The organism is Pseudovibrio sp. WM33 (assembly GCF_001623165.1).
Lineage (GTDB): Bacteria > Pseudomonadota > Alphaproteobacteria > Rhizobiales > Stappiaceae > Pseudovibrio.
This window is the reverse complement of record NZ_LMCK01000127.1, coordinates 70,151-110,573: the sequence shown is the minus strand read 5'-3', so window position 1 is coordinate 110,573 and position 40,423 is coordinate 70,151. Positions and strand designations below refer to the sequence as shown.

Annotated in this window: 42 protein-coding genes and 2 tRNA genes; 18 read left to right on the top strand and 26 right to left on the bottom strand. The window is 52.9% G+C overall.

Annotation, left to right across the window (positions count from 1 at the left end; genetic code table 11):
* Nucleotides 1–17 precede the first annotated feature (17 nt).
* Nucleotides 18–170: a Com family DNA-binding transcriptional regulator gene (locus PsWM33_RS28895; protein WP_153039999.1), complete on the top strand. Its 153-nt coding sequence runs from the start codon at nucleotides 18–20 to the stop codon at nucleotides 168–170.
* Nucleotides 167–955: a DNA adenine methylase gene (locus tag PsWM33_RS23135; protein ID WP_063301768.1), complete on the top strand. Its 789-nt coding sequence runs from the start codon at nucleotides 167–169 to the stop codon at nucleotides 953–955. The genes PsWM33_RS28895 and PsWM33_RS23135 overlap by 4 nt, the downstream gene beginning before the upstream one ends.
* Before the next feature lie 15 nt (nucleotides 956–970).
* On the opposite strand, the gene PsWM33_RS23130 is transcribed toward PsWM33_RS23135, so the two are convergent.
* From PsWM33_RS23130 to PsWM33_RS23105, 6 genes are all read right to left on the bottom strand, one after another.
* Nucleotides 971–1,483, bottom strand: coding sequence for a hypothetical protein (locus PsWM33_RS23130; RefSeq protein WP_063301767.1), 513 nt, complete (start codon nucleotides 1,481–1,483; stop codon nucleotides 971–973).
* Nucleotides 1,484–1,793: 310 nt separating this feature from the next.
* Nucleotides 1,794–1,869 (bottom strand) — tRNA-Phe (locus PsWM33_RS23125).
* A 203-nt stretch (nucleotides 1,870–2,072) separates the two neighbouring features.
* On the bottom strand, nucleotides 2,073–3,185 hold the full coding sequence (locus tag PsWM33_RS23120) for a Gfo/Idh/MocA family protein (RefSeq protein WP_063301766.1): 1,113 nt from the start codon (nucleotides 3,183–3,185) through the stop codon (nucleotides 2,073–2,075).
* A gap of 184 nt (nucleotides 3,186–3,369) precedes the next feature.
* A complete protein-coding gene (locus tag PsWM33_RS23115) occupies nucleotides 3,370–4,149 on the bottom strand; it encodes an ATP-binding cassette domain-containing protein (protein WP_063292129.1) in 780 nt (259 codons plus the stop codon).
* A gap of 2 nt (nucleotides 4,150–4,151) precedes the next feature.
* On the bottom strand, nucleotides 4,152–5,258 hold the full coding sequence (locus tag PsWM33_RS23110; RefSeq protein WP_063295693.1) for an ABC transporter permease: 1,107 nt from the start codon (nucleotides 5,256–5,258) through the stop codon (nucleotides 4,152–4,154).
* Between the two features lie 64 nt (nucleotides 5,259–5,322).
* Nucleotides 5,323–6,249, bottom strand: a complete 927-nt coding sequence (locus PsWM33_RS23105; protein WP_063295692.1) for a sugar ABC transporter substrate-binding protein — start codon at nucleotides 6,247–6,249, stop codon at nucleotides 5,323–5,325.
* Nucleotides 6,250–6,592: 343 nt separating this feature from the next.
* On the opposite strand from PsWM33_RS23105, the gene PsWM33_RS23100 reads away from it, so the two are divergent.
* From PsWM33_RS23100 to iolG, 6 genes are all read left to right on the top strand, one after another.
* Nucleotides 6,593–7,444 carry a MurR/RpiR family transcriptional regulator gene (locus tag PsWM33_RS23100; protein WP_063295691.1) on the top strand — a complete coding sequence of 284 codons (852 nt, stop codon included), beginning with the start codon at nucleotides 6,593–6,595 and terminating at the stop codon, nucleotides 7,442–7,444.
* Between the two features lie 169 nt (nucleotides 7,445–7,613).
* Nucleotides 7,614–9,527, top strand: a complete 1,914-nt coding sequence (locus tag PsWM33_RS23095; protein WP_063301781.1) for a bifunctional 5-dehydro-2-deoxygluconokinase/5-dehydro-2-deoxyphosphogluconate aldolase — start codon at nucleotides 7,614–7,616, stop codon at nucleotides 9,525–9,527.
* Nucleotides 9,524–11,356 (top strand): 3D-(3,5/4)-trihydroxycyclohexane-1,2-dione acylhydrolase (decyclizing), encoded by a 1,833-nt coding sequence (gene iolD, locus PsWM33_RS23090; RefSeq protein WP_063301765.1) that lies wholly within the window; start codon nucleotides 9,524–9,526, stop codon nucleotides 11,354–11,356. Before PsWM33_RS23095 ends, iolD begins: the two co-directional genes overlap by 4 nt.
* Nucleotides 11,357–11,361: 5 nt before the next feature.
* Nucleotides 11,362–12,270, top strand: coding sequence for a myo-inosose-2 dehydratase (gene iolE, locus PsWM33_RS23085; RefSeq protein ID WP_063301764.1), 909 nt, complete (start codon nucleotides 11,362–11,364; stop codon nucleotides 12,268–12,270).
* Complete coding sequence (gene iolB, locus PsWM33_RS23080; RefSeq protein ID WP_063301763.1) at nucleotides 12,267–13,091, top strand: 5-deoxy-glucuronate isomerase; 825 nt, start codon at nucleotides 12,267–12,269, stop codon at nucleotides 13,089–13,091. Before iolE ends, iolB begins: the two co-directional genes overlap by 4 nt.
* Before the next feature lie 132 nt (nucleotides 13,092–13,223).
* Nucleotides 13,224–14,216 carry an inositol 2-dehydrogenase gene (iolG, locus tag PsWM33_RS23075; protein WP_063301762.1) on the top strand — a complete coding sequence of 331 codons (993 nt, stop codon included), beginning with the start codon at nucleotides 13,224–13,226 and terminating at the stop codon, nucleotides 14,214–14,216.
* A gap of 74 nt (nucleotides 14,217–14,290) precedes the next feature.
* Here the strand turns inward: iolG and paaN are convergent, their stop codons facing one another.
* Nucleotides 14,291–15,955 (bottom strand): phenylacetic acid degradation protein PaaN, encoded by a 1,665-nt coding sequence (paaN, locus tag PsWM33_RS23070; RefSeq protein ID WP_063301761.1) that lies wholly within the window; start codon nucleotides 15,953–15,955, stop codon nucleotides 14,291–14,293.
* A 367-nt stretch (nucleotides 15,956–16,322) separates the two neighbouring features.
* On the opposite strand from paaN, the gene paaG reads away from it, so the two are divergent.
* The 6 genes from paaG to PsWM33_RS23035 all read left to right on the top strand — a co-directional run bounded on the left by paaG (nucleotide 16,323) and on the right by PsWM33_RS23035 (nucleotide 21,041).
* Entirely contained in the window at nucleotides 16,323–17,138 is an 816-nt protein-coding gene (gene paaG, locus PsWM33_RS23060; RefSeq protein WP_208994715.1) for a 2-(1,2-epoxy-1,2-dihydrophenyl)acetyl-CoA isomerase PaaG, read from the top strand.
* A complete protein-coding gene (gene paaI, locus PsWM33_RS23055) occupies nucleotides 17,138–17,569 on the top strand; it encodes a hydroxyphenylacetyl-CoA thioesterase PaaI (RefSeq protein ID WP_057465005.1) in 432 nt (143 codons plus the stop codon). The genes paaG and paaI overlap by 1 nt, the downstream gene beginning before the upstream one ends.
* A 34-nt stretch (nucleotides 17,570–17,603) precedes the next feature.
* The gene (gene paaK / locus PsWM33_RS23050) at nucleotides 17,604–18,917 is read left to right on the top strand and encodes a phenylacetate--CoA ligase PaaK (protein ID WP_063301760.1); all 1,314 of its coding nucleotides are present in this window, start codon (nucleotides 17,604–17,606) and stop codon (nucleotides 18,915–18,917) included.
* Between the two features lie 14 nt (nucleotides 18,918–18,931).
* On the top strand, nucleotides 18,932–19,543 hold the full coding sequence (locus tag PsWM33_RS23045; RefSeq protein WP_063301759.1) for a TetR/AcrR family transcriptional regulator: 612 nt from the start codon (nucleotides 18,932–18,934) through the stop codon (nucleotides 19,541–19,543).
* A gap of 237 nt (nucleotides 19,544–19,780) precedes the next feature.
* The gene (locus tag PsWM33_RS23040; protein WP_063301758.1) at nucleotides 19,781–20,335 is read left to right on the top strand and encodes a sugar O-acetyltransferase; all 555 of its coding nucleotides are present in this window, start codon (nucleotides 19,781–19,783) and stop codon (nucleotides 20,333–20,335) included.
* A gap of 88 nt (nucleotides 20,336–20,423) precedes the next feature.
* The gene (locus PsWM33_RS23035; protein WP_063301757.1) at nucleotides 20,424–21,041 is read left to right on the top strand and encodes a glutathione S-transferase family protein; all 618 of its coding nucleotides are present in this window, start codon (nucleotides 20,424–20,426) and stop codon (nucleotides 21,039–21,041) included.
* 81 nt (nucleotides 21,042–21,122) lie between these two features.
* Here the strand turns inward: PsWM33_RS23035 and PsWM33_RS23030 are convergent, their stop codons facing one another.
* A complete protein-coding gene (locus tag PsWM33_RS23030) occupies nucleotides 21,123–21,836 on the bottom strand; it encodes a DNA helicase (protein WP_063301756.1) in 714 nt (237 codons plus the stop codon).
* Between the two features lie 184 nt (nucleotides 21,837–22,020).
* Nucleotides 22,021–22,548, bottom strand: a complete 528-nt coding sequence (locus PsWM33_RS23025; RefSeq protein WP_082827116.1) for a GNAT family N-acetyltransferase — start codon at nucleotides 22,546–22,548, stop codon at nucleotides 22,021–22,023.
* Nucleotides 22,549–22,760: 212 nt separating this feature from the next.
* On the opposite strand from PsWM33_RS23025, the gene PsWM33_RS23020 reads away from it, so the two are divergent.
* Complete coding sequence (locus PsWM33_RS23020) at nucleotides 22,761–25,241, top strand: protein kinase domain-containing protein (RefSeq protein ID WP_063301754.1); 2,481 nt, start codon at nucleotides 22,761–22,763, stop codon at nucleotides 25,239–25,241.
* A 28-nt stretch (nucleotides 25,242–25,269) separates the two neighbouring features.
* Here the strand turns inward: PsWM33_RS23020 and PsWM33_RS23015 are convergent, their stop codons facing one another.
* The gene (locus PsWM33_RS23015) at nucleotides 25,270–25,767 is read right to left on the bottom strand and encodes a MarR family winged helix-turn-helix transcriptional regulator (protein WP_063292143.1); all 498 of its coding nucleotides are present in this window, start codon (nucleotides 25,765–25,767) and stop codon (nucleotides 25,270–25,272) included.
* 102 nt (nucleotides 25,768–25,869) lie between these two features.
* Between PsWM33_RS23015 and PsWM33_RS23010 the strand changes: the two genes are divergently transcribed.
* A complete protein-coding gene (locus tag PsWM33_RS23010; RefSeq protein WP_082597067.1) occupies nucleotides 25,870–26,295 on the top strand; it encodes a PACE efflux transporter in 426 nt (141 codons plus the stop codon).
* A 94-nt stretch (nucleotides 26,296–26,389) separates the two neighbouring features.
* Here the strand turns inward: PsWM33_RS23010 and paaE are convergent, their stop codons facing one another.
* The 8 genes from paaE to yacG form a co-directional block, all read right to left on the bottom strand.
* The gene (paaE, locus tag PsWM33_RS23005) at nucleotides 26,390–27,472 is read right to left on the bottom strand and encodes a 1,2-phenylacetyl-CoA epoxidase subunit PaaE (protein WP_063301753.1); all 1,083 of its coding nucleotides are present in this window, start codon (nucleotides 27,470–27,472) and stop codon (nucleotides 26,390–26,392) included.
* Between the two features lie 43 nt (nucleotides 27,473–27,515).
* Complete coding sequence (paaD, locus tag PsWM33_RS23000; RefSeq protein WP_063301752.1) at nucleotides 27,516–28,025, bottom strand: 1,2-phenylacetyl-CoA epoxidase subunit PaaD; 510 nt, start codon at nucleotides 28,023–28,025, stop codon at nucleotides 27,516–27,518.
* A gap of 14 nt (nucleotides 28,026–28,039) precedes the next feature.
* On the bottom strand, nucleotides 28,040–28,798 hold the full coding sequence (paaC, locus tag PsWM33_RS22995; RefSeq protein WP_153039998.1) for a 1,2-phenylacetyl-CoA epoxidase subunit PaaC: 759 nt from the start codon (nucleotides 28,796–28,798) through the stop codon (nucleotides 28,040–28,042).
* A 7-nt stretch (nucleotides 28,799–28,805) separates the two neighbouring features.
* Complete coding sequence (paaB, locus tag PsWM33_RS22990) at nucleotides 28,806–29,093, bottom strand: 1,2-phenylacetyl-CoA epoxidase subunit PaaB (protein ID WP_054664467.1); 288 nt, start codon at nucleotides 29,091–29,093, stop codon at nucleotides 28,806–28,808.
* 13 nt (nucleotides 29,094–29,106) lie between these two features.
* Nucleotides 29,107–30,090: a 1,2-phenylacetyl-CoA epoxidase subunit PaaA gene (paaA, locus tag PsWM33_RS22985; protein ID WP_057464988.1), complete on the bottom strand. Its 984-nt coding sequence runs from the start codon at nucleotides 30,088–30,090 to the stop codon at nucleotides 29,107–29,109.
* A gap of 129 nt (nucleotides 30,091–30,219) precedes the next feature.
* Nucleotides 30,220–31,110, bottom strand: a complete 891-nt coding sequence (locus tag PsWM33_RS22980; protein ID WP_153039997.1) for a PaaX family transcriptional regulator C-terminal domain-containing protein — start codon at nucleotides 31,108–31,110, stop codon at nucleotides 30,220–30,222.
* Nucleotides 31,111–31,267: 157 nt separating this feature from the next.
* Entirely contained in the window at nucleotides 31,268–32,866 is a 1,599-nt protein-coding gene (locus PsWM33_RS22975) for a bifunctional metallophosphatase/5'-nucleotidase (RefSeq protein WP_063301749.1), read from the bottom strand.
* A gap of 344 nt (nucleotides 32,867–33,210) precedes the next feature.
* Nucleotides 33,211–33,408: a DNA gyrase inhibitor YacG gene (gene yacG / locus PsWM33_RS22970; protein WP_057464985.1), complete on the bottom strand. Its 198-nt coding sequence runs from the start codon at nucleotides 33,406–33,408 to the stop codon at nucleotides 33,211–33,213.
* Between the two features lie 383 nt (nucleotides 33,409–33,791).
* Here yacG and PsWM33_RS22965 point away from each other — a divergent pair, with 383 nt between their 5' ends.
* The gene (locus tag PsWM33_RS22965; protein WP_057464984.1) at nucleotides 33,792–34,151 is read left to right on the top strand and encodes a hypothetical protein; all 360 of its coding nucleotides are present in this window, start codon (nucleotides 33,792–33,794) and stop codon (nucleotides 34,149–34,151) included.
* Nucleotides 34,152–34,162: 11 nt separating this feature from the next.
* Here the strand turns inward: PsWM33_RS22965 and PsWM33_RS22960 are convergent, their stop codons facing one another.
* The 8 genes from PsWM33_RS22960 to PsWM33_RS22925 all read right to left on the bottom strand — a co-directional run bounded on the left by PsWM33_RS22960 (nucleotide 34,163) and on the right by PsWM33_RS22925 (nucleotide 40,126).
* Nucleotides 34,163–34,798, bottom strand: a complete 636-nt coding sequence (locus PsWM33_RS22960; RefSeq protein WP_057464983.1) for a Maf family nucleotide pyrophosphatase — start codon at nucleotides 34,796–34,798, stop codon at nucleotides 34,163–34,165.
* A 77-nt stretch (nucleotides 34,799–34,875) separates the two neighbouring features.
* The gene (gene infA, locus PsWM33_RS22955; RefSeq protein ID WP_008549604.1) at nucleotides 34,876–35,094 is read right to left on the bottom strand and encodes a translation initiation factor IF-1; all 219 of its coding nucleotides are present in this window, start codon (nucleotides 35,092–35,094) and stop codon (nucleotides 34,876–34,878) included.
* Between the two features lie 172 nt (nucleotides 35,095–35,266).
* Nucleotides 35,267–35,698, bottom strand: coding sequence for an arsenate-mycothiol transferase ArsC (locus tag PsWM33_RS22950; RefSeq protein WP_208980475.1), 432 nt, complete (start codon nucleotides 35,696–35,698; stop codon nucleotides 35,267–35,269).
* Between the two features lie 2 nt (nucleotides 35,699–35,700).
* Nucleotides 35,701–36,210 (bottom strand): UPF0262 family protein, encoded by a 510-nt coding sequence (locus tag PsWM33_RS22945; RefSeq protein ID WP_057464982.1) that lies wholly within the window; start codon nucleotides 36,208–36,210, stop codon nucleotides 35,701–35,703.
* A gap of 31 nt (nucleotides 36,211–36,241) precedes the next feature.
* Nucleotides 36,242–37,537 (bottom strand): histidinol dehydrogenase, encoded by a 1,296-nt coding sequence (gene hisD, locus PsWM33_RS22940; protein ID WP_063295669.1) that lies wholly within the window; start codon nucleotides 37,535–37,537, stop codon nucleotides 36,242–36,244.
* A gap of 126 nt (nucleotides 37,538–37,663) precedes the next feature.
* The gene (locus tag PsWM33_RS22935) at nucleotides 37,664–38,110 is read right to left on the bottom strand and encodes a DUF2948 family protein (protein WP_057464980.1); all 447 of its coding nucleotides are present in this window, start codon (nucleotides 38,108–38,110) and stop codon (nucleotides 37,664–37,666) included.
* Nucleotides 38,111–38,316: 206 nt separating this feature from the next.
* The gene (murA, locus tag PsWM33_RS22930) at nucleotides 38,317–39,606 is read right to left on the bottom strand and encodes a UDP-N-acetylglucosamine 1-carboxyvinyltransferase (protein WP_063292153.1); all 1,290 of its coding nucleotides are present in this window, start codon (nucleotides 39,604–39,606) and stop codon (nucleotides 38,317–38,319) included.
* A 304-nt stretch (nucleotides 39,607–39,910) separates the two neighbouring features.
* The gene (locus tag PsWM33_RS22925) at nucleotides 39,911–40,126 is read right to left on the bottom strand and encodes a hypothetical protein (RefSeq protein WP_063301748.1); all 216 of its coding nucleotides are present in this window, start codon (nucleotides 40,124–40,126) and stop codon (nucleotides 39,911–39,913) included.
* A 190-nt stretch (nucleotides 40,127–40,316) separates the two neighbouring features.
* Between PsWM33_RS22925 and PsWM33_RS22920 the strand changes: the two genes are divergently transcribed.
* Nucleotides 40,317–40,391 (top strand) — tRNA-Thr (locus PsWM33_RS22920).
* Nucleotides 40,392–40,423: the final 32 nt, after the last annotated feature.

Sequence of the window (40,423 nt, the reverse complement as noted above, 5' to 3'; positions counted from 1 at the left end):
CTTATGCGAGACGAGAAATGGAGTCTATCTATTGCCGGAGCTGTTCGGCACTCCTCCTCAAGAAAGAAGAAAACGCCCTACAGGGGCGCGTAGAAATCAAGTGCCGCCGTTGTGGCACCTTCAACGATCTGAGGCCGGATGAGCCCTCCAAGAAAAACAAGAGTGAATGAAGCTTAGCCCAATCAAGTCAACCAAACCTGTAGCTGCGTATATCGGGGGGAAAATGCAACTTGCCAAGCACGTCTCCAGCCGGATTAGCGCGATTGCTCACCAAACCTATGTGGAGCCGTTTGTCGGCATGGGCGGGATCTTCTTTCGTCGTGCCGAACAACCTAAATGTGAAGTTATAAATGACATTTCCGGGGACGTAGTGACACTGTTTCGGATACTGCAGCGGCACTACCCGCAGTTTCTCGAAGTGCTCAAATTCCAGCTGACAAGCCGCTCTGAGTTTGAGCGTTTGGCAAAAACTGAACCAGAGACACTTACCGACTTGGAGCGTGCTGCCCGCTTTCTCTACCTGCAACGCACGGCCTTCGGTGGCAAGGTTGACGGACGCACTTTCGGAGTGTCTTTGCGCGGTGCACGCTTTGATTTGAGCAAAGTGGCACCGCTGCTGGAGGATGTGCATGAACGCTTGTCAGGCGTGATTATTGAACGTCTGTCTTATGCTGATTGTATCAAGCGATATGACCGGACCGAGACGTTGTTCTATCTGGACCCGCCATATTGGGCCTGTGAGGATTACTACGGCAAGGATGTCTTTGGTGCGGATGATTTCCAAAAGCTGGCAGACCAGCTCAAGACCATCAAAGGTCGCTTTCTGCTTTCCATCAATGACACACCACAGATCAGGGAGATCTTTGCAGGCTTTGACGTGGAAGAAGTCAGCCTCAAGTACACTCTAAACACCAGTGGCCAGAAGAAAGTTCAAGAGCTGATTTTCAGTAACTGAGGGAGGTTTGAAGTGCTAAAAGAGGTAACCATCCAATTTATCCGAACGGCCCGTCGCAGTCACAATCCTAGCTTTTTCAAAGCGAAACCAAACATCACAGCTCGTGCACTGCTTGGATTCTTCATGCCCTTGAAGGATACTTTTAACGCCCTTTTCCTTACATGTTGGGCACAAGTAATGCATGGGCTCTTTATGGTCGGTCTGTTCTTCAAGGCGATACACGGTTTGACCGGCTGGCGTTTCCCAAAGCTCATAGCGTGCAAAGTCGTTGGCCTTGGTTTGTGCTGCTATAGCAGCCTCCTTCAACGCCAGCAGCTGCGTCTTCAGCTCCACATTCGCCAGCTTCGTATCCGTAACCTCTCCCATAAGTTCCACGACAAGAGCTTCAAGCTCCGGGTTGCTCGCCGCCTTCGAAGAACTCAAAAGGTCCTTTATCGACTTGGTGAGGTTAACGGCCTTTCCTGCCAGTTTGACACCGCTGTCAGCATGCTTAATCAATGTGCTGATATTGTCAAAATCGAGATCCATCGCTCTAACCTTGCTGCCATAACTAAAACACGACGGCACAACCAATAGGCGATTCTCTCGTTGTAAAATAGGTCGCAAATAGAGGTGTTAGAAGACAGTATTTTGTCTCTCTTCTAACGCTTCATTTCTAAGGAGAATGAAGAGAGGCTTCTGTGCACGTTAATTTGCCCATCAATGCAAAATCTCGCGCCGCGCCACAGTTCAGTAAGCAGTTAGAGCAAAAGTGTCAAACCATGCCGGAAAAAGTGTCAAACCTTAAGAAAGCTGAGCGAATGCTCACTTTATTATCTAGTAATTTCAAGAAGATAAGTGGTGCCCGGAGGCGGATTCGAACCACCGACACGCGGATTTTCAATCCGCTGCTCTACCAACTGAGCTATCCGGGCATTTCGCGTTGGGCAGTGTGCCCCGCTGAGGTGAGGGTCTTATAGGGTGCCAGATTTCTTCTGTCCAGCACCTCAATGAGTTTTCCCAAAGGCTTTTAGGGGGTTAAATCTTTTTTTTTGCAGAGTGTATTGCACGAAAGAAGTCAGGCCATAAAAAAGGGCGCCGTTCAAGCGCCCTTAATTCTCTCTCACTCTCAAAAACCTTAGACAGTGACCCAACTGGCCTGTTCGTGAGATTTGGCCATGGTCTGGACGAGGCCTTCGATGAAGATACCGCGTTCGAAGTCGATCAGGTGACTGTCTTCGCCCTGGAGGCTTTTCAGGATCTCGTTTACTTCAATAATCTTCAGATCGTTAAAGCCGAGACCGTGGCCCGGAGCCGGGATGAAGCGGTCGTATGGTGCATGGGCTGGCCCTGCCAGAACCGTGGTATAGCCCTGCCCTGCCACGTCACCTTCAGCTTTGTAGACGTGCATTTCGTTCATGCGTTCCTGATCATAAACGATAGACCCTTTTGAGCCGAAGATCTGCGCTGCAATACGGCCTTTACGGCCCCATGCAGAGCGGTTGAGCTGGAGGGTGCCGTTGCCGCCGTTTTCCAGTTCAAACAGCACGGTGGCTGCGTCATAGGTCTCAACAGCTTTGTCGTTGCCTGCTGCGTCCTTACGGGTCGCATATGGCTTGGTCATGTGGCACATGACTTTTGAGATGCGCAGGTCCAGAGCCATGAGGAGAGACATGGTGTGCACGCCAAAGTCATCCAGTGCGCCAAAGCCGGAAGCTGCGCCGCTTTTGATGCCCCATTCATCATCCGGGTTGGCCATGAAGTCTTCGTCCATTTCCAGACGGACTTGCAGCACTTCTCCGATTTCGCCTGCATTCAACAGGTCACGGATGCGGCGCATCATGGGATTTTGGATGTAGTTGTACCCTAGGAAGGTTTTCTTGCCAGACTTTCGGGAGGCTTCTAGCATCTTCTGCGCGTCCGCGTAGGACGGAGCCATTGGCTTTTCGCAGTAGACGTGCTTGCCAGCTTCCAGAGCTGCGATTGCCATTTCCGGGTGGAACTCATTCGGCGTGGTAATCGAGATAATGTGAATATCAGGATCTGCCAGCATATCGCGCCAGTTGCCCGTTGACTTGGCAAAGCCGAAGTCTTTTGCACGTGCTGCTGCCAACTCTTCATTCACCTCAGCAAGCGTCACCAATTCTGGCTTCAGCTCACCACCAAACACACCGGATACAGCATTCCATGCCAGAGCATGACATTTGCCCATGTATCCGGTTCCAATCAGACCTACGCCGATTTTTTCCATCTCAGTAATCCTGGAAGTGCCCCTAGAATAGAGTTCATTGGAATAGAACGCGTTATGAACGGGGCATTGATAAAATGAAGGAGCGGCACGATCGGGTAATGCCGCTCCTCAGTGTCTCACTGAACATCCTGAATGTTGCGTATGCCTGACACGAAAACCGATCTGCGATTTTCGGGAAAACACATCAAACAGTGCCGCCCAATGATGCCTCCAAGCTGGCAAGCTCCTGCCCGCCAGCCATTAGATCTTGTAGTTCCTCAGCGGTGATTTCACCCTTCTTCGCAGTGCCGAGGGTTTTGCCCCTGTTCAGCACTGTGAAGCGGTCACCCACTGCCATGGCGTGGCGCACGTTGTGCGAAATGAACACGACGCCAACACCCTTTTTGCGGACCTTGTCCATGGTCGAGAGCACGTTTGACGTCTGGCGTACGCCAAGAGCAGAGGTTGGCTCGTCGAGGATGAGGACCTTCGCTCCGAAATACACGGCGCGCGCGATTGCTACGGTCTGGCGTTCCCCACCAGACAGTGTGCCCACAGCCTGATCAGGTTCGCGCAGATTAATGCCCATCTTAGACATTTCTTCCATAGTGACTTCGTTGGCGTACTTATGGTCGAAATAAGAGATCGGGCCGAACTTTTTGACTGGCTCACGACCAAGCCAGAAGTTGCGGGTGATGGACATGAGCGGGATCATCGCAAGGTCCTGATGCACCGTTGCAATGCCTGCATTCATGGCATCACGTGGGCTTTCAAAGACGTGCTTTTGACCATCCACGACGATCTCGCCCTTACTTGGCTTGTGCACGCCAGACATGGTTTTGATGAAGGTGGATTTACCTGCACCATTGTCACCAAGCAGACAATGCACTTCGCCGGGCATGACGGAGAACGAAACACCAGCCAAAGCAATGACAGAGCCAAAATGCTTTTCGATGTTCTTCATCTCAACAATAGGTTTCGTCATGATCAGCGCTCCCCTGTGACGCGCTTGCGGATCATGTTGTTAAACAACACCGCGATCAGCAGCATGGAACCGAGGAAGACCAGATACCAGTCCTGATCGATATTGGTGTAGCTGAGGCCGATCAGCACCATTCCGAAGATGATGGAGCCGAAGAAGGCGCCAATTGCAGAGCCGTAACCGCCTGTCAGCAAACAGCCACCGATCACCGCTGCAATGATTGCCTCAAACTCCTTTTGGAAGCCACGGCGGGCGTCCGTTGAGCCTGCATCCATAACAGTCAGGATGGCAACAAGAGCTGCACAGCATGCGGTGAACATGAACAGGTACATTTTGACCTTGCGCACTGGTACACCGGAGTTGCTTGCCGCGTTGCTGTCGCCACCTGCTGCAAAGATCCAGCTGCCAAATGGGGAGCGAAGCAGAACCCAGGTCGCCAGAAGAGCCAGCAGGCCAAACCAAAGAATATCGACCGGAATGCCGTCTACCTTTGGCTTTCCGGATTTGAAGGTGTCGACCCAACCTGCTTCAGCCAGCCAGTAGAAGAACGGTGTGAACGCTTCTCCGCTAAAGAAATCAGCAAGCCAGCTGCCTTCAAACTCTGCACGGATGCCGCGCAGCTGAGTGGAGCCGCCGGTTGCCGCTTTGAGGCCAACCAGAGACAGGCCGCGCAGGATAAACAGGAACGCAAGCGTCACAATGAAAGACGGTAAGCCCGTACGGATGACGATTTGTCCGTTTATGGCCCCCATCGCAGCCGCCGCCATGAAGGTGACGATGATCGCTGCATAAAGTGGCAGGTCGAAGGTGACCATTGCCGCGCCGAAAATCAGGCCTGTGAACGCAACCATAGAGCCAACGGAGAGATCAAACTCACCGCCGATCATCAGAAGTGCCGCCCCAATTGCCAGAATGCCAAGTTGGGCAGCAGGCGTCATGAAGTTCAGGATCCCTGCGAGGGTGAACATCTTAGGGTCAGCAGTAAAAAGAAAAAAGATTGTTACGAGAGCAAGGCCAGCAATGGCGCCGAGTTCAGGACGCTTCATGAGCCGGGATATGAGCGAGACGTTTTTTACTCTTTCGTCCGCGCTCTCAACAGCAAGATCGGACATTTTATTTCCCTCAGTTTTGCATGAAATGAGAGGGATGCGTGCACCCCTCCCACAGCAAAGCTCCTTAACGGATGCCTTGAGCGGACAGCTCTACAACCTGGCCGGCTTTATCAGCGGTGATCAGATTTGGACCGGATGGAACGTTGCCACCAGGGATAAGTCCGTACTCTGCATTGAGAGCGAGGAAGATAACAGGCAGGTAGCCTTGAAGGAACTGCTGCTGGTCGATTGCAAATGCTGCTTTACCATCAGCGACTGACTGCAGGAAGCCTGCGGACATGTCGAAGGTTGCAACATTTACTTCACCAGTGCGTCCAACTGCTTCAACAGCTGCCACTGCAGGCTCACCTACGAGAGACGCACCAAGACCCATGATGGTGTCGATGTCTTCGTTGGATTGCAGAGTTGCCTTGATCTTCGCTTCAACTTCAGCTGGATCGTTATTTGTTGGAACAACAGTTACGTTGCCGCCAAAGCCAGCTGCAAAACCGTCACAGCGCAGGTCGAGGGACACGTTGCCCACTTCCTGGTTGACGCAGATGCCGACTTTGCCGCCCATGTCAGCAAGCTTTTTGCCTGCTGCTTTACCGGCGTCATACTCGTCCTGGCCTACGTGCAACAAAGCACCAAAGCTTGCGGACACATCACTACCGGAGTTCATGGAGATGACAGGGATGCCAGCTTCCACTGCTTTGGTAATGGATGGGCCGAGCGCGTCACCATCTGGAATGGACACAACAATTCCGTCCGGCTCCTGAACGATTGCTGCATCAATCAGCTGGCTCATGGCCACCATGTCAAAAGTTTCTGGAGCACGGTAGGAAACGTTAGCGCCGCTGTCTTTCGCTGCTTTGTCTACACCGTTCTTAACAACAGACCAGAATGGGTCGTTTGCCTGGCCATGGCTCACAACAATGATGTCAGCAGCCATTACAGCAGGTGCAGTCATGATCGCAGCAGCAGCTACGAACGCGCGTAAAATCTTTTTCATATAAACCTCCCAAGATTGGCGGATGCCAATTTTAAGTCAGGGTTTCCCCTAGAAGTCCGGTGTTTATCTCGTCCACAAACACTGGAGTTCGAATGCGTTTCCGCACGAATTGTAGTGCTCAGCCGTCCCACGGGCAAAAGCACCCATCACCCCAATTATATCAACGCAAGCCTGATTGCGGCAAATCCGTGCTGAAACAGCACTTTAAAAGGGTGATGAACAGAGCACGTGTTACCGGCCCTACAATCGTAGAATTCATCCAAATTTGAGCAATTCGGAAAATTCATTCCAAATTTATAGAACGTACATTGCGGTTTTTCAAGTTTTGGAATAGATTTTTTTCATGACACAGAATTTAGACGCAATTAGCCCAGACATTCCCTCGGATTACGAGAGCCTGAAAGCTCGAATAAGTACTCTTTCAGACAGCATGCCCAAGCGCCTTTTGCAGTGCGCAAGATATGCTTTGGCGAATCCGGACAGAATCGCTCTTGGCACCACAGCTGAGATTGCCAGCGCTGCAGGCGTGCAGCCTTCTACTCTTGTTCGCTTTGCCCAAACGTTGGGATTTGACGGTTTCTCGCAGATGCAGCAGATTTTTCAGGGGCAGCTGGTTGGCCGCAACTCTGAATATACGGAGCGCCTGACGAAGATCCGCGAGAGTGGAACAAACACTCCTGGCGGCATTCTTGGCAACTTTGTAGAACGCTCCAAACAGTCGCTTGATGATCTTCTGCGCCAGGTCGACACAGTCGCTCTTGAGCGCTCCATTGAAGCGCTGTCAGCTGCAGAAAACATACACTTATTAGGCCTGCGGCGTGCATATCCGGTCGTCAGCTACCTACACTATACATTGGGCAAGATGGGCGTGAGAACGAACCTTCTGGAATACACAGGTGGCATTCTGGAGGAGCGTGTTCAGTTCATCAATGAGAACGATGCTTTGTTTGTGGCGACCTTCAGCCCCTACTCTCCTGAGGTGGTTGAGTTTGCAAGCAAGGCCTTTGGTCGAGGCGTCTCTGTTATATCCCTGACCGACAGCGTTCTGTCTCCAATTGCCCGCGTTTCTTCAACCGTTCTGGAGGTTAATGAGGCTGAGCACGGCGCGTTCAGATCACTCTCTACAACCATGTGTCTTGCGACTTCTATCGCTGTTGCCGTTGGCGATGCGCGAAAGTGGACGTCCCTCTCCTAGAGTACCTCTAAGGAATCAATGGGAAGCCGGCAAAGGACTGAAATTGGAAAGGAGCCTGTTTAAAATTTTGGAACAAAGCCCATTCTATTTTGAACAGATATTCCACTTGTGATTATTTTTGGAATATGTAATCTTTCAGGAAATGCTAGTACCTGATTGGGAGAATCCGTTGAAATCACTTGATGTCATCACAATCGGCCGGTCATCGGTCGACCTGTATGGAACGCAGGTTGGCAGCCGACTGGAAGACATGTCTTCATTTAATAAGTATGTCGGCGGCTCACCAACCAATATGTCAGTCGGAACAGCCCGTCTTGGGCTGAAATCTGCCCTTATCTCCCGCGTAGGGGATGAGCACATGGGCCGTTTCATCCGCGAGCAGCTGGTTAAAGAAGGCGTTTGCGTTGATGGTCTTGTTACTGACAAGGACCGCCTGACCGCCCTTGTTATTCTTGGCATTCGCGACAAAGAGCAGTTTCCGCTGATTTTCTATCGCGAAAACTGTGCTGACATGGCGCTGTGCGAAGATGATATTGATCCTGAGTTTATTGCTCAATCCGGCTGTGTGACTGTAACAGGCACACACCTTTCGCACCCACGCACAGAAGCTGCTGTTTTAAAAGCGCTGCGTCTTGCGAAAGAGAACGGCTCCCGTACGGCTCTGGACATTGACTACCGCCCCAACCTTTGGGGTCTTGCGGGCCATGGTGATGGTGAAGAGCGTTTCATCGCTTCTGAGAAAGTGACTGCTGAGCTGCAAAAGCACCTGCACCTGTTTGATCTGATTGTGGGTACGGAAGAAGAGTTCCATATCGCAGGCGGTTCCACCAACACGCTTGAAGCCCTGAATGCCGTGCGCAAGGTCAGTAAGGCTGCTCTTGTTTGCAAGCGTGGCCCGATGGGCGCTGTGGTGTTTGAAGATACGATTGGCGCGAGCCTTGATGATGGCAAGTCCGGTCCGGGCTTCCCGATTGAAGTGTTCAACGTGCTTGGTGCGGGCGATGGCTTTATGTCTGGCCTGCTGCGCGGCTGGCTGAAGGATGAAACCTGGGAAACCACCCTCACCTATGCAAATGCATGTGGTGCGTTTGCCGTCTCTCGCCATGGCTGTGCGCCTGCTTACCCAAGCTGGGAAGAGCTGCAGTGGTTCCTTGATAACGGTTCCTCCGAGCATGCTCTGCGCAAAGACAAGAAGCTGGAGCAGATCCACTGGTCTACCAACCGCAAGGGCGAATGGTCCAACATGAAGGTGTTTGCCTTCGACCATCGCTCTCAGCTGGAAGACATGGCCGCCAAAGTTGGCGCATCCGAAGACAAGATCCCTGAGTTTAAAGAGCTTTGCCTCAAAGCTGCTCAGCAGGTTCGTGCTGGTGGTGACGACTACGGTATTTTGTGTGATGGCCGTCTTGGTGAGGAAGCTCTGTTCAAAGCAACGGGTTCCGGTCTTTGGATTGGCCGTCCGGTTGAACTGCCGGGATCTCGCCCACTGGAGCTGGAGATCGGCCCAGACCTTGGTTCGCAGCTGGCGGAATGGCCGGTTGAGCATGTGGTCAAGGTGCTGTGCTTCTACCATCCGGATGACAGCGCTGAGATGAAGGCCCGTCAGGAAGAGACCATTTTACGCCTTGCGCATGCATGCCGTGAAAATAATCTGGAATTTTTGCTGGAAGTCATCCCGTCCAAGGTTGGACCGGTTGATGATGATACCACCGCGACCATCATTCAGCGCTTCTATGATCTGGGTGTCTACCCTGACTGGTGGAAGCTGGAGCCATTGAAGACTGACGCAGGCTGGCAGAAAGCTTGTGATGCGATCAAGTCGAATGATCCTTGGTGCCGCGGTATTGTTGTTCTTGGCCTTGATGCACCAGCTGAAGAGCTCGCTGCGAGCTTTGAGGTTGCAAGCAAGTATGACCTTGTGAAAGGTTTTGCTGTGGGCCGCACTATTTTTGCTGAGGCTGCTCAGAAGTGGCTTGGCGGAAACATCTCTGACGAAGAAGCCATCGCTAACATGGCTGCAAAATTTGAAGGCCTCGGATCTGTCTGGGAGCAGGCCCGAATGGATAAGAAAGAAGTTGCATGAGCACGATCAGATTAACAGCCGCGCAGGCTCTGGTTCGCTATCTAGCAGCCCAGAAGACGCCTGAGGGAGACAGCTTTATTGCTGGGGTCTGGGCTATTTTCGGTCACGGCAACGTTGCGGGTCTTGGTGAAGCGCTTTATCACGCTCAGGACACGCTGCCGACCTACCGCGGTCACAACGAGCAAGGTATGGCCCATGCGGCTATTTCCTATGCCAAAGCATCCAACCGTCGCCGTGCGATGGCTGTGACGACCTCCATTGGTCCAGGCGCGACCAACATGGTGACTGCTGCTGCGCTGGCTCACGTGAACCGCCTGCCGGTTCTGCTGCTGCCAGGTGATGTGTTTGCAAACCGTGCACCGGATCCAGTGCTTCAGCAGATTGAAGACTTTCAGGATGGCACTGTCAGTGCGAATGACTGTTTCCGCCCTGTAAGCCGTTACTATGACCGTATCCAGCGCCCTGAGCAGCTTTTGACAGCTCTGCCACGCGCCATGGCGGTTATGACTGATCCGGTCGAGTGTGGTCCTGTTACACTGGCCATGTGTCAGGACGTGCAGGCTGAAGCTTATGACTGGCCTGTGAGCTTCTTTGAAGAGCGCACCTTGCACTTCCGCCGCCCTGCACCTGATGCAGCTGAGCTGGAAACTGCGGTTGCTGCAATCCGCGCTGCGAAAAAGCCGATGATCATTGCTGGTGGTGGTGTGCACTACTCTCTGGCAACGGATGACCTGAAGAGCTTTGCTGAGACACACAACGTACCCGTTGCTGAAACGCAGGCTGGCAAGTCCGCTCTGCGATGGGATCATGAGCTGAATCTGGGCAGTGTTGGTGTGACCGGCTCTTCTGCTGCGAACGCTGTTGCTGAAGATGCTGATCTGATCATTGCAGTTGGCACACGCTTGCAGGACTTCACGACAGGGTCCTGGGCACTGTTTAAGAACCCGGATCGCCGTATTTTGCAGCTGAATGCTGCTTCTTATGACACTGGCAAGCACAATGCACTTCCGCTGGTGTGTGATGCGCGTGTTGGCCTGCAGGCTCTCAGCCAAAACCTAGGCAGCTGGAAGGCCGAGACCGAGACAGCGTCTCACCTTGCGACCTGGCTCTCTGCGGTTGAGAATGCAACAGCTGCCCCTGAGGGCGGCAATGAGCTGCCAACTGATGCGCAGGTGATTGGCGCTGTTCAGCGTGCCTCCAACGCAGACACCACTGTTGTGTGTGCGGCTGGTGGCCTGCCGGGCGAGCTGCACAAGCTCTGGAAGACCGATAAGCCGGGTGGTTACCATCTGGAATACGGCTTCTCCTGCATGGGCTATGAGATTGCAGGTGGTCTTGGCGTGAAGATGGCCAAGCCGGAGAACGAAGTGGTCGTCATGGTTGGCGACGGCAGCTACATGATGATGAACTCCGAGCTGGCGACCTCCGTCATGCTGGGTCACAAGATCATTCTGGTTCTGCTGGACAACCGCGGCTACGGCTGCATCAACCGTTTGCAGATGGCAACCGGTGGTGACAACTTCAACAACCTGCTGGATGACGCCTATCACGTTGAGCCATCCAACATTGATTTTGCTGCACATGCGGGTGCAATGGGGGCAACCTCTGAGCACGTGAAAAGCATCGAAGAGCTGAGTGAAGCTCTGGAGCGGGCAAAAGCCAGCACCAAGTCCTACTGCATTGTGATCGACACTGATCCGCTGTCAACCATGCCGGAAGGTGGCCACTGGTGGGATGTTGCCGTGCCAGAAGTATCAAAAAGAAAAGAAGTTAATGAAGCTCGCAAGGGCTATGAGCATGCGCTGACCAATCAGCGTTTGGGGGACTAAGGCCAATGATCCGTTACGGAACCAACCCAATTGCGTGGAGCAATGACGACGACCGTACTCTTGGTGCGCACATTTCTCTGGAACAGTGCCTGAGCGAGGCTGGCGAAATCGGCTTTGACGGCATTGAAAAGGGCCACAAGATGCCAACCGAGCCAGCTGCTTTGAAAGTTGCGCTCGACCCGCATGGTCTTGCCTTTGTTTCCGGCTGGCATTCCTTGAACCTGTTGGCTCACAGCGTTGAAGAGGAAAAGAAGGCGATCCAGCCGCACCTCGATCTGCTCAAAGCCATGGGCTGCAAGGTTTGCATCACCTGTGAGACCTCCAACGCGATCCACGGCGCTGATGATACCCCGCTGGCAGACAAGCCTGTGCTGGCTGACGACCAGTGGGCAAAGTTTGGCGCTGATGTTGAAGCAGTTGCTGCTTACTGCGCGCAGCAGGGCATCTCGCTCGTTTACCATCACCACATGGGTACTGTGGTACAGAGCGGTGAAGAGATTGATCGCTTTATGGACGTGACCGGACCGAACACCTACCTGCTGCTGGACACTGGCCATGCATGGTTTGGTGGTGCAGATCCGGTAGAAGTTGCCAAGAAGCATATGGCGCGTGTGCGTCATTTGCATGCGAAGAACGTTCGCCCGACTGTCCGTGCACAGGTTGAAGGCGAGCGCCTGAGCTTCCTGGAAGGCGTCCGCCGCGGTGTGTTCACCGTTCCTGGCGATAAAGAAGGCGGCGTTGATTTTGAACCTGTGCTGAAGGTTGCAGCCGAGCATGGCTATGAAGGCTGGCTGGTGATTGAAGCAGAGCAGGACCCTGATCAGCGCAATCCGTTCACATACCAGAGCATGGGCCTGAAAGCACTGCGTGAGATGGCTATCAGCGCTGGTCTTGATAAGAAGGTAGTCGCATGAGCAAGCTTCTCGTAAAACCCAATGGTACAGAGGGCAAGGTGCATGACATCACGCCTGAAACTGCCGGTTGGGGCTACGTTGGTTTTGGCCTTTATCATCTGGAACCGGGCGCAAACGCCAAGGAGCTGATGAAGGGCAAAGAAGCCATTCTGGTTATCGTGGAAGGCAAAGCCTCCATCACTTCTGATGGTCAGGACTTTGGTGTGCTCGGTGAGCGTAAGAACGTGTTTGAGCGCATCAAGCCATGGTGTGTGTACGTTCCTGCCGGAGCTGAGTGGAGCGCAACTGCTGTTACCAAGCTGACACTGGCCGTGTGTACTGCCCCTGCAAAAGACGGCAGCTACCCTGCCCGCGTGATTGGCCCGGATGACATCCCTAGCGTTGAGCGCGGCGTTGGTGCCAACACCCGCTACATTCACCCGATTGCCATGGAAGACCAGGACTTTGCTGAGAGCCTGCTGGTGACTGAGGTTTACACCCCTCAGGGCAACTGGTCATCTTATCCTCCGCATCGTCATGATGAAGATAACTTCCCGGAAATGACCTATCTGGAAGAGACGTACTACCACCGTCTCAACCCGGATCAAGGTTTCGGCTTCCAGCGTGTGTTCACTGAAGATGGTGAGCTGGATGAGGCGATTGCCATGTCCAGCGGGGATGTTGTGCTTGTTCCAAAAGGGCACCACCCTTGCGGCTCTCCGTATGGCTACGAAATGTACTACCTGAATGTGATGGCTGGCCCGATGCGTAAATGGCGCTTCCAGAACCACCCTGACCACGACTGGATTGCACAGCGCGACGCAAAACCTGCGGACGCCTAAGGCACCTGATATCCGCGTGTTCCCACTGATATGTCCTTGGGAGCACGCGTTTAATAAGCGCGTAGATTCTGCGGAAACCACCAGGCATTCGTTGGAAATGCGCGATATAAACGCTGTTGTGAAAGATAAGCTATGACTGTTTCAATTGGCCTGTTGGGAGCTGGCCGTATTGGCAAGACCCACGCAAAAGCTGTAAGCCAGCTTGAAAATGCCAAGCTGGCTGCTGTGTTCGACCCGTTTGAAGATGCTGCGAAGGAAATTGCAGCTCAGACAGGTGCACGCGTTGACGGCCTTGACGCCATCATGAATGATCCGGCTATTGATGCTGTGATCATCGCGACCCCAACTGATCTGCACGCTGAGCAGATTGAGCAGGCTGCGCGTGCTGGTAAGGCAATCTTCTGCGAAAAGCCAATCCATCTGGACGGTGACCGTGTGCGCGAATGCCTCAAGGTTGTTGAGGAGACCGGTGCCAAGCTGATGGTTGGCTTCAACCGTCGTTTTGACCCGAACTTCGCTGAAGTGAAGCGCCAGATTGAAGCTGGAGTGATTGGTGACGTTGAGATGGTTCAGATCACCTCTCGTGACCCTTCCCCACCACCAGTCGATTACGTGAAGCGTTCTGGCGGTCTATTCAAAGACATGATGATCCATGACTTTGACATGGCTCGCTTCCTGCTTGGCGAAGAAGTTGTTGAAGTGAACGCTATGGGCAGCGCAATCGTATCTGAAGAGATCGGTGCTGCTGGTGATGTGGACACGGCAACTGCAACGCTGAAGACTGCAAGCGGCAAGATCTGCACCATCACCAACTCCCGCCGCGCCACTTACGGCTACGACCAGCGCGTGGAAGTGCATGGTTCCAAGGGCATGGTGTCTGCAGAAAACATGCGCACCACCACTGTGACCGTTGCAAATGGTGACGGCTACACCGCTGAGCCACTCATGGACTTCTTCATGGAGCGTTATGAAGCGGCCTACCGCATTGAGCTGGCGGCCTTCGTTGACGCCTTGACCAGCGGTTCCGAGATCTCTCCAAACGGCTTTGATGGCTTGAAGGCTCTCGAACTTGCTGAAGCTGCAACTGCTGAAGTTGCCAAAGCACGCGATCTGGCAAACGCTTAAGCTGCTTTAAAACTGAATATGAAAAGGGCCGATGCATTGCACCGGCCCTTTTTTATTGGTCTAAAGCCTTCGCTTTACGCCATGGCTGCCTGACGGCGGACGGTGGCGATGCGGAAGCGGTTGGCGACGTAGGCGCCGTCTGTGAGGCTGGCGTTGCCGGCCGGGTTGGCGCCAGTGACGTGGAAGTCAGAGTACGCTGCTGACTGGTTCACGTAGATGTTGCCAGTCAGGTTCACAGAAAGCGGTGCGCCTGCCCATGCGTAGGCATCGGTGGCTTTGTCGATCACATCTTCGTTGGTTGAGTACAGCGCTGCCGTGATGGCACCGTGGCTCTTGGCTGAGCCTGCTGCGCGGGCGATGGCATCGTCAATGTCATCACAGGCAATGATGAAGGAGATCGGGCCGAAGCGCTCCTGCATGTAGGCTTCTTCCTCTTTGGAATCGACAGCTACAACAGTTGGCGTTGCAGAGCGAGCGCCGTTCATGCCTTCCACTGGCTCAGAAGAGCGGATCACTTTGCCCAGTTTTCCGGCCGCAAAAATGCGCTCCAGTGTGGACGGGTTCTGCACGGCGCCGAGGATGGCAGCGGCACGAGCCGGATCGCCGAGGAGCTTGTCCAGTGAGATCTTGATGGCTTGCGCCACTTCCTCAAAGCTCTTCTTGCCGTCGTTGGTTTCAATGCCGTCACGGGGAACGAAGATGTTCTGCGGAGTGGTGCACATTTGACCGGAATAAAGCGACAAGGAAAACGCGATGTTGCTGGCCATGCCGCGCAGGTTGTCTGTCGATTCAATGGTGATCGCGTTGACGCCTGCTTCCTCGGTGTAAACCAATGCATCACCTGCATTTTCACGGACCCATGCACCAAAGGCATTGGAGCCGGTGAAGTCGATGATCTTCACGGCATCATTGGTCACCAGTTCCTTGGTTTTTGGCGCCTCTGCGGTATCCGCAGCCAGCATCAGTACGTTTGGATCAAAGCCAGCCTCTTTGAGCACCTCACGGCCAATCTGAATGGAGATAGCCATTGGCAGGATCGCCATTGGGTGCGGTTTGATGATGACCGGATTGCCAGTGACGAAGCTTGCGAACATGCCCGGATAGGTGTTCCAGGTTGGGAAGGTTGCACAGCCGATGACCAGCGCAACACCGCGTGGCACAACACGGAATTTCTTATCCAGCACAATCGGATCATGCTTGCCCTGCGGCTTGGTCCAGGTCACCTCGGTTGGTGTCTGGGTCATCGCGTCATAGGCATAAGCGACGGCTTCCAGTCCTCTGTCCTGCGCGTGTGGGCCACCTGCCTGAAACGCCATCATGAAGGCCTGACCGGAAGTGTGCATCACCGCGTTAGCGATGAGGAAAGACTTTTTGTTGATGCGAGCCAGCATTTCCAGCGCAACGCCAACGCGCTCTTCAACGGTGGCCTTCGCCCAGCTCTTGCCTGCTTCTGAGGCTGCTTTGACCAGCTCTGCGGGATCAGCATCTTCATAGGTGACGCCCAGCTCTTTGCCGTAGGGAGACGATTCTGCGCCTGTCCAGTTGCCGTTGGTAAGCTGCCCCAGTGCGAATGGCTTGCCGAGAATTCCCTCAAATTCTGCAAGCTGATCGTCTTTTGCTGTTTCACCATAGATCTTACCGGATGCGATCTCAGGATAAGCAGACCAGTAGTCCCTTGATTTACTTGTCTTTACTGCTTGAAAGAGCGTGTCTTTATGCGTTTCAAAAAAGTTACTCATTGTTCCTCCTCGAAAAACCTGCGCCTACCGCAGTGCTTCTTCGACCAATGTGTGACCTTAAAGCGCTCCGCAATTACTCCAGATCGCGCGAACACTTTAAGGTCTCTTGTTTCCTGCGTATTCTCTTCCCAAAACCGGATTCCACTTTTGGCGAATACGCTCTGAATTCCAATTGACAGCGGTTTCACTTCCAGACAATAATTTACCGACCGGTCAGTCATTTCAAGCAAAAAGTGCCAGAACCATCGACCAGTCTACGAAATGATTAGGTTTTCCAGAGGGCTCTCCTCATGAATTTGGAAGTTCATTGGGAGCAAATTGGTGGTTCACTGGTGAGTGATGATTGATCTATTTGGAGGGAGAGACCATGAGCGAGACCACAGTCATTTCCGAGCAGAGTATTTTGGTGGATGTGAAAGACACCTACCACGTGATTACGCTGAACCGCCCTGACAAGCTGAACTCGTTCAACGACGAGATGCACCGCGCGCTCTATGCGGCGCTGGAAGCTGCGGACGCAGATGACAACTGCCGCGCCATTTTGCTGACGGCTGCAGGCAAAGGCTTCTGCGCTGGTCAGGATCTTGGTGACCGCGTGAAGCCGACACCAGACTCCCCTCCACCGGACCTAACCCAGACCATCGGTGATTTTTATAATCCTCTCATCCGCAAGCTGAAGTCGATCAACATACCGATCGTGTGTGCGGTCAATGGTGTGGCAGCTGGTGCTGGCGCCAACATTGCCATGGCCTGTGACATCGTGATTGCCTCTGAGAAAGCCAAGTTTATTCAGGCGTTTGCTAAAATCGGGCTGGTGCCGGATTCTGGTGGCACCTACTTCCTGCCACGCCTTGTGGGCTCAGCACGTGCACGTGGCCTCGCCATGCTGGGCACACCGATCACCGCTGCACAGGCTGCGGAATGGGGCATGATCTGGAAGTGTTCTTCTGCCGAGACCTTTCTGGAAGAAGCCGCTGCCATGGTGCAGGAGTTTTCTGTTGGGCCAACCATCGGCCTTGGCCTGATCAAGCAAGCGCTGAATGCCTCAGAAGGCAACACACTGGATGAACAGCTTGATCTGGAGCGGGATTACCAGGGCGAAGCCGGACGGACACCGGATTATCTGGAGGGCGTGACGGCCTTCATGGATAAGCGGGCGCCAAAGTATTCAGGCAAGCGCTGATGAACAAGCAGGAATTAGCGGAGGCCGTTGCGGCCTCCATGTGGGACGAAGACGAGGCGACACAAGCGCTTGGAATGACGCTGGACGAGATTGCACCCGGACGGGCCGTGATTTCCATGAAGGTGATGGAGCGCATGACCAACGGGCATAAGACCTGTCATGGCGGGTACATTTTTACCCTTGCAGACAGCGCCTTTGCGTTTGCCTGCAACAGCCATAACCAGCGTGTTGTCGCCTTTCAGTGTTCCATCACGTATCTCGCCCCTGCTTTTGAAGATGATGTTTTAACGGCAACTGCCGAGGAACTTACCGTGCAAGGCCGATCCGGCATTTACGACATTCATGTGCGCAATCAGGACGGCGCGCATATTGCAGAATTTCGCGGAAACTCGAGGACCATCAAAGGGACGCATATCGAGTTAAGCACCTAGTTTTTATGGATGACCAGCATTTGAGGAGGAGAAAATGTTGGAGGTTGAAGAACGCAGGCCCGATCTGGAGCCTATTGAAACGGCAGGACGGGAAGACCTGGCAGCGCTGCAACTGGAGCGCATGCGCTGGTCAGTGCGGCACGCCTATGAGAACGTAAAGTTCTATAAAGACAGTTTTGATACAGCTGGCGTGCATCCTGATGATCTGCAAAGCCTTGCTGATCTGGCGAAGTTTCCATTCACCACCAAGCAGGATTTGCGCGACAATTATCCGTTTGGGATGTTTGCTGTTCCGGAAGAGGATATCTGCCGTATACATGCATCTTCTGGCACCACTGGCAAACCAACCGTTGTTGGCTACACCAAGAAAGACATTGAAACCTGGGCTGGTGTGGTTGCGCGTTCCATTCGTGCAGCAGGTGGTAAGCCGGGTGACAAAGTGCACATCGCTTATGGTTATGGGCTGTTTACAGGCGGTTTAGGCGCGCACTACGGGGCGGAAGCGCTTGGCTGTACTGTCATTCCAATGTCTGGCGGCATGACAGAGCGGCAGGTGCGGCTGATTGAGGATTTCAAGCCTGAGATCATCATGGTCACCCCGTCTTACATGCTCTCCATTCTGGATGAGTATCGCAAAGAAGGCCTTGATCCGCGCAAGAGCTCCATCAAGATCGGCATCTTTGGAGCTGAGCCGTGGACCAACTCCATGCGTGAGGAAATCGAGCAAGCCTTCGACATGCATGCGGTTGATATCTATGGACTTTCAGAGGTTATGGGTCCGGGTGTGGCGCAGGAGTGCGTTGAGACCAAGGATGGCCTACACATCTGGGAGGATCACTTCTATCCGGAGATCATTGATCCGGTAACTGGTGAGGTTCTGCCGGATGGATCAGAAGGTGAGCTGGTGTTTACCACGCTGACCAAGGAAGGCCTGCCGATCATCCGCTATCGCACCCGCGACCTGACCCGCTTGATGCCGGGCACGGCCCGCAAGATGCGGCGCATGGAGAAGATCACCGGTCGGTCTGACGACATGATGATCGTACGCGGTGTGAATGTGTTCCCGACCCAGATTGAAGAACAGATGCTGCGCTGTGACGGGCTCTCCCCTCACTACCAGATCCAGATTGCCCGCAAGGGACGCATGGACCAGCTGACCGTCAACGTGGAAGCCGCTGCACATGCAACGTCTGACGCTGATCGTTTGGCAAGCGCCAGGGAACTGGCGGTTCATGTGAAAAACAACATCGGAATTTCGGTTGGGGTAGACGTGGGCCTGCCAAATTCCATAGAACGAAGCCAAGGCAAGGCCACGCGGGTTATCGACCTGCGGCCTAAAGAAGATTAACGGAATTAAAAAGCATGGCGCGCACCAGAGCAGCGGATTATGACGACAAACGCAAATCCATCTTAAAGTTATCGGCGCGCGCCTTTGCGCAGCAAGGCTATGACAAAACCTCGATGGCGCAGCTCGCCAAGATCTGTGGGTTCTCCAAGGCTTTGCTCTATCACTACTACGAGAACAAGGAGACGCTGCTGATCGACATCATCAGCGCTCACCTTGAAGAGCTGGTTGATGCGGTGGAAAGTGTTGCTCAGGCAGAACAAGACCCACTGGAGCGTCTGCGCGGCCTGTGCCGTGCTTTACTGCTGGCTTATGAGGACGCAGATTCTGAGCATAAGCTGCAGATCAACGAGCTGTCCTTTCTTCCAACAGAGAAGAAGCAGGACATCATTGAGCTGGAGCGCAAACTGGTTGCCATCTTTGCCAAGGCGGTTGCGGCCACAAACCCGCAGTTTGGCGATGGCAGTGCGCTGATCAAGCCCGTCACCATGAGCCTGTTTGGCATGCTCAACTGGTCTTATCTGTGGTTTAAACCGGGCGGCGACCTGACCCGCGAAGGTTACGCGGATCTGGTGGTGCAGTTGTTGCTGAACGGCTCGCAGTCCATACAAGGTACGGTGGCGAGCTAAGCCTCGCCTGCTCCCGATATCGCTGGATTTCTCAGTCGCCAGCTCTCCGAGGCGCAGTACCTTCACCGCGCTGTGGGGATCTCCAATTGAGGCAGTGGGTTTTGCTAAATGACAGGCAGGCTTTGCGGTGTGCGATGCCTGCCTTTTTCCCAAATGCCTTGTTGCCGCGAAAATGCAGCTTGCAAGACTCTTCTATTTTTCCGAGAGTTACCAGAAGACTCAAGGAAAAGACCCACCATGAAAACAGAACGCGAAAAGATGGAAGCAGGTGAATGGTACACCTGCATCGATGACGAGCTGGAAACGCTGCGGCAAGCGGCCTATCACGCCGTGCATGAGCATCGGACCCTGCACCCAAGCAAGCGCGGGTGGATCAGCCCTGCCCTGCGCGCTCTGCTTGGCAGTTCCACTGACAGCACAATCATTGAAGCACCCTTTCACTGCGCGTATGGCATCAACATTCATTTGGGCGAGCGAGTTTTCCTCAATGCAGGCTGCACGATTTTGGATACTGCGCCTGTCCGCATTGGTGACCAGACCATGCTTGGCCCCAATGTGCAGATCTACTGCGCCCAACACCACAAAGACGCTGAGAAGCGCTGCGCAGGGCTGGAGTTTGCCAAGCCCGTGACCATTGGCAAGCGAGCGTGGATTGGCGGTGCTGCGATCATCATGCCGGGTGTGACCATAGGCGATGAGGCCATTGTTGGTGCAGGCAGCGTGGTGACCAAAGACGTACCAGCCAGAGCCACCGTGGTGGGCAACCCCGCACGGATGATAGGGCAGGCTTAAGTGCTGGTCACAATAAGCTCAATTGCAGGTTGGTAAAGCTGCGTATAGGCTGTGGGCATCTGATCATTCCAGCAAACATAAGTGACCTATGAAACTGTATTACGCCCCCGGCACCATCTCAATTGCCGTTGCCATTGCCCTTGAAGAATCCGGTGTCCCTTACACCACGCACAAGATCGACTTTAAGAACCCGGAGGTCAGCCGTCCGCAGCTCTTAGAGGTGAACCCGAAGGGCCGCGTTCCTGTTCTGGTGACAGACCATGGCGTTTTGACAGAGGCCGGTGCGCTGCTCGATTACGTTGCTGATCTTGCTCCAGATGACAGTCTGAAGCCTTCTGATCCTTACAAGGCCGCTAAGATGCGGGAGGCCATGTACTATCTGGCCTCCACCATGCATGTGAACCACGCCCATAAGCTTCGTGGTGCCCGTTGGGCGGATAAGGAAGCGAGCTGGGAGGATATGCGCGCCAAGGTGCCAGAGACCATGACAGCCTGCTGCGCCTATGTGGAAGAGAACATCATCACAGGCCCATACGTGCTTGGCGACACCTTCAGCATTGCTGATGCCTATCTTTACGTGGTGAGCACATGGCTCAAGGGCGATGGTGTGGACATAACGCCTTTTCCAAAGTTCCACGCCTTCCAAAAGCTGATGGAAGAGCGAGATTGCGTGAAAGCGGTGAGAGCAGCGGGCATGCTGGGATAAGCTTCAGAACCAAAGAGTGCAGCTGCCGCATCCTTTTTTTGGGGCAGCTGCTTTGCATTGGCTCAGAACCAATTGGGTGTTTTAGTTTGCCATCTCAAATGCAATCTCTCCGTTATGGAGAAAGCACGACTTGGTGAAGACAGTCAGGTCGACTGGGTTTGGAAGACGAATATCTGACAGGTCCGGCAAGGGTTTCATTGCCAGATCGAAGTCCCTTTGAACCTGCGATATCAAGGTGATGATGATCCCTGTTTTCCGCGCAAACTCTTTGAGTTCATTCAGCTGCAAGGAGAGTTCGGGGTTTTGCCGTTTCTGATCAAGCAGCTGCAAATAATCAATGACAACAAGCGTCTTTTGGGGCGCATCCCGAAGTTCATTGATGATGTAGCGGGCGCAAATCTCATCTGAGCAATCCAGATGGAAAGCCTCCCTCATCTCAGCAGGATTATAGCCGAGCTGGGACACACGCTTCAAAACATCCGCAGGCGTATACTCGAGGGTGAAAAAGTAACTGTCGCCTCCTGCTCTGCCGGCTTGAATGGCCAGTTCCAATCCAAACAGAGTCTTGCCTTGGCCCGGACGTGCAGCAATTAAAACAAGGTCTCCGCAGTCTAACTGGCGAAGGCATTTTTGAGCCCGGCCAGACCGCGATCCAGAAACCGACATGTGGCTCCAGCTGCTGTAGCCTTCTTGTTGTGCAAGCTGATCCAGCGCCGCATGCAATGGCATGCCACTTTCGCGCGCGGTTAGCTTTGCTTGTCTTTTCAGCAGGTGAACAGGACTGGATAGTTTCATTGAAGAACCCTCTCTTCAGAGCACAAATTGCAGTCCCTCCTTATGCGCTTGCTCGAACAGTATGGTTCTGATCCTGAAGTCCTACATGTAAAATGCTTCCCGAGTTGGAGGGCGGAGGCTTGGACTTAGCCTTGCTGCAAGGATAGAAATCTGGCTAACCGCAATCAAGGGCCAGTTGTGCTTTTCAACATGCTGCTGAGAAGACCCAGCCGCAGCCGGTTGCTGATAGATCAAGCCGATACACAACTTGCTGCTCGCCAAATCGTTCAAGTTGCCGGGTTTGTTGCATGCCCAGCTTTTGTAGCAGGCGGATGGAGCGGGTGTTTTGGAGTTGGGTTTCAGCGAGAAGGGATGTCAGGTTCAGCTCCTGCATAGCGAATGGCAGGAAGGCTTTGAGGGCTTCCTCGGCATATCCCTGCCCCCAATATTCTGGCAGGAATTCGTAGGAGACTTCCATGTCGTCTCCTTGATGATAAGGAGCTAGGCTGAGCAGGCCGAGGAACTCGTTGGTTCTGCTGGATCGCACTACAGCATGATACACCCCTGCTTCAGCAACCACCCTTGCACATCGGGTTTCGATAGCTTCAGGGCTTTGCTTTCCTCCCAGAAACATTCTTGTTTGCTCATTGGCGAACAGCCGTCGGAGAGCAGGGTGATCTGAATGCGTTGGCTGGGAGAGCAAGCAACGGCGCGTTACAAGTGGTTTTCTCATTACACAGATCCCCTCACCTTCCTTTATGCGTTGCGCTGTTTTCTTCAGCTCAATTTCTCTCAGATCAAGTGCAATATTGAATAGAGTATCTCGACCACCTTTATTGGCATGGTAATACTACTTAGCCTTCTTTGCTTTTGTTATTTCTGCGGTGACGTTGCCGAGTCATAATTGGACAGTTGATTAAGATTGTCGGCAAGAAGGGCGAGTTTATGGCTCCTGGCAACGATAGGGAACAACAACCCAACGAGAACCCTGCTCCAGATCACGAAAACTGGATTCAGGCGATGGGGCAACAACTCAATTTGCGGTTTGAACCTGGCGGTGAAGGTGAGCAGGTCCCTGCTGGTGGGCCTGAGAACCAGGTGCCGCCAAAGGTTCGGGTCGATGATGCTGAGGTTCAGCCGCCAGATGCGCCACAAGTTCCACCTGCGCAGGGCATACCGAATATGCCGCCGCTTGCAGTTCCCATGCAAGACCGCCCCAACGAAAAGCCGAAGGAAGGCAGCCGGATGCAGGTGGAGTACAAGGACAATGGCACGATGGTCATTGATCCTTACTCCGTCCCCCGCACAATTGCGACTGGTCATGGGGCTGGTTTGGACGGCGTACGCCACGCGGTTTATGCGCCAACCCGATTGTCTACAGATGTAGAAGGCAAAATCACCCCACCTCTACAAGGTGCTGACCTGAACGAACATGCCCTTGGGCGCGGCGGGACAGGGTACCTGCAAACTTATCCGGAGATGGAGGATGCCGTCATCAAACGCCCTTACAGCTTTGGTGAGGGCGAAGACCGCCAGTTCCTTGGGATGGAGTCCATCATTCATGAAACCACCATTCTTTCTGCTCTTGGCGAGTTTGAAGGTGCAAAGGGCGTTGAAAATATCATCAAGGTGAAGGGTTCTGGCGTGACTGGCGATGGTGAGCCTTTCGTGATCATGGAGAACCTCAAAGGCGGCACGCTGGATAACCGCATTGCGAATGAAGGTCTTCCTCCAGCGCAACTGGACCAGTTCGCTGAAGGCTTGCTCTCCGGTATTTCCTTCCTGCAGAACCGCAATGTGATCCACCAGGACCTGAAGATCGACAATATCATGTTCCGCGATCAGGACAGTGTGGAACCGGTGATCATCGACTTTAATGCCGCCTCCGCCACAGAAGGTATTGCTGCCACCACAGATGACTACGAAGAATTCCGCTATGAGCGGGATGGTGAGCCGAACATGCAGCCGCCAGAGAAACAAGGCAACGAGATCAATCTGGCGAAGATCACCCCCAAAGCAGATTCCTGGACTGGTGGCCTTTGTCTGGCCGCAGCTGTCATCGGCAAGCAAAACCAGCAACAGTTGATTCAGGAGGCCAGATTGGCCGGAGAGGATCAGGTGGCGATTGACGCAGCCCTTGATGCTCAACTGGGAACGGCTCCCGAACACATCAAAGTGGCCATCAAAGGCATGATGCGGGCTGATGTGGCTGAACGCCTGACCGCTGAGCAAGCCCTTGAGCTGATGCACCAGAACAATCCGGAGTATGTGCCTGAAGAACAACCGCAGGCACAGGCACCTGAGCCAGAGCCTCAGGAACCGGAACGGGTCTATAACGAGGATCCTAAGGAAGGCAGCCCAATCCGTGTACAGAGAAAGCGAAATGGCACCATGGTGATTGAGCCGGACAGTGTGCCAACAGGCATCGAGATGGTGCCTCAGCGCGGGCGAGACGCTCGCCAATTTGGCAATCGCTATCGCGCGACACAGCATAGCCTGCGCATGAACCAGCATGTTCCGCCACCAATCGTCGACGGGGAACACGATCAGCCGGGCGTTCTTGCCCACGGTGCAACGGGCGTGCTCCAGGACTTCACAGAGATGGAAAACGCGGTTTTGAAGCGCCCCAATGCGGTGCAGGTGGAGGCGGGAGAACCTTTGACCTACATCGGCATTCCGCAGCTTCTGCATGAAGCGAAGATCCTGACGGCGCTGGCTGAATTTGACGGGGCAAAGGGCTACGAGAACATCCCTCAGATCAAAGGCACCGGCATCACCGAACAGGAAGAGCCTTACATGGTGATGGAAAAGCTCAAGGGCGGCAATCTGGCTGAACGCATCCCAGAAGACAAGGGCATGCCCCAAGAACAGGCAGAGGCATTTGCCAATGGCCTGCTGAATGGACTGGACTTCCTGCACAAGCGCAACATCGTCCATCAGGACCTGAAACCCAACAACATCATGTTCCGCGAGGAAGGCGATGAGGTGCCGGTGATCATCGACTACGACCTTGCCACGGCGCATGAAGGTGTAGCAACGGGAACTGGTGAAGGTGAGCCCGATGGGTTTGATTTAAGCGGCACCCCAGACATCATGCCGCCTGAAGCCAAGAATCCTGGCCCGAACAAGGAAAATTTGAGCGAGAAGATTGATGCCTGGTCTGCTGGCCTCTTGCTGGTGACGGCCGTTGCCGGAAGTGCGACTGCAGAGCTTTTGAAGACGGATTTAGTAGAATTCCGTAATGGTGAAAACAAGGACTCCAACCAGTTGCGCGTGTTGCTGGAGCGGCACTTAGCTGGTGTTCCGCAAAACATGAAGGAAGCCATCATCGGTCTGCTCAAACTGAACCCAACAACCCGCCTTTCCGCAGAACAGGCGCTCACGTTGATCAATCATGCGAAGGGAGGGCCGGGCGGTACTGGATAGATAGTGGATAGTGGATAGTGGTGCTTCCCTACACACCTAGCTTCACAACCACGTTGAGGAGTGTGTCACGGAGAGACTGGACTTCTTCTTTGGTGAGGTTCTGGTAGATCACGCGGCGGTCGCCGGCCATGACACTTTCCATGGCTTTTTCCACGGTGGTTTTGCCTTTGTTGGTCAGGCGGACGATCTTGCTGCGTTTGTCGGTATCGTGATCAATGCGCGTGACGAGGCCATCAAATTCCAGCTGCTTAAGGATCTTGGTCATGCCGCCTGAAGTCATCAGCAGAGCGCGGTACAAATCACTGGGGGACATTTCCCATGGCTCAGGACGGCCTCGCAGTGCGACCAGCACCTCAAAAGCGCCGTTGGTCAGGCCATAGACCTCCAGCTCTTTTGTGCAGTTCTGATCGAGGATTTCGCTGAACCGGTTCATACTCAGAAACAGCTCGGTTTCTACAGAGACAGCTTCTGGCCAGTTCTGGCGCATCTGTTCCAGGGCTTTGCCCATTGGGTAGGCTTTCGACATGAGATCCTCATCACAACTCTATCGGTTTTCTAAATTAAACCTTGCCAGAAAGATAGTTTGAATATATCTATCCAGAAAGCTACTTAGATAGATAGGTGTGACATGAGAAGTTTCTGGGACAGAGTTCGACACTCCGTGCTGTTTGAAGGGATCGCCCTTTCCATCGTCGCGGTATTTGGAAGCTGGATTACTGGTCATTCCATTTCAGAGATTGGTGTTCTTGGACTGGTCATGTCCCTGATCGCCATGGGCTGGAACTTTCTTTACAACTGGCTCTTCGACAAATGGTATGTGGCCAACCGTGGTACCAAGCCAAGGACTGTCGCCTTGCGTATTGTGCACGCCCTGTTGTTTGAAGGCGGACTGCTTGGATTTGGCATTGTCGCAATCATGTGGCTTCTGCAGATGAATTTTGTTCAGGCATTGCTGCTTGATATCGGCTTTGCGATGTTCTTTCTGGTTTACGCCTTTGTCTACAACTGGGTTTACGATCTGGTGTTCCCCGTTCCGGTCGCAAAAGCCGTTTGAACGTGTGGTGCTGACATAAGAACGCAAGAAAAGCCGGAATAACGCAAATTCCGGCTTTTCCTTTCAAACCAACGCAAACTATCGTTTTGATAGATCAGATGTCGTCGTAATCGACTGTTACATCGTCTGTTTTCGGTCTGGACTGGCAAGTGAGCACGTAGCCTGCCTCAATCTCCCATGGTTCCAGCGAGTAATTGACGGCCATGTCGACTTTACCGGAGACAACCTTGGCGCGGCAGGTGCAGCACATTCCGCCTTTACAGGAGAACGGTGCTTCTATGCCCAACCGCAGGGCACCATCAATGATGGTTTCACCCGGCTCCAGAGTGACGTCGTGGCGTGCACCATCAACGATCATGGAGACCTTTGCTTTGTGGTCTACAGCGCTGGAATCCTTGGCTTTATGGGCTGCGTGCGGATCACCGCCATCAGCAGGCACAAAGAGCTCGTTATGGATGTGTTCCAGCGGAATGCCATGGCTTTGACAGGCTTGTTTGGCTGCCTCAATCATATCGCCCGGGCCACAAAGGAAGACGTGGTCGATGCTGTTCTCACCAACGGTTTTGGTGATGAATTCCTCAATCTTTTCAGAGGTTAAGCGACCATTGAAGAGGCTCAGTTCCTGCTCTTCACGAGACAGGACATGGTAGACACTCAAGCGATCAAGGAAGCGATCCTTCAGGTCATCCAGCTGATCCTTAAAGATCACGCTCTGGGAATTCTTGTTGCCGTAGAACAAGAAGAAGTGGCTGTTCGGCTCGTCTTCCAGCACAGCCTGCACCATGGACATGATTGGCGTGATGCCGGATCCTGCTGCAAAAGCGGCGTAAACCCTTGCTTCTTCAGTGGTTCCTCTTGGCAGATTGAAGCGGCCCATCGGGGTCATCACGTCAATCTCGTTGCCAACAGAGACATGGTCCAGAGCGAAGCTTGAGAAGCGCCCACCCTCCACTTTCTTGATCGCAACGCGGATGTCATCATCCTTGGGAGACGAGCAAATGGAGTAGGACCGGCGGGTGTCTTCGCCATTAATAAATTCGCGCAGGGTGAGATACTGCCCTGGAATAAAAGAATAATCTGACTTCAGGTCCGCAGGAATCTCAAAGGCGATAGAGACAGCTTCCTCTGTTTCCTGATGGACTGACTTGATCTTCAATCTATGAAACCGTGGTGACATGGTTTCCTCCCTTACATCTGCCGGAGCCTTTCAGCCGAGCGGGTCAGATGCACTTGAAATAATCAAAAGGCTCAGAGCAATCGTTGCAGCGGTACAGCGCTTTGCAAGCAGTAGAGCCAAACTCGGAAATGCGACTGGTGTTGGCAGAGTTGCACTTTGGGCAACGGACTTGCTCCTCGCCAAACAAGGCCCGACGCGAAGCCTTGCCGTTTGGAGGTGCAATGCCGTAAACCCTTAGCTTTTCACGCGCTTTTTCTGAGAGCCAATCGGTGGTCCAGGCTGGCGTGAGGACGGTTTTGACGTCCACCCTCTCAAAACCAGCGGTGAGCAGAGCCGCTTCGATATCGAAAGCGAACATGCTCATGGCCGGGCAACCGGTGTAGGTTGGTGTGATAGTCACCTCTACAGAACCATCTGCCTGCACGTGCACATCGCGCAAGACACCAAGGTCCTCTATGGTGAGCACCGGCACCTCAGGATCGGGTACATCGCACACCGCATCCCAGGCCTTTTGATCCAACTCAGATCTCAGAATTTTCGCTGCAACTGCCATGGGTTAGCTCCCGATCACCACTGGGCTTGTGGGAACGAGCGCTGCAGATACTGCATCGGCGACAGGATATGTCCCAGATGCTCACTGTGCTCGCCCTTACGGCCACCTGTCTGCATCCAGCTTTCAGTTGGACGTTCCAGATTGGCGCGTGCCAGAACCGTGTTCACCGTCTCGTCCCATAAGTGCTTGATAGACATAGGATCTACAGCAACTTCTTTGGCAACTAATGATGATACAACTTCGTCACATTCAAACATCTCGCCGGTGTACATCCAGAGGAACTCCAACGCATCACTTATGCGATTGTGGCTTTCCTCGGTGCCGTCTCCCAGACGGATCACCCACTCAGCAGAATGGCGCAGATGGTAGGTTGCTTCCTTTTCTGCCTTTGCGGCCAGACCTGCCAGTTGTTCGTCTTTCGAGCTCATCATCGCTTCCCAGAAAGGAAGCATAAACGCGGAGAAGAGGAACTGGCGCATGATGGCATATGCGAAGTCATCATTGGGCTGTTCGACCAGCAGAAGATTATTAAACTCCCGCTCAACCCTATGGAAACACAGGGCATCTTCGTCGCGGCCTTTGCCTTCGATTTGCCCTGCATAGGTGTAGAGCTCACGGGCATGGCCGATGAGATCAAGCGCGATATTGGTGAGTGCGATGTCTTCTTCCAGGTGAGAAGCGTGACCACACCATTCGCCCAGTCGCTGACTAAGAATTGCGGTGTCATCAGCCAGCCGCATGCAATATGTAAATAGTGCCGTATCTGTCATCATGGCCTCCTTACATATTCGCGACTTCGTCAGGCAACTCATAGAACGTTGGGTGGCGATAGATCTTTGAAGCTGTTGGCTCAAACATCTCGCCCTTCTCGTCCGGATCATTCGCGATGATTGCCGCAGACGGGACAACCCAGATAGACAGCCCTTCTCCGCGGCGTGTGTAAACGTCTCGCGCTGCCTGCAGAGCCATCTCCGCATCAGCTGCATGGACAGAACCTGCATGTCTATGAGACATGCCATTGCGCGCTCTGATGAATACTTCCCAAAGTGGTGTTGCTTGTTCGCTCATGTTCTGCCCTCCCTTAAGCAGCTGATTTCTTTGCGGCTTGCTTTGCAGCGTACGCCTGCGCAGCCTCGCGCACCCAGGCACCGTCCTCATGTGCCTTGATGCGGTCTTTCATCCGCTGCTTGTTGCAGATGCCATTGCCTTGAATGGTGTTGTAAAACTCGTCCCAGTCCGGTTCACCATGCTCCCAGTGCCCCGTTTCCTCGTTAAGTTTGAGGTCAGGATCCGGCAGAGAAATGCCAAGAACCTTTGCCTGAGGCACAGTGGCATCGACGAACTTTTGACGGAGCTCATCGTTGGTAAAGCGCTTGATCTTCCACTTCATGCTGGCGGCTGAGTGCTTGCTGTCCTTGTCAGAAGGACCAAACATCATCAATGCAGGCCACCAGAGGCGATTGACGGCGTCCTGAACCATCTCCTGCTGCTCTGCCGTGCCTTTCATCATGGCAACGAGAAGATCGTAGCCCTGACGCTGATGGAAGCTCTCTTCCTTACAGATGCGGATCATTGCACGGGAATATGGCCCGAAAGAACAGCGACATAGCGGGATCTGATTCATGATCGCGGCACCATCAACCAACCACCCAACGGCCCCAACATCCGCCCAGTTGAGGGTTGGGTAGTTGAAGATGGAAGAGTATTTGGCTTTGCCGGTCAGCAGCTGATCCACCAGTTCCTCGCGAGAAACACCCAGAGTTTCTGCGGCGGAATAGAGGTAGAGACCGTGACCACCCTCATCTTGAATCTTGGCAAGCAAAATGGCTTTGCGCTTCAAAGACGGAGCCCGCGTCACCCAGTTGCCCTCTGGCAACATGCCAACCACTTCGGAGTGCGCATGCTGCGAGATCTGCCGAACCAACGTCTTGCGATAGGCTGCTGGCATCCAGTCGTTGGGCTCAATCTTCTCTTCACGATCAATGCGAGCTTGAAAAGCAGCAAGCTTCTCTTCGTCCTCAACGCCAGCTTCAACAGCCGGGTTGTTCAATGCTTGCGTGTACATAGGTAAGGTCCCTCCCAAGAGCACACCAATGTTTGTCTCCGCCTCAATATGTCACAGAATATCATTCTCACAAGTATTTTCTGTAACATTTAAGGGTGCATTTTAGGATAATTCTAAATTCGCCAATGATTACAAAGGTTGGAACCGTTCAAAAAAAGCAGGCTCAGGAGGTGGCAGCGTGCCTTCTGCATTCTTGGCGTTAGAATCAAGCCAGATCTCACCGTGGTCTCTGAGAGTGTTGTAGATGCCTGCTGCAAGCTCTCGTGCAACACTTCCCGCCCACTTTTCTGGCAGAGCTTGCAGAGGCAATTCCGGGTCTCTGAGAACCAATCGCCGAAGGTCATGGATCAGTATGATACGGATGATCAGAGCTGTTTCCGGCGCAATAGGAGCCCGCGCGCCACACTCAAGAAGCGCTTGCAGGCCGCTGTAGGTCTCGATGAACTCGTGATAACCCTGTTGTAGGCTTTCCAAATTCCAGGCCTGCCGGGCAAGCTGCACAGCTTTTTCTGGCGGTGCCGTGGATTGCATAAACACGATCTTGTCGGAGGATCTGGGCAGTTGATGTCCGATGTTTGGTTTGATCAAGACGTTCGGTGCGATCACGCCAAAGCCTTGATCTGTCAGGTGTTCCCGGCGTTCAGCCCGCCCCTCCCCTTCACTCAGAATTGCCGTGATCCAGTTGCCATTCCCGTTTGCCGGACCACGGGCATAAATGCGCGGCGTTGCCTGATCAAAAGTCTCGCGGCCCATTTTGGTAAGGCGATAGAACGAGTTGCGACCGATGCGTGTGCGCTCCAGCCAGCCATCAGTAGCCAGACGAGACATGGCGGTGCGGACCACTCCGGAGTTGATCCCAACCATCTGCATGATCTCGGTGATGTTTCCCATCCAGAGCTCGCCACCACGCGGAGCGACGCAGTCTCCAAAGATCGAAATGATCATGGACCATGAGCGGATCGGCTTTTGCGCGTGAAAGCGATCAATGAGCTTTTGTTGTTCCGTTTCGAGAATGCTCACGTTCACACGCCTTTTGAAGTTCAGAAGCTGCATATTTGTAAGGGGTCAATGCGCTTTTGTGCAAGTCTCTGTTTGAAAAGAGCAATAATGAGCAAGGCAAAGAAAAAGCCGGAGGCGTGAGCCTCCGGCTTAAATTCATCTACTCAACAAGGCCAGCTTACTTTGCAGTTGCGTCAGTGATGCGACCAGCCAGTTTAGGCTCGTATGCACCGCCCTGCGCTTTCAGGAAGTCAGCAAGTACGAACTCAAGGCCTGGGCCGTAGTCGTATGCGTTTTTACCTTCTGCTGCAAAGATCTTGTAGCCGTCACCACCGTTACGAACGTAGTTGTTGGTTGCAAGCTTGTAAACTTTGTCTGCTTCAATTGCAGAACCGTCTTCCAAGGTTACTTCAACAACACGCTCACCAGCAGGCTTGGATGCATCGAAGGTGAACTTCAGACCAGCAACCTGTGGGAAGCGTCCGCCACCTTCTTCGATCTTGGACAGACCGTTTTCCAGAGCAGTTTTGATGAACTTACCCTGAAGTTCGAAGGTCGCCAGAGTGTTCTGGAAAGGAAGAACTGCCAGAGCTTCGCCCATGGTTACTTCGCCAGCGTCGATAGAAGCGCGCAGACCACCACCGTTGGTGATTGCGATTTCAACGCCTTTGTCTTTGGTTGCTGCAAGCATAGCGTCAGCTACGAGAACACCCATTTCACACTCACGCGCGCGGCAAGACTTGCGGTCACCATCTACTGGTGCTGCAGTTGCGCCGATAACTTCGGTGCGAATTTCGTCAAGCGGACCAGCAAGTTCTGCGATACGTGCTTTGGTTACTTCGTTTTCAGCAACCTTCGCGTCCATGATGATTGGCTCGCCAACAGCTTCGATCACGTTGCCGTTGTCGTCAAACTTCACGTTCAGCTCACCAAGGAACTTGCCGTAAGCGTATGCAGATACGATCGCAGCTTTCTTTCCGTTTGGAGCTTCAACCCAAGTTGGGTATGGGCCTTCAGCACGGTCAGAAGTGTTGGACAGATACGTGTTGGTGTGACCGCCAACAATCACATCGATACCGTCTACAGCAGCAGCGATTTTCTTATCAACGTCATAACCGGAGTGAGACAGAACGATGATCTTGTTCACACCCTGCGCCTGAAGCTCAGCAACGTGTTTGTTAGCTGCTTCGATTGGGTCGTAGAATGTAACATGATCGCCAGGGCTGGACAGCTCATGAGTATCATCTGGCGTCAGGCCGATGAAACCGATTTTTTCGCCGTCACGCTCAACGATGGAGGTAGGCTTCAGAACGCCGATCAGCTTGCCTTCTTTGGAGAAGTCAGCGTTTGCAAGAAGAACCGGGAAGTTCACGATATCCATGAAGCCACGCAGAACTTCCGGACCATCATCAAACTCATGGTTGCCGACGGTCATTGCGTCGTAACCAAGAGTGTTCATGAACTCAGCAGCAGCCTTACCTTTGTAGTAAGTGTAGAACAGAGAACCCTGGAACTGGTCACCACCATCCACGAGGATAGAGTTTTTAGCAGCTGCACGGCGCTCCTTGATTGCTGTTTCCAAACGGGCAGTGCCACCCAAACACTTGCCTTTTGCATCATCCTTTGCGGAACAATTCGAGTCGTACTTGTTGATTGGCTCAATGCGGGAATGGAAGTCATTCGTATGCAAAATGGTCAGATCAAATTCTGCCATAGCCGGCGCGGAAACGCCAAAAGACAACAAAAGCGCAGTTGCGCCCAAGAGATGCTTTTTCATAGGTCTTGCCTTTATTCAATTGCCCCAAGCAATTTAACGAGACGGCTACGCGAGAATCTCTATATCCGCGCAAACCTCCCAAGAACACGCTCGGTACAATTGCCCATAACTGTGACAGGCACAAGACTAAAGGAGATATATTTCGCCATCTAACTGAAAAAAAATTCAGAGCCTGACTTTTTAATCGCGAGCCCTATTAGTACCTATTACAAGGGGTAGGATTGTTGAGAATCCTTATAATATATCAACTTGTTGGCTCAATAAATCAGAGGTAGAAAACACCCGAATTTGGTAAAATTTATCGAAAAAACCCTTAGATTCTCGAAATATTTATCCCCAAATGCTCAGTGCAGAATACGTGAATTTTCTAGGTCAGTGATATCAGATTCAGAGAACTCTTCCTCAACCGCGGGTACGGAATAATGACCACTCAACCACTTGTTGAGATCCACCTGTTTACACCTGTCTGAGCAAAACGGCTTTGTTGCCTCTTGCGCTGGTTTCTCGCAGATCGGGCATTTTACTGATGGCTTCTTCATCATCTCTCTCAACTGCTAGTTTTGATCTTCGCAGATATGGCTGTTCACCTATCCGGCTCAGCAGAGCATCTGCCAGTGCCTCTAGCCAGAAATCTACAGGACATCAAGAGATAAAATCAGATCATTTTGATGGTTTTGTCGAATTTGGAGTAACGTCGCGTCAGCCCTCCCCTTCACAACTGCAAATTATCTCCTAAATTTAAGGCGTTAAACAGTTTAGGTGCAAACAACTTTGCAGTAATTAGAGTTCAGACTAAGATTAGCCATAGGCAGGCACTTTTGAACATGTTCGTATCCTTATCCGAACACCAGAACCACCTTTCAGGGATACACTCTGAGTTCTGCATGGATTTGAAAGTATCTCGCGAACACCGGGGAAGCGTATAATGAACAATGAAGTTTCTTGGATCCTGACAGCGCACCTGGCCACCGCGGAACCGAAAGTCTTTGAAGGACTAATGGTGGAGATGGTGAAAGCAGTGCAGCAAATGCAGGGTGATACCACAGCTTATGTCTGGTACCTGAGCGAAGACGGGCAATCCTGCGAGATTTTTACGAGCTTCAAGGACAGCAACTCAGCAATGTTGCACCTGACGTGGTTCTCCAACACCTATGCCAAGCAGTTTATGGACACATTGCACCCAACAGGCATGACGGTTTATGGCAAACCAACTCAGGAGCTGCGAAATGCACTTGCGAGCCTGTCACCACGATATGTGCAAACTGTGGGTGGGTTTGCGCGTTAGCCTTCTCCTGCCTATGCTGCAGGTACAGCGTCTTCGTCCCATGTTTTTTGAGTTGGATAGCCAGCTGACTGTAAGAGGCTTGCGGTCTCCAGCAGAGGCAAACCGACAACGCTTGGGTAAGATCCAATCACACGCGCAATAAACGCGCCAGCGAGGCCCTGAATAGCGTAGCCGCCTGCTTTACCACGCCACTCCCCTGAGGCGAGGTACTTTTCAGTGTCATGAGAAGACAAACGACGGAAACGTACGCGGGTTTCAACCAGTTTTGTGCGAACTACGCCATCAGGCATGTTCACGCAAACGCCGGTGTAAACCTTGTGCATGCGACCGGAAAGCAGTTGAAGGCAGACGCTGGCCTGCTCCTTACTCTCGGCCTTTGGCAGGATGCGGCGTCCTACTGCAACAACTGTGTCAGACCCCAGGATGATGGAATGCGCTTTTTCGTCATCCCGGTCGATCAGAACACGTGCAGCGGCTGCTTTGCCGCGTGCAAGTCTTTGAGCCAGCGCGCGCGGGCTTTCCCCACGCACAGGCGTCTCATCAATATCTGCAGGCAGGAGGAATTCCGGTTCTATACCAATCTGCTGAAGCAACGCCAGACGACGTGGTGACCCGGAGGCCAATACTAACGGCAGTTCTTTGGTCATATGCCAGTTCCCCGATGAATTACAGACCAGAGCTCAACTAAGGCAGGCTCATCATGAACCCGCGCTCAGTGGATCGCTTATTTGTAGCGATAGGTGATACGACCCTTTGTCAGGTCATATGGCGTCATTTCCACGAGCACTTTATCGCCAGCCAGAACGCGAATACGGTTTTTACGCATACGACCAGCAGTGTGAGCGATAATTTCGTGATCGTTTTCAAGTTTCACACGAAAAGTCGCATTAGGAAGGAGTTCGACGACGACGCCTGGAAACTCCAGCATTTCTTCTTTAGCCATTAGGATTCCTGATTAGTTAAATGGAATTTTCGCGGAACCTACCGGATAACTCGCCAAAAGTGAACAGGCTACCTCCATTTCTTGGAGGGCAGTTTGACGAGTTTTACCGCTTATTCCTTGTTTTGGGGTGGAAAACACATGCAAAGGCCACGCGTAGAGTATTTTCAGCAGCTTATTGCATACGTTGTTCTATCTTTCTCTTAAGCGTATCACGCACCGCTCTGTACGCATCCATGATTTGTGAACGGCTTCCTGTTGCCACTGTCGGGTCAATCGTCGGCCAGTACTCAACATCGACGTGCTGTGCGCGTGTCAGCTCCAATGCCATGTGGTGGGCCTCCGGAGCAAGCGTAACAATGAGGTCGAACCCGTCTTCGGCCAGATCCTCGAAGGTTTTTGGATGGTGATTGCTCAGGTCCATCCCAAGCTCATCCATAACAGAGTCGACAAACGGATCACGTTCGCCTGCAAAGACGCCACAGGAGCGCGTGTAGACCTGTTTGGGGTAGAGCAGTTGGGTCAAGCCCTCTGCCATCGGAGAGCGTACGGCGTTCATTCTGCAGATAAACAGGATGGAACTTGGCCGTGACATAAACTCGGCCATACTTACCCCCGGTGCTGCAAGGCGCAAATGAGCGTAAACAGTCGTCGGGCGGTTTGATGGTCGATGGTGATTTTCCCTTTCAGGCGCTCTTCCAATATGCAGGCGCCGTCGTCGTGTAGTCCACGACGCCCCATATCGATTGCTTCGATCTGCTTTGGTGAGGCACTGCGAATTGCATCGTAGTAGCTCTCACAGATCATGAAGTAGTCTTTAATGATCTTCCTGAAAGGGGTGAGCGAGAGGATGTGGGTTGCGATTTCGCTGCCCATTTCATCCCGAACTCCCAGCACAAGCTTACGCTTGATCATAGCCAGGTCCAACCGGTACGGGCCCTGATCGGGCCCGACCGGAGAAAACATGTTTTCCTCTACCAGATCAAAGATCGCAATTTTCCGCTCCCGCTCGACGTCTTTGTCGGCGCGCACAATAGAATCCGGATCAAGGACCACCTCAAAAAGGCGTTCTATTCCTTGTTGTCTCTGTTCTTCGTTTACAGGGACTTCCTTATTCATCAAGCGATCTTTTCCGTCCTGGATCAATTAACTAGTGGTTTAAGCGAATAGAGACTGAACGTCCATGCGCCTGCAGACCTTCCACTTCTGCCAGTGTGACGGCCGCAGGGCCGATCTGTGCGAGGTTTTCCGGGTTACAGCGCAGAAGCGAAGTTCTCTTTACGAACTCCAGCGTAGACAGACCAGAGGAGAAGCGCGCCGAGCGAGCCGTCGGCAGCACATGGTTTGAACCGCCGACATAATCACCGATCGCTTCTGGTGTGTAACGTCCAACAAAAACTGCGCCAGCATTTCTCATTTTTGGCAGCAGTGCATCAGGGTCCTCAACACACAGCTCAAGATGTTCTGGTGCAAAACGGTTGGAGAGCACCATTGCATCGTCTAAATTGTCAACGGTGATGATCGCTCCGAAGTCATTCCAGCTCTGACGCGCAACGTCTGCACGTGGCAGCGTGGTGAGCTGACGCTCCACGGCCTCTTCTACAGCTGCTGCCAGTTCTTCGCTGTCCGTGATGAGAATGGACTGCGCAACCGGATCATGCTCTGCCTGAGAGAGCAGATCGACGGCAACCCAGTCCGGGTTGTTATCTTTGTCAGCCACGACGAGGATTTCAGATGGGCCAGCTATCATATCGATGCCGACAGTTCCGAATACGCGGCGCTTTGCTGCTGAAACATAGGCATTGCCCGGACCAACAATCTTGGAGACCGGCGCAATTGTTTCTGTGCCATATGCCAGCGCCCCAACAGCCTGAGCGCCGCCTACGCGGTAGATCTCTGAGACACCAGACATCTTAGCTGCTGCCAACACGAGTGGGTTGAGCACGTCATCAGGGCTTGGAACCACCATCACGATGCGCTCAACGCCAGCAACCTTTGCAGGCACGACATTCATCAGCACAGAGGATGGATAGCTGGCAAGACCGCCAGGGACATACACACCAACAGCTTCCACAGCAGTCCAGATGGCGCCCAGCTCTACGCCGATGGCATCTTTGTAGGTGTAGCTTTCGGGCAGCTGCTTTTGATGGTGGGAACGAATACGATCATGGGCAAGCTGCAAGGCTTCCAGTGTTTCAGCAGGGATTTGAGCAACAGCTGCCTCTATCTCCGCTTCAGTTACTTTCAGCTCGTCCATAGATTTGGCCGACATGCGGTCAAATTTGTTGGTGTATTCGAGCACAGCTGCATCACCGCGCATTTCGACATCCCGCAGAATGTCGCGCACGATGTGATCCACATCCTCTGAAGTTTCCCGCTTGCTTCCAAGCAGGGCACGAATTTCTTCTTCGAAACCTTCAGACTTTGAGGAGAGCTTAATCGCCACGTTATCGTTCCCAATTTACTATAGTTCCCGGGACTGTTCTTCCCGAGATGATGTCAGAATTTTCGAAATGCAGTCCAAACCTTCAGGTTGTATCGGGATTTTACGAAACTATCCCGCGCTTTCCAACTAGCCTTCTAGATCATGTTCAGGTCTGCTTTCAGTTTCCCAAACGGAGCCCAGATCTGCCAATTGCGCTTCGATGCACTCGATATTTGCTGCAATAGCAGCCCCACCGGAAAACTCAAGCTTCAACTGACCAGCCGGTGCATTTGTCTCTTCAAACAGCACACAGAGCAAAGACAGGACCATGTCTTTGTTTGTTTGGTTGATTTTCTGAGCTTTGACCGCATCCACCCGCGACACAGAAAGAACAGACCGCGCCCGCATTCTTCGTTTCTGGTTGTTTTCGTCTGTTTCCCAAAGGTATCGATTCATTGTCAGCACCAGGCGGCGCTCAGCAGGTAAGTACTTGATATCTGCGAGTTTCAGAACACTGTCCTGCACCATGGAAGAGATGATCTGCAAATCTTCCTGATCCAGCGCCATCAGCTTCATTGGTTTTACCTGTTCCATATTAATCCCTTGCAGATTTCCCTAGCCTCACGCACCGTATATAGCGCGAGACATCCTTACTATTACAACAATTTACAGAAAAACATCTATGAATGAACGCAGCAGATTTCAAGCATGAAGGTGTGATCCAGTTTCTTTGAGAAAATCTCCATGAAAAAACCCGGACTGAAAAACAGACCGGGTTCAAATCATTTGCTTCGGTTTCGTTAGGCCGAGATACGCTCGATCACGGCACCGCAGCGAGACAGCTTCTCTTCCAGCCGCTCAAAGCCGCGATCAAGGTGATAGACACGACTGACCGTCGTTTCACCTTCCGCCGCCAAACCAGCGATGACGAGAGAAACAGATGCACGAAGGTCTGTTGCCATAACCTGAGCGCCGCGCAGGGTTTCAACGCCCTCAACAGAAGCCACCTGCCCGTCCAATGTGATCTTGGCGCCAAGGCGTGCCAGTTCCTGAACGTGCATGAAACGGTTTTCGAAGATGTTCTCAGTAATCTTGCTCACACCCTTGGAGCGGGTCATAAGCGCCATGAACTGCGCCTGCAAATCTGTTGGGAAACCCGGGAACGGCTCAGTGGAAACGTCTACCGGGCTGATACCAGCACCGTTGCGTTTAATTTTGAGACCCATATTGGTTTCAGTGATTTCTGTTCCGGTCTGACGAAGGACATCCAGTGCACCTTCGAGAAGATCGCCGCGCGCGCCTTCCAGAGTGACTTCACCGCCTGTCATTGCCACTGCCATGGCATAGGTCCCGGTTTCGATACGATCAGGAATAACCGGATGGCGATGTGCGCCCAGGCTGTCTACACCCTGAATATGGATTGTGTCGGTGCCAGCACCTTCAATCTTTGCACCCATGCCAATCAGGCAGTTTGCAAGATCGGCGACTTCTGGTTCCTGAGCGGCGTTTTCGATCACGCTCTCGCCCTTGGCCAGTGTCGCAGCCATCATGACTGTGTGTGTTGCACCCACGGAGATTTTCGGGAAAACGACCCGACCACCCTTCAGGCCGCCCTTGGCATCTGCCTGAACATAGCCGCGATCCATCTCGATATCAGCACCGAGTGCCTTCAGTCCGTCGATGAAGAAGTCAACCGGACGCGTCCCGATTGCACACCCCCCTGGCAGAGACACACGGGCTGTATGCATACGTGCGAGCAATGGACCGATGACCCAGAAGCTTGCACGCATTTTGGACACCAGCTCATATGGAGCTGTTGTGTCGACAATGTTGCTGGCATTCAGGTGAATGGTCTGGCCAGTCATTGTATCCTGACCTGCCCGTTTGCCGTCGACCGAATAATCTACACCGTGATTGGAAAGAATCTGAGTGAGAAGTGCGACATCACGCAAGCGGGGCACATTCTCAAGGGTCAATGTATCTTCGCAGAGCAGTGACGCGATCATCAAAGGCAGCGCAGCATTCTTCGCGCCTGAGATCGGAATAACACCATTAAGCTGATTGCCACCAACAATACGAATTTTGTCCATACTTCTATAACCCCAATAAAGCCCGCGGCGGGAAACACAAATTTGAAGAAGAATTGATCGTGTCCACTAACATCAGGGCTGTGGCATAAGCAAGGCAGCGCTTCTGCCTAGTTTCTTCCCCAACGGTTTTCCCCAATAGATCCTGCTGATATTTCGCATTAGCAGGATTTACAAGGACCGCAACATCCTACTCCGCCCAAAACCTGCAGTTTTCGGCGAGATTTCCATATATTTTCAATTTAGCGATAAATGCTAGATTTTTACTTAACGCCCTCGCGATTGAGCAAAGCGCATGCAGCAATCTCTAGGCTTCGTCAGTGTTCTTCTTAGCTGCCTGTTTTCTGCGACGCAGATTGGCGCGTAAGGCTTCGGCCAAACGATCTGCTTTCGGGTCGCTTTTTGGCTTTGCTACGGACTTTGACTGGTTGCCCGTTGTTTCGGTTTTCTTTGAATCTGTCATGCTCAACAGGTACACGAGGACGAGATTGAAGCCAAGTGCCCTAATATACGACAAGTGCATGGCAATGCTCTCATTTCACTGTGTTATTCAGTTTCCACAGAACTGCCAATAAAACCCCTTGCAGGTTTAAAAGGGTTATGACATAAGCCTCCTCGTTCCGAGGGCGCTGCCTGCGGAGCACTTACCTCGTTGCAAAATACGCTGGTTTGGAAGATACGAGAAGCACTTAAGTGCTTCATATTTATGCGATGCTGCCGTAGCTCAGGGGTAGAGCACTCCCTTGGTAAGGGAGAGGTCGAGAGTTCAAATCTCTCCGGCAGCACCATTCTTCTAACAGCACTGCACAAATTTCGGCGC

Coding starts and splice junctions, on each gene's coding strand:
- PsWM33_RS28895 (WP_153039999.1), top strand. CDS start 18: ATGGAGTCTATCTATTGCCGGAGCTGTTCGGCACTCCTCCTCAAGAAA.
- PsWM33_RS23135 (WP_063301768.1), top strand. CDS start 167: ATGAAGCTTAGCCCAATCAAGTCAACCAAACCTGTAGCTGCGTATATC.
- PsWM33_RS23130 (WP_063301767.1), bottom strand. CDS start 1,483: ATGGATCTCGATTTTGACAATATCAGCACATTGATTAAGCATGCTGAC.
- PsWM33_RS23120 (WP_063301766.1), bottom strand. CDS start 3,185: ATGGAAAAAATCGGCGTAGGTCTGATTGGAACCGGATACATGGGCAAA.
- PsWM33_RS23115 (WP_063292129.1), bottom strand. CDS start 4,149: ATGACGAAACCTATTGTTGAGATGAAGAACATCGAAAAGCATTTTGGC.
- PsWM33_RS23110 (WP_063295693.1), bottom strand. CDS start 5,258: ATGTCCGATCTTGCTGTTGAGAGCGCGGACGAAAGAGTAAAAAACGTC.
- PsWM33_RS23105 (WP_063295692.1), bottom strand. CDS start 6,249: ATGAAAAAGATTTTACGCGCGTTCGTAGCTGCTGCTGCGATCATGACT.
- PsWM33_RS23100 (WP_063295691.1), top strand. CDS start 6,593: ATGACACAGAATTTAGACGCAATTAGCCCAGACATTCCCTCGGATTAC.
- iolD (WP_063301765.1), top strand. CDS start 9,524: ATGAGCACGATCAGATTAACAGCCGCGCAGGCTCTGGTTCGCTATCTA.
- iolE (WP_063301764.1), top strand. CDS start 11,362: ATGATCCGTTACGGAACCAACCCAATTGCGTGGAGCAATGACGACGAC.
- iolB (WP_063301763.1), top strand. CDS start 12,267: ATGAGCAAGCTTCTCGTAAAACCCAATGGTACAGAGGGCAAGGTGCAT.
- iolG (WP_063301762.1), top strand. CDS start 13,224: ATGACTGTTTCAATTGGCCTGTTGGGAGCTGGCCGTATTGGCAAGACC.
- paaN (WP_063301761.1), bottom strand. CDS start 15,955: ATGAGTAACTTTTTTGAAACGCATAAAGACACGCTCTTTCAAGCAGTA.
- paaG (WP_208994715.1), top strand. CDS start 16,323: ATGAGCGAGACCACAGTCATTTCCGAGCAGAGTATTTTGGTGGATGTG.
- paaI (WP_057465005.1), top strand. CDS start 17,138: ATGAACAAGCAGGAATTAGCGGAGGCCGTTGCGGCCTCCATGTGGGAC.
- paaK (WP_063301760.1), top strand. CDS start 17,604: ATGTTGGAGGTTGAAGAACGCAGGCCCGATCTGGAGCCTATTGAAACG.
- PsWM33_RS23045 (WP_063301759.1), top strand. CDS start 18,932: ATGGCGCGCACCAGAGCAGCGGATTATGACGACAAACGCAAATCCATC.
- PsWM33_RS23040 (WP_063301758.1), top strand. CDS start 19,781: ATGAAAACAGAACGCGAAAAGATGGAAGCAGGTGAATGGTACACCTGC.
- PsWM33_RS23035 (WP_063301757.1), top strand. CDS start 20,424: ATGAAACTGTATTACGCCCCCGGCACCATCTCAATTGCCGTTGCCATT.
- PsWM33_RS23030 (WP_063301756.1), bottom strand. CDS start 21,836: ATGAAACTATCCAGTCCTGTTCACCTGCTGAAAAGACAAGCAAAGCTA.
- PsWM33_RS23025 (WP_082827116.1), bottom strand. CDS start 22,548: ATGAGAAAACCACTTGTAACGCGCCGTTGCTTGCTCTCCCAGCCAACG.
- PsWM33_RS23020 (WP_063301754.1), top strand. CDS start 22,761: ATGGCTCCTGGCAACGATAGGGAACAACAACCCAACGAGAACCCTGCT.
- PsWM33_RS23015 (WP_063292143.1), bottom strand. CDS start 25,767: ATGTCGAAAGCCTACCCAATGGGCAAAGCCCTGGAACAGATGCGCCAG.
- PsWM33_RS23010 (WP_082597067.1), top strand. CDS start 25,870: ATGAGAAGTTTCTGGGACAGAGTTCGACACTCCGTGCTGTTTGAAGGG.
- paaE (WP_063301753.1), bottom strand. CDS start 27,472: ATGTCACCACGGTTTCATAGATTGAAGATCAAGTCAGTCCATCAGGAA.
- paaD (WP_063301752.1), bottom strand. CDS start 28,025: ATGGCAGTTGCAGCGAAAATTCTGAGATCTGAGTTGGATCAAAAGGCC.
- paaC (WP_153039998.1), bottom strand. CDS start 28,798: ATGATGACAGATACGGCACTATTTACATATTGCATGCGGCTGGCTGAT.
- paaB (WP_054664467.1), bottom strand. CDS start 29,093: ATGAGCGAACAAGCAACACCACTTTGGGAAGTATTCATCAGAGCGCGC.
- paaA (WP_057464988.1), bottom strand. CDS start 30,090: ATGTACACGCAAGCATTGAACAACCCGGCTGTTGAAGCTGGCGTTGAG.
- PsWM33_RS22975 (WP_063301749.1), bottom strand. CDS start 32,866: ATGAAAAAGCATCTCTTGGGCGCAACTGCGCTTTTGTTGTCTTTTGGC.
- yacG (WP_057464985.1), bottom strand. CDS start 33,408: ATGATGAAGAAGCCATCAGTAAAATGCCCGATCTGCGAGAAACCAGCG.
- PsWM33_RS22965 (WP_057464984.1), top strand. CDS start 33,792: ATGAACAATGAAGTTTCTTGGATCCTGACAGCGCACCTGGCCACCGCG.
- PsWM33_RS22960 (WP_057464983.1), bottom strand. CDS start 34,798: ATGACCAAAGAACTGCCGTTAGTATTGGCCTCCGGGTCACCACGTCGT.
- infA (WP_008549604.1), bottom strand. CDS start 35,094: ATGGCTAAAGAAGAAATGCTGGAGTTTCCAGGCGTCGTCGTCGAACTC.
- PsWM33_RS22950 (WP_208980475.1), bottom strand. CDS start 35,698: ATGGCCGAGTTTATGTCACGGCCAAGTTCCATCCTGTTTATCTGCAGA.
- PsWM33_RS22945 (WP_057464982.1), bottom strand. CDS start 36,210: ATGAATAAGGAAGTCCCTGTAAACGAAGAACAGAGACAACAAGGAATA.
- PsWM33_RS22935 (WP_057464980.1), bottom strand. CDS start 38,110: ATGGAACAGGTAAAACCAATGAAGCTGATGGCGCTGGATCAGGAAGAT.
- murA (WP_063292153.1), bottom strand. CDS start 39,606: ATGGACAAAATTCGTATTGTTGGTGGCAATCAGCTTAATGGTGTTATT.
- PsWM33_RS22925 (WP_063301748.1), bottom strand. CDS start 40,126: ATGCACTTGTCGTATATTAGGGCACTTGGCTTCAATCTCGTCCTCGTG.